Below are 57,513 nucleotides of genomic sequence, written 5' to 3' on the forward strand. Positions count from 1 at the left end.
CGAACAGCGACCCGTCGCCGCGTTCGCCTTCGTAACACACCAGCGCCCCGTCCTTGAGGTGCGCGCGCGACCAGTGCCAGGTGTTGAAGCCCTGCTCCAGCGGCTCGGCCCCGCGGTTGTGATCGAGATAGGCCTTGCCGCTCCAGCTGATGCCGGGCGAGGTCATCTCCACCTCGATCCGGGCGCAGGGCGCAAGGCAGTGCCAGATGTGGTTTTCTTTCGGATCGAGCGCGAAGGCGGTGCGGTTGAGCGCTTCGGGGAAAACCCGCACCCGCCCGCGCACAGGGCGCTGCCAGGGCACGAACAGGCGCGTGTCGCCCTCAACGATATCGATGGTGAGCGCGCCGTTTTCCCAGCGCACATTGCTCGGCCCGATCGCCAGATTGCCCGCATCGCGGGCCACCGCGCTGCGGCCGCGCTCGGTCATGGCCCAGCGCGCCTGCGGGCCATAGAGCGCGACATTGAGCGCGGCATGATCCAGCGGATCGCCCCGCCCGCTGCGCTTGTAATAGGGCGAAAAGACGCTGCCTAGAAAGGCGATGATCGTCAGCCCGTGCTGCCCGTCCTCGGAGATGGCATCGACATACCACCAGCTGTAACCGCCGGGCGGGATGGCTTCATCGAAGCGAGGTCCTTCGCGATCACCCGCGCTGCCAGCTGCCCGGACAAGGCTGCCATCGGGACGCCGGCCGCCGGATGGGTCGCCCCGCCCGTGCAATAGAGCCCGGCCAGCCGCGTTTTCGGCCCCTGTCTCTGGAAGGAGGCCGCCCAGCCGTGCGACGCCCTGCCATATAGAGCGCCGCCCGTGGCCGGGAACAGTCCCTCCCAGTCCTGCGGGGTCATGAGCTGATGCGGCAAGGGGTCTTCCAGCCTGAGGCCGCAGCGCTCCAGCGTTGCCATCATGGCCTTTGTGCATCGCTCTCTCTCCTCGGGTGTATAGTGGTGAACGTCTCCGTTGGCGGGGGCGTTGACGATGATCTGGAGCCGCTCGCGGCTGCCCGCTGGCGGGGCCGGATCGTTCGGCCTTGCGCCGCGATCGATGGCGCAGACATAGACGGTGGGTTCGGACGGGGTGGTGCCGCTGGCGATCTCGCGGAATTCTTTGGGATAATCGCGCGAGAAGAACACGTTGTGATGGGTGAGGTCAAAGCCCTGCGTGCGCGTGTGCGCATACCACACCAGCGCCGAGAGCGAGCGCTTGGCAGGCGGGATCGGCGGCACGGCGCGCATCGCGGCGGCGCCCAGCTTGCCGGTGGCGAGCGCGCCGGGATCGCCGTTGCAGATGACGATATCGGCGGGGATGACTTCGCCCGATGCCAGCCGCACGCCGCTGGCCCTGCCACCGGCGGTGAGCACTTCGGCCACGGCGGTGCCGGTGCGCACCCGTGCCCCCTGCCGCTCTGCCAGCCCCGCAATCGCTTTGGCGAGCGCATGGATGCCGCCGTCGATCAGCCACACGCCGCGCGCCTCGACATCGGCGATCAGCATCAGCGTGGCGGGCGCGGCATAGGGGGATGATCCGCAATAGGTGGCATAGCGCCCGAACAGCTGTTGCAGGCGCGGGTCTTTGAAATGCTGCCCCAGCGCATCCCACATCCGGTCGAAAGGGCGCATCGCGAGCATGTCGCCCAGCTTCCACGGCCCGATCTGCCACATCATCGGAAACGGGGTGGAGGCCTTGTTGCCGCGCAGGAACGGCCCTTCGAGCACACGGAAGATCCGCGCCGCCTCTGCCGCAAAGCCGCGATAGCCGCTGGCGGCCTCGTCTCCGGCAAAGGCGCGCACCGCAGCAATGCTGCGCTCGGGATCGTCATACAGGTCAAGATGCCCGGAAGCGTCCCAGGCATGGCGGGCGATCACCTCGGCACGGGCGGCGGTGATGTGATCATCAAGCCGCTCGCCACAGGCGGCGAAGACCTCGTCGAACACGGTGCGATAGGTGAAGACCGTCGGCCCGCCATCGATCTCGGCGCCGTCGACCGGCACGCGGCGCGCCTTGCCGCCGACCCAGCTTTCCTTCTCCAGCACGGTGACATCATGCCCCGCAGCCGCCAGCAACGCGGCGCCGGTCAGCCCGCCTATGCCCGCTCCGATGACGGCGACTCGCGCGATGACCCGTCCTCCCTCTCGATGACCCCGGCGATTATCATTGACCTTACGGCTGCATCTGTCCAATTATTTAGACATATGTCGCGTCAAGCAACCCGATCATGAGCCGATGGGCCGCCTTGCGCGTGCGATATGTGGCGCGCCGCAACGCGGTGTTTTCCAACCCCCGCTTCCAGCACTGGGCCGCGCGCCTGCCGCTGATCCGCTGGATCGCAAGGCGCCGCGCCGACGCGGCTTTCGATCTGCTGGCGGGCTTTGCCTATTCGCAGGTGCTACGCGCTTTCGTCGAAAGCGGGCTGTTCGATGTGCTCAAGGACGGCCCGCTCGCCGCCGGTGACATTGCCGCGCGGCTGGGCCTTTCGCATGAGGCCGCCCTCACCCTGCTGCGCGCCGGCCGCCCGTTGATGCTGGCCGAAGAACCCGCCCCCGATCACTGGATGCTGGGCGAACAGGGCGCTGTTTTTGCATCCAATCCCGGTGTGCAGGCGATGGTGCGCCACCACCGGCTGCTCTACGCCGATCTCGCCGATCCGCTGGCGCTGCTGAGGGCCGACCGCAAGGAGCCGACATCGCTCTCGCGCTTCTGGACCTATGCCGGCGCGCTCCAGGGTGCTTCGACACGGGGGGAGGATACGGCGGAGTATTCGCAGCTGATGGCCGCCTCGCAGCATTTCGTGGCAGATGAAGTGCTGGCTTCGGTCAGCTTCGGGGATGTGAAGCGGCTGCTGGATGTGGGCGGCGGGCATGGCGCTTTCCTGCGCGCCATCGGCACCGCGCACCCGCATCTCACCCTTGGCCTGTTCGATCTGCCGGAAGTGGCCGAAACCGGCCGCGCCGTGCTGGGCGAGGCGCTCGGAAGCGCCCGCGTCACCGCGCATCCGGGCAATTTCTTCAGCGATTCCATACCCCAAGGTTATGACATGGTGTCGCTGATCCGCATCCTGCACGATCACGACGACGCCCCGGCCGCCGCCCTGCTCGCCAATATCCGCAAGAGCCTCGCCCCCGGCAGCCGCCTGCTGATTGCCGAGCCGATGGCCCGCATTCCGGGCGCGGAACCGATGGGAGAGGCGTTCTTCGGGCTCTACCTGTGGGCCATGGGATCAGGCCGCCCGCGCAGCCCGGCGGACATCATCGCCATGCTCAAGGCCGCCGGTTTCGCCTCGGCTCGATCCGTCGCAACTGCGCAACCGGTCAACGCAAGCGTCATAATCGCACGCGCCTGACGGAAACTTGTCCAGATTATTTGACAGTCTTACACGTAAGGCGTAGCAAACAGTCGGGAGAACGTAGCTGCGGAGTTTTCGACTCGGCGTTCGCGCCTCGAATACTCCGGGGGAGACCGACAAAATGAACACGCTGGCCGTCATACTCGAAGCACCGGAGCGCATCGCTCTCCGTGCGCTCGGGATGAAGCCGGTGGAGGCGTCGGATGTGCTCGTCGAGATCGCTTACAGCGGGATCAGCACCGGCACCGAAAAGCTGCTGTTCACCGGGCGCATGCCCCCCTTCCCCGGCCTCGGCTATCCGCTGGTACCGGGTTACGAATCCGTCGGCCGGATCGTCGATGCCGGGCCTGATGCGCAGGGCCGGATCGGCGACTGGGTGTTTGTGCCGGGTGCCAATTGCTACACCAATGCCCGCGGGCTGTTCGGCGGCACGGCGCAGCGGGTGATCGTGCCTTCGGCCCGCGCCCTGCCGATCCCCGAACATCTGGGCGAATCCGGCGTGCTCTGCGCGCTCGCGGCGACGGCGCTGCACGCCATCAAGGGCGGGTTCGACCGGCGCGAGGCGCTGCCTGACCTCATCATCGGCCACGGCGTGCTGGGCCGCCTGCTCGCCCGCCTGACGCTGGCGCTCGGCGGGGCCGCGCCCACCGTGTGGGAAGTGAACCCCGCCCGCCGCGCCGGTGCAACCGGCTACAATGTCATCGACCCATCGGCCGACGAGCGCCGCGATTATCGCGCCATCTACGATGCCAGCGGCGATGCCGGCCTGATCGACGATCTCGTCATGCGCCTCGCCAAGGGCGGCGAGATCGTGCTGGCGGGCTTCTATTCGCAGCGTGTCAGCTTCGCCTTTCCGGCCGCCTTCATGCGCGAGGCGCATTTCCGCGTCGCTGCCGAATGGCAGCCGGGCGACCTCGCCGAAACACGGGCGCTGATCGAATGCGGGAGGCTCGACCTTGCGGGTCTCGTCACCAACCGGCGCCCTGCCGGAGAGGCGCTTGACGCCTACCCCCAAGCCTTCAGCGATCCCGATTGCCTGAAGATGGTTCTCGATTGGAGCGAATGCTGATGTCCGTGCTTGATACCCAGGCCGCCCAACTTCGCGATGAAGCGAGCCATGAACCCGATCCGGTGCACACCGGCGAGGTGAAATCCGAAACGCAGGTCATCGCGATCTACGGCAAGGGCGGAAGCGGCAAGAGCTTTGCGCTGTCCAACCTCAGCTACATGATGGCCCAGCAGGGCAAGCGCGTGCTGCTGATCGGCTGCGATCCCAAGAGCGACACCACCAGCCTGCTGTTCGGCGGCAAGTCCTGCCCGACCATCATCGAAACCTCCAGCCGCAAGAAACTGGCCGGGGAAGAGGTGAAGATCGAGGATGTGTGCTTCCAGCGCGACGGTGTGTTCGCGATGGAACTCGGCGGCCCCGAAGTCGGGCGCGGTTGCGGTGGGCGCGGGATCATCCACGGCTTCGAACTGCTCGAAAAGCTCGGTTTCCACGATTGGGGCTTCGATTACGTGCTGCTCGATTTCCTCGGCGATGTGGTGTGCGGCGGCTTCGGCCTGCCGATCGCCCGCGACATGTGCCAGAAGGTGATCGTGGTCGGTTCGAACGACCTGCAATCGCTCTATGTCGCCAACAACGTGTGTCAGGCGGTCGAATACTTCCGCAAGATGGGCGGCAATGTCGGCGTCGCCGGCATGATCGTGAACAAGGATGACGGCACGGGCGAGGCCAAGGCCTTCGCCGAAGCCGTCGGCATTCCGGTGCTGACCGCGATTCCTGCGAACGAGGATATCCGCCGCAAGAGCGCCAATTACCAGATCATCGGCATCCCCGGCGGCGAATGGGCGAGCCTGTTCGAAGAACTGGCCATCAACGTGGCCGAAGCCCCGCCGCTCAGGCCCACTCCGCTGTCGCAGGACGGGCTGCTCGGCCTGTTCAGCCCCGACGAGACCGGTGGCAATGTCGAGCTGGTCCCCGCGACCCAGGCCGACATGCGCGGCGGCGTGTTCGAAACCCGCCCCACCCTCGAAGTGATCTACGACGAGGCATGAGCGGCCATAACGCCTTTGACGCGCCCCAGCGCGCCCCTGACCGGATCGAGCTTGGCTCGGCTCCGACCGAAGGCGGCGGCTGCGCGTCGAAGGATACCATGGCGCAGGCCGCGCGCGATGCCGGCAAAAGCGACGTGCTCGATCAGTATGCCGCCGATTATCCGGTCGGCCCCCACGATCAACCCCAGTCCATGTGCCCCGCGTTCGGGTCACTCCGGGTGGGCCTGAGAATGCGGCGCACCGCGACCGTGCTCTCAGGCTCGGCCTGCTGCGTTTACGGCCTGACCTTCACCTCGCATTTCTACGGTGCGCGGCGGACGGTGGGCTATGTGCCCTTCTCCAGCGAAACGCTGGTCACCGGCAAGCTGTTCGAGGACATCAAGGAAGCGGTCGAAGGGCTGGCCGATCCCGAACTTTACGATGCGATCGTCGTCACCAACCTGTGCGTGCCCACCGCCAGCGGCGTGCCGCTGCGGCTGCTGAAGAAGCAGATCAACGGGGTGCGGATCATCGGCATCGATGTGCCGGGCTTCGGCATTCCCACCCACGCCGAAGCGAAGGACGTGCTGGCGGGTGCGATGCTCGCCTATGCCCGCGAGGAAGTGTCCGCCGGGCCGGTGGCCGCCCCGCGCGAACGCTCCGACCTGCCGACTGTGACGCTGCTGGGCGAGATGTTCCCGGCCGATCCGGTGGTGATCGGGCAGATGCTCGCCCCCCTCGGCCTTGCCGCCGGGCCGGTGGTGCCGACCCGCGAATGGCGCGAACTTTACGCGGCGCTCGATTGCGCGGTGGTTGCCGCGATCCATCCCTTCTACACCGCCAGCATCCGCGAATTCGAACACGCGGGCCGCCCGGTGATCGGTTCCGCCCCCGTGGGGGCGGATGGCACGGCGGCATGGCTGCAATCGCTGGGCGACACGCTCGGCCTGCCGCAGGCCAAGGTCGATGGCGTCAAGAACGCGATGATCGCTGCCTGCAAGGGCGCGCTCGCCAATATGCCGATCAAGGGCCGGATCACGGTTTCGGGCTATGAAGGCTCCGAGCTGCTGGTCGCCCGCCTGCTGGTCGAAAGCGGCGCGGATGTGCGCTATGTCGGCTCTGCCTGCCCGCGCACCAAGTGGTCGGATGCCGACCGCGAATGGCTGGAGGCGCGCGGGGTGCAAGTGCAGTTCCGCGCCAGCCTCGAACAGGATATTGCCGCGGTCGAGGAATATCGCCCCGATCTCGCCATCGGCACCACGCCGGTGGTGCAGCACGCCAAGGCGAAGGCGATTCCGGCGCTCTATTTCACCAACCTGATCTCGGCCCGTCCGCTGATGGGCCCGGCAGGCGCAGGCAGCCTTGCCACCGTCATCAACGCGGCGATGGGCAACAAGGCGCGCTTCGATGCGATGCGCGATTTCTTCGAAGGCGTCGGCACCGAACACGCCGCGGGCGTGTGGGAAGACCTGCCCGTCGACCGGCCCAAGTTCCGCAAGAAATACGCGGCCTTGAACGAGGCGGCGCGCAAGGCATCGGAGGCGATCGGCACATGACCCTCGTCCTCGACCATGATCGCGCCGGCGGCTACTGGGGCGCCACTTACGTCTTCACCGCGGTGAAGGGGTTGCAGGTGATCATCGATGGTCCGGTGGGTTGCGAAAACCTGCCCGTCACCAGCGTGCTGCACTACACCGACGCCCTGCCCCCGCATGAACTGCCCATCGTCGTCACCGGCCTTGGCGAGGAAGAGCTGGGCAAGACCGGCACCGAAGGCGCGATGAAGCGGGCGTGGAAAACGCTCGATCCCGAACTGCCCGCGGTGGTCGTCACCGGCTCCATCGCCGAGATGATCGGCGGCGGCGTCACGCCCGAAGGCACCAATATCAAGCGCTTCCTGCCGCGCACCATTGACGAGGATCAGTGGCAATCGGCAGACCGCGCGTTGACCTGGCTGTGGACCGAATTCGGCCCCAAGAAGATGCCGCAGCGGCGCGAGCGGCGCGAGGGCGAAAAGCCGGTCGTGAACATCATCGGCCCCAGTTACGGCATGTTCAACATGCCATCCGACCTCGCCGAGATCCGGCGGCTGGTCGAAGGCATCGGCGCAGAAGTCGGCGTGGTCTTCCCGCTCGGCACGCACCTTGCCGACATCGCCAGGCTGGGCGCGGCGGATGCGAACATCTGCATGTACCGCGAATTCGGCCGCAACCTGTGCGAGACGCTGGAGCGGCCCTATCTCCAGGCCCCGATCGGCCTCACCCAGACGACCAGGTTTCTGCGCGCGCTGGGTGCGGAGCTGGGGCTTGATCCCGAACCCTTCATCGAGCGCGAAAAGCACACCACGATCAAGCCGCTGTGGGATCTGTGGCGCTCGGTCACGCAGGATTTCTTCGGCACGGCGAGCTTCGGCATCGTCGCCAACGAAACCTATGCCCGCGGCATCCGCGCCTTTCTGGAAGGCGACATGGGCCTGCCCTGCGCGCTCGCCTTCTCGCGCTGCGCCGGGGTCAAGCCGGTGAACGAGGATGTGCGCGCCGCGATCCGCGCCAATCCGCCGCTGGTGATGTTCGGCAGCTACAACGAACGCATGTACATGGCCGAATGCGGCGCGCGCGGGATGTATATCCCCGCCAGCTTCCCCGGCGCTGCGATCCGCCGCCACACCGGCACGCCGTTCATGGGCTATTCCGGCGCGACCTATCTGGTGCAGGAAGTGTGCAACGCGCTGTTCGATGCGCTGTTCCACATCCTGCCGCTAGCCACCGACATGGACAAGGTCGAGGCCACGCCCGCACGCGGCGAGATGCAATTGACCTGGGACAATGACGCCAAGGCCAAGCTCGACCAGCTTGTCGAAGCGCAGCCGGTCCTAATCCGGATTTCCGCCGCCAAGCGCCTGCGCGACGCGGCCGAACGCACCGCCCGCACCCGCGGGTCGGACACAGTTACGGCAGATTGCCTCGCAGAGGCGCTGCTTGAAGGAGCGGGAGCATGATGATGATGCGCGCCCGCCCCAACCCTTTGCAGCTGCTGCGGGTCACACCCGCTGCGGCGCAAGCCCATGCCCCCATCACAAAGGGGGCTCTCCAATCCACGTGGGGGATCACGCGGGGATGCCGACGGGGGCCATATGGCTCTCAATCACACCCAACTGAACGGAGACAACCCGATGAACGAACGTATCGGAACTCACCTGACGCCTGAAGAGGCACAGGAAATCCACAAGGGCTTCATGGGCACCTTCACCCTTTACGTGGTGATCGCGCTTGTCGCTCATGCGCTGGTCTGGGCCGACAAGCCCTGGCTGCCGATCTGATCCACGGCGATGATCGGCTGAAAGCTGCTGGCTAACCCCTGCACCTGCCGGCCGGACAATCGTTTTTTGCGAAAATCTCAAAGGAATTTCACCATGTGGAGACTTTGGTTCTATTTTGACATCCGCCGCACCCTCGTGGCGCTGCATGTTGGTCTCGCCGTTCTGGCGTTCACCATCCACTTCATCCTGCTCAGCACCGATCGTTACAACTGGCTCGAAGATGCCAGCGCTGCGCCGGCTGCTGCGGCCGTGATCGAATCGTCGGAAGCCCCGGCGGCGACCTGACGGTTCGCTAAATGTGAGGGGGCAGGTTCGCCTGCCTGCCTCCTAACACTTGTTCGGCAATTCAAGCACCCGCCTTGCTGGCGGGGAGGATGGACCTATGGCGCTCCTTAGTTTCGAGCGGAAATACCGCGTCCGCGGTGGCACATTGATCGGCGGCGACCTTTTCGACTTCTGGGTCGGGCCGTTTTATGTCGGATTCTTCGGAGTGACGACGGCAATCAGCGCCCTTCTGGGCACCATGCTGATCTTCGCCGCCGCTACACAGGGTCCGACGCTTAACCCCTGGCTGATATCGATCAACCCGCCACCGGTTGAATACGGCCTTGCCATGGCACCGCTGAATGAAGGCGGTTACTGGCAGATCATTACCGGTCTTGCTGTCATCGCCTTTGTTTCATGGGTGCTGCGGCAGGCGGAAATCTCCCGCAAGCTGGGCATGAGCTACCATGTTCCGATCGCCTTCAGCTTTGCGGTTCTGGCCTATGTCACGCTCAATGTGATCCGTCCGTTCTGGATGGGCGCATGGGGCAACGGCTTCCCTTACGGGATCTGGACCCACCTCGAATGGGTTTCGGGCGTCGGCTATGCCTTCGGCAACTTCCACTACAACCCCGTGCACATGCTCGCGATTACGTTCTTCTTCACGAACTGTCTCGCGCTCGCGCTGCATGGCGGCCTGGTGCTGTCGGCGGTGAACACCACCGGCGGAACCGACGTGAAGTCGCCGGAATACGAAGACACCTATTTCCGGGACTTCATCGGCTATTCGGTGGGCACGCTCGGGATTCACCGGGTGGGGCTCTTCCTCGCGCTTTCTGCCGCGTTCTGGAGCGCCGTCTGCATCGTCATTTCCGGCACTCTGTATGTCGGCAGCTGGATCGAATTCTGGGACTTCTGGAAGAAAATCCCGATCTGGTCGTGAGGAGCACCTGAACCATGGCGACATATCAAAACATCTTTACCCAGGTGCAAGTTGAGGGACCGCCCGAAATGGGCGTCCCGCACCTCGACGGTAGCGAGGGGCGCCTGCCCTTCACCACCCACAACTACTGGATGGGCAAGCTGGGCCAGGCCCAGATCGGCCCCGTCTATCTCGGCCTGCTGGGCACGCTCAGTCTCGCTTTCGGCGGGATCGCGATCATGATCATCGGGCTGAACTTCTGGGCGCAGGTGGGCTGGAGCCCGCAGGGGTTCATGCGCGAGTTCTTCTGGCTCTCGCTTGCACCTCCGGGCCCGGAATACGGCTTCAGCTTCTTCGTTCCGCTGGAAAAGGGCGGCTGGTTCATCCTGACCGGCGCGTTCCTGACCATTTCGGTGCTGTGCTGGTGGGTGCGCACCTACATGCGGGCCAAGGCGCTGGGCATGGGGATGCATATTCCCTGGGCCTTTGCCTCGGCCATCTGGCTGTTCCTGGTGCTGGGCTTCATCCGTCCGATGCTGCTGGGCGACTGGTCGCAGGCGGTGCCCTACGGCATCTTCAGCCACCTCGACTGGACCAACAACTTCTCGCTGGTCTACGGCAACCTGTTCTACAATCCGTTCCACGCGCTCTCGATCGTCTTCCTTTACGGGTCGGCGGTGCTGTTTGCGATGCACGGGGCGACCATTCTGGCGCTGGGCCGTTACGGCGGCGAGCGCGAGATCGAACAGATCACCGATCGCGGCACGGCGGCCGAACGCGGCGCGCTGTTCTGGCGCTGGGTGATGGGCTTCAACGCGACGTTCGAATCCATCCACCGCTGGGCCTGGTGGTTCGCAGTGCTGACCACGCTCACGGGCGGCATCGGCATCCTGCTGACCGGCACCGTGGTCGATAACTGGTATCTGTGGGCGCAGGAGCACTACTACGCTCCCACCACCGAAAACTACGATCCGAGCGGCGCGATCGGCGCGGCTTCGGGCCAGTAACAAGGGCGCGCCGGGCGGCAATCGTCCGGCAGCTCTCCCCCTTCGCGGGAACACGAAACCCGGTCGAACCCTGCAAGGGTTCGGCCGGGTTTTCGTTTGGGATTTGAAGGGACGTCAGCGCTTGATGCGCGAATTCAGATCCATCAGGTGCAACGGCAGCGAGGCCGCCAGCGGCAGGGCGATCCACCACCAGTCTGCCCCGATCAGTGCAGCCCTCAGCCCCAGCATCATCAGCACCGCCGGGCCAAGCAGCGCGGCAATCGCGCCCCAGCGCCACCCGCGCGCCAGCCGCAGCCATGCGCCCTCGATCGCCAGCACGCCGATGACCAGATCAGCCGCGTGGCCGGATGCGAACAACCATTCCATCGCGGCCAACCCCTTGCGCCCGTTCTCAGCCGAACGGTGCGTTCAGTTGCACCACCGCCCAATTGAGCGCGCCGGCAAAGCCCACCCATGCCAGATAGGGCACCAGCAGCCACGCCGCCGGTTTCGAAAAGCGCCCGCAATAGACGATCATCGCGAGGATCGAGAGCCACAGCACGATCACCTCGTAAAACGCCCAGTCGGGGCGCTGGAGGCGGAAGAAGATCAGGCTCCAGCTGATGTTGAGGAAGCCGTTCAGGGCAAACAGCCCGATCACCGTTTCCGCCGCCGCCGATGTCGGCGCGGCGCGCCATGCGGTGATCCCTGCCACGGTGATCAGCGCATAGATCACCGTCCAGCCCATCGGAAACACCACGTCGGGCGGGTTCCAGCCGGGCTTTGCCAGCGCCTGATACCACGGGCCAAGGTCGGTCACCGTCGCCCCCAGCGCGGCCACGCACACGGCCGCAGCCGTGGCGATGGTCACCGGGATGATCATCAATCTGCTCATTGGCATTGGTCTAGGTCGCGCGCCCGCAGGCTGCAATGCCTGATCAGTGCGTGGCAGGTCTCAGGCCGAGCAGGTGTGCGGTATCCTTCAGGAAGATTTTGATGTGCGCCATGGGTTTGGCGCGCACCAGCTTCTTGTGCATGTAGGCCTGCCAGGTCAGTTCCTGCACGTCCTTGTCATCGCACATGGTCACGAAGCGTTCGCGCCGCTTGTCGGACGAATACCAGAAATACTGCATCATCCCCAGCACCCAGAACACCGTGCCGTGTTCCTTCATGAAGCGTTTGCGCGCCGTGCGCAGCTGCCTGGCATCGCCGGTTTTCAGGAAGGCACCGGCGGCCTCGCCCACCATCCGCCCGCCGACCATGGCGTAATAGATCCCCTCGCCCGAAGCAGGGGCGACCACGCCCGCAGCATCGCCGGCCACGATCACATCTGCGCCGTTATCCCAGCGTTTCAGCGGCTTCAGCGGGATCGGCGCGCCTTCGCGGCGCACGGTCTCGCAGCGATCAAGCCCCAGATCGTCGCGCATCGTCGCAATCGCGCCGCGCAGGGAAAAGCCCTTGTTGGCGCTGCCCACGCCGATGCTCGCGGTCTCCCCGTGCGGGAAGACCCAGGCGTAGAAATCGGGCGAAAGGCGGCCCTGATAGAACACATCGCAGCGCGAAGCGTCGAAGGCCTCGGTATTGCGTTCGGGCGATTTGATGATCTCGTGATAGGCGAAGACGCAAGGCACCCGCTCGGCGCCCGGCAGGCATTGCTTGGCCACGGCCGAGCGCGCTCCGTCCGCGCCGATCACCACGCGGGCGCGCACGCTTTCGATCGGGCCACCACGGGTGCGGCGGAAGGTGACGATGGGGTGCGCTGCGTCATCGCGCTCGATCTTCTCGAAGGTCGCGGTGAGGCGTTCGGCACCGGAATGGCGGGCGCGTTCGCGCAGCCACTCGTCGAATTCGTCGCGGTCGACCATGCCGACATAGCCGATCTCGCCCACCGGCATGTCCACCGCCCGGCCCGATGGCGCGATCATGCGGGCGGAGCGCGCCTTGGCGACCAGCAGGGATTGCGGAATGTCGAAATCGGCCAGCAGCCGCGGCGGAACCGCACCGCCACAGGGCTTGATCCGCCCGCCGCGCTCGATCAGCAGCACCGAATGGCCCGCCAGCGCGAGATCGGTCGCCGCCGTCGATCCGGAGGGGCCGCCGCCGATGATGACCGCGTCATAGATAGTCTGGTTCATGCGAACTGCTCCCTCTCCCGTCTCGCCATGCTGGCGCGCACTGCGCCTGCGCCGGTTGCCTTCACGGCGAGCAAGGCGGCGAGCAGGAACGCCGCCGCCTCGATCCCGAATACCAGCTGGAATGCCGCGCCATCATCAGCCAGCGCCCGCCGCGCCAGATCGACGCCGACCGCGCCGGTCAGCCCGCCGAGGCCGAAGGCGATCGCCTGGCTGGCACCCCATACGCCCATGCGCACACCTTCGCGGGTGGTCTCGCCAGCGCCCGCCAGCCCCATCATCGCGCCGATCGCGGCGACCGCGAACACGCCGTTGCCGAGGCCCAGCACAAACACATTGATCGCCAGCGGCCAGCCCGGCCCGGTCACCGCCGCCACGCCCAGCGCCGCCAGCGCCGCCGCCGACATCAGGCATCCGCCCACCACCCATGCGCGCAGGCCATCGGGCCGCTTGCCGGTAAAGGCGCTGCCGCCGACGCCGGTGATGATCATGCCTATCAGAATGCCGCCCTGATGCTGCCCGCCCAGCTGGGTCGATTCCCCCGGTGCAAGGCCGAAGATCAGCCCCGCGAAGGGTTCAAGGATCAGATCCTGCATCGAAAAGGCGATCATCGAGACAAAGATGAACACGGTAAAGCGCCGCGCCGCAGGCTCGGCCCAGATTTCGCTGAGGGCGGCGCGGAAATCGGGGGCGTCTTTGCCTTCTGCGGCGCTGCCGAACTGGCCCGCCTGCCGTTCCAGCCGGAAGGTCGCGAGGCTCGTCAGCGCCACCATCACCAGCGCAAGGCCGGCGGCCACTGCCAGCAGGCGCTCGTCCGAAAAGGGCTTGAGCAATTGTCCGACCGTGATCGCCGAGGCGACGATGCCCGCCACCATCATGATCCACGTCACCGCCGCTGCCGCCGCCCGACGCTCTGGCGCGACGCCCGATGCCAGCAGCGCCAGCGCCGAAGTGCCGCCCGCGCCCACGCCGATGCCGATCAGCGTGTAGGCGAACACCGCCAGCGCGAAGCCTGCACCAAAGGATGTGCCGAGCAGCAGCGTCGCCTGCGTCGCCAGCAAGCCGCCAGCCGCCAGCACCGCCACTCCGCCGATGATCCAGCGGGTGCGCCCCTTCCCCTTGTCCGAGGCATGGCCCCACAGCGGACGGCCAAGCTGCACCGCATAGTGCCACGCCACCAGCCCCGCCGGGATCGCCGCGAGCAGCCCCAGCTCGACCACCATCACGCGGTTCAGCACCGTCGTCGCCAGCATCACCAGCGCGCCGATCGCGGCCTGCACCAGCCCGATGCGGACAATCCCCAGCCAGCCGAAGCCCCTGTCCTGCGCTTTCACGGAGGGCGAAGCGAGCGGAGCGTGCATCAGATATAGCCTCCCAGCCCCAGTGCCGCGGCGAGCATTCCCAGCACATAGAGCGTCACGCCCACGCCGTTGTACCACGGCGCATATTGCTTCGGATCGCGCAGCAGGCGCGGCATCGCGGCAAATTGCGCGGCCAGCACCGCGCCCACGACCAGTGCCGAAAGGGTGAAGCCCCACGCCGCCAGCAGCGCGATCACCACCACCTGTGCAGCGGCCATGGTAAAGCAGGCAAAGCGCGCCGCGCCGCTCACCCCCATGGTGACCGGCAGCGATTTGAGCCCGGTGGCACGGTCCCCCTCGACCGCCTTGAAATCGTTCAGGGTCATGATCCCGTGCGCGCCAACCGAATAGAGCGCGAGCACGATCAGAACCTCTGTGGCAGGCAAGGCGCCCAGCATCACCGTGGCGCCGGTAAACCAGCTGAGCCCTTCATAGGTAAAGCCGACCACCGCCGGCCCCGTCCACCCGCTGGTCTTGAACCGGAACGGCGGGGCGGAATAGCCCCAGGCAAAGGCGAGCCCGACCAGACCGGCAAGGAACACCAGCGGCCCGAGCAGCCAGCCGACCGCCGCCGAAAGCGCGGTCATCATCAGCGCGATATAGAGGCCCCAGCGGCCCCCGATCCGGCCCGAGGGGATCGGGCGATCGGGTTCGTTGATGGCATCGACATGGCGATCGAACCAGTCGTTCACCGCCTGCGAAGTGCCGCACACCAGCGGCCCGGCCAGCAGCACGCCGCCTGCGACAAACCACCAGCGCCCCTCCAGCCCCGCGCCTGACGACACCGCCCCGCACATGAAGGCCCACATCGGCGGAAACCAGGTGATCGGCTTGAGCAGTTGCAGCACATCACGCGCCGCCGGAATGGGCGCATTGCGAGTCGAAGGCACCGAATGCTCCATGAATTGAAGCTATGCCTGACGGGATAGGGCGTCAAATTAATTTGACACCATGTTTCCAACAGACCCCGATTTTCAGCGATAAAATTGTAAACGGGCAGGAAACGTGTCAATTCCGGCCATGTCCATGATTGTCATGTTGGACAATGGCAGCGGGTGCAGGGAGCGCGCGCCGGACGCGGTTTAGACCCCCGCTAGACCCCTTCTAGACCCGTCCAGACCCTGGTTAGCCCCCATTTCGGGGCGATTCCGGCAGGGATTGGCCAATGCGGCCGGCAAGGGAGAAACTCCCCTACAACAGGGTGTTACTCGCCATCGCCCGCCAGATTGCCGAGGCCGTAGCGGTGCAGTTTGGAATAGAGGCTCTGGCGCGACAGGCCGAGAATTTCGGCCGCCGATGCGCGGTTGTCCGAAGTGTAGGACAGTGCCGCCTCGATGCACAAACGCTCAATCAAATCAGTGCTTTCGCGGACAATGTCCTTGAGGCTCATACGCCCGACCAGATCGGTCAGCTGTTCAACCGAACGCGGCAGATCATGCGAACCGGGCGGCAGATCGCGCAGCCGGCGGCCCACGGGACGGATCACGAAGGCGTAATAGGCATCCTCTCCGGATGTCCTTACTGCTGACAATTCAACAGGTTCGCCTTCGATATCATGGCCCACGCGCAGCACGGTGGCGACATTGCGCGCAGCCCCGTGCTGGTCGATCTGGCCCTCGATCAGATCGAGGTCGATCCCCGGCCGCCCGATCGATTCCGAAAGATGGCGCCCGCGCAGCTGATCGACACTAGCAGCCTGCAAAAGCTCGACAAAAGCGGCATTGGCGGTGACGATTTCAAGGTTGCTGTCCGCCACCACGAAGGCATCGGGCATCTGGTCGACCAGATCGAGCACCGGCGAGAAATCGGACACCGGACGGTCGCCCGCCTGCACCAGCCGCATCAGCAGGAACTGCCCGCGGTCCTGGGTAAAGCCGGCAACCGATGCCATCACCTCGCGCGATGCCTTGGCAATGCGCACCCGTACCGGGCTGACCGTATCCGAAACCAGCGCCGCGCCGACCACCGCCTGCATCGCATCATGCGAATTTTTATCGATGAAAGTCAGAAGCTTCTTGCCCGGAAGGCCGGCCATGCGGGCGCCCAGCAGCACATGGGCGGCAGGGTTTGCCTCGCGGATTCGCAGCGTTGCCGCCTCGACGATCAGCACCGGTTCGGTCGATTTCTCGAACAGCATCCGGTAGCGCGCCTCAAGCTGGCGCATCCGCAGATAATCGCGTTCCAGCGATTGCTGGACTTGCAGCAGGCGCTGCTGGAGCCGTCCGGATTCGCGCAGATCGCGGCCGAAAGCGATGCGATGCTCGCCGCCATTAACGCTGAGCACCGAATAACGGATCGGCACATCGCCATCGCGCGACGGGTGGTTCACCTGCCGCCAGTGCTGCACTTCCCCGCGCCGGGCAGCAGCCAGCATCTCCATGATTTTCGGGCGACTTTCATCCGTCACCGTCTCGATCCAGTTGGTGCCGACCCAGTCGGCAAAGGCCGGAAACTCGCGCGGATCGAAGGCCGCATCAAGGATCGTGCCGGTCTCGTCGAGCACCAGCGTGACATCCCCCGCCACCATGGCAAGTTTCATCGTCGCATCGGCATCGAGCGTGTTGAACAGCTCGGCAGCCTTCCCGAACGGGTGCTTGCCTTCGATGCTGTGTTTTCGGGTGAGCATGGGGCGCCGGAACCTATCGCAGGTTCACATCGCGGGCTGCATGGGTCTTGATCAGGGCGTTGGCCGTTTCAAGCGCGGAAAGCGCGTCGCATCCGGTCCCGTCCGCCCCCACTTCCATCACTATGCCCGGGTTTTCGTTGATCATTCGTCCGCCAACAAGCACGAAGATGTCAGGGTTGGCAGATACGTTGCGCATTGCCTTGATGAGATTTCCAAGGGCCGCGCTAGGACAATCGCGCCCTAGCGTCAATCCTACCAGGTCGAAGGGCTGGCGCGACAGCCGGTCGAGCAGTTCGCGCCGCTCCGGCTTGACCAGCGCCTCGCTGCGCCAGCCACCGCGGCTGAACACCTCATCGATCATCAGCGTGCCGAAATTGTGGTGATCGCCCGGCATCGGCGAAAACAGCGCGGTGCGCGGCATCGTCAGACTGTCATGATCCGCGGGGGAGCGCGCCGCGATTTCGCGCATCACCTCCTGAAGACGCCACAAACCCATTGTAACATCAAGGAAATCGCATTCGTCGCGATCCCACATCTCGCCCAGCCGGCGGGCGGCGGGGGCCAGCAGATCAAGGCAGATCGTCTCGACACTGACGCCGTTGGCGATGAAGACATCGACCTCCTCGATCAGGCTGGCGGCCTCCATCCGGAGCGGGAGCAGCGCAAAGCGCGAGGCTTCGGCAGCATCGATCCGGCGCGAACGCTGTGCCTTGTCGGGGCCGTCACTGCTGGAATGGGCCATCAGAAGGCGGGGGATAATCTCGCTCTCGATGATCATGTTGACCGAGTCGGACTGGTCCATGCGGGCCATCGCATTGCGTCGCTTGACCCGCTCGAACGGAGCGGAAATCGCCCCCTTCAGTGCCGCCGACCCCGCACCAAACATCCCTGAAGCCTTGGATTCTGCCATTCGTCAGACCCTCCCAGGTCATGCGGACGAACCTTCCGCAGGAGGTAGTCGCCGCATCCAACAAACACGGCATTGGCCCTGATCCCGAAAAGCCAGCGAAGCATGGATACGCCTTTTTCAGCCGAGGCGCAAACGCTGTTACGGGCAGGACCCAAAGCGTCAATCTAATCAAACGTCCAATTTAGTTGACACCTATGTTGGAAAGCGTAATCTCCGATTCTGAGAGAAAAGGCTGACGCATCACATGACTCGGACGGATCCTGCATCCCCGGTCGAACCTGGAACTTCGGTGAAAGGGGCGGGCCACGAGAGGGGCACAACCCGCGCACTTTATACCCCGCAAGAGCGGCAGCGTCGGGACGAGTCGGTCTGGACCATCGTGCAGGGCGTGCTCGCGCCGGTTCAGTTTCTGGTGTTTCTCGTCAGCCTCGGCCTTGTCATGCGCACCCTGACGACGGGCGAAGGCGCCTTTGCTGCCGATGTCTCGATCGTGATCAAGACCCTGGTGCTCTACACCATCATGATCACCGGCTCGATCTGGGAAAAGGTCGTGTTCGGCAAATGGCTGTTCGCCCCGGCCTTCTTCTGGGAAGATGTCTTCTCGATGCTCGTGCTGGCGCTGCACACGCTTTACCTGGTGATGCTGCTGGGCGGGATCGGGACGCTGGAACAGCGGATGCTGGTCGCGCTGGCCGGTTACGCCGCCTATGTGATCAACGCCGGACAGTTCCTGTGGAAGCTGCGCATGGCGCGGCTTGAAGGCAACCTTGCCGGACAGGCGGTGACGGCATGAGCGCTGCGGGCATCCTCGATGGCTGCGCGGCAGAGCTTGCACGCCCCGCCACCGAAACGCAGCGCCCGGTGCTGCGCGAGCGCGGCCAGCGGGAGGTCTTCTGCGGCCTCACCGGCATCATCTGGCTGCACCGCAAGATGCAGGACGCCTTCTTCCTCGTGGTCGGATCGCGCACCTGCGCCCACCTGCTGCAAAGCGCGGCGGGCGTGATGATCTTCGCCGAACCGCGCTTTGCCACCGCCATCATGGAAGAGCGTGACCTTGCCGGCATGGTCGATGCCCAGGACGAGCTTGACCGCGTGGTCACCCGCCTGCTGGAACGCCGCCCGGACATCAAGACGCTGTTCCTCGTCGGTTCGTGCCCTTCGGAGGTGATCAAGCTCGATCTTGCCAAGGCCGCCCAGCGTTTGGGCGCGGTGCATATGCCGCGGGTGCGGATCCTCAACTATTCGGGCAGCGGGATCGAGACGACCTTCACGCAAGGCGAAGACGCCTGCCTTGCCGCGCTGGTGCCGGTGATGCCCGCCCTGCCCGCCGATGCGCCCAAGGAACTGCTGATTGTCGGCAGCCTGCCGGATATCGTCGAAGACCAGTTCCTGCGCCTGTTTGCCGATATGGGCATTGCCCGCGTCGGCTGCCTGCCTGCCCGCAACGCCCGCGATCTGCCCGCTGTCGGCCCGAACACCCGCTACCTGCTGGCCCAGCCCTTCCTTGGCGATACCGCGATGGCGCTGGAAGGGCGCGGTGCGCGGCGGATCGAGGCGCTGTTCCCGTTCGGCGTGGAGGGCACATCCGACTGGCTGCGCGCTGCTGCCCGCGAATTCGGGGTCGATGCCGCGCTCACCGAACAGGTAATCGCGCCGGGCCGCGAACGCGCCCGCATCGCCCTCGCCAAACTGCGCCCGCAGCTGGAAGGCAAGCGCATCAGCTTCCTGCCGGATTCGCAGCTCGAAGTGCCGCTTGCCCGCTATCTTCAGGACGAACTCGGCATGGAGCTGGTCGAGGTCGGCACGCCCTACCTGCACCGCGCCCACCTCGCCCGCGAGCTTGAAAGCTTCGGCCCTGCCGTGCGCCTGTCCGAAGGCCAGCATGTCGAACGCCAGCTTGACCGCGTGCGCGCCGACCGGCCCGATATCACCGTCTGCGGGCTCGGCCTTGCCAACCCGCTCGAAGCCGAAGGGCTCACCACCAAGTGGGCAATCGAACTCGTCTTCTCGCCGATCCACGGCTTCGATCAGGCGGCCGATCTCGCCGAACTCTTTGCCCGGCCGCTGCGGCGCCGCGACATGCTGGAGGTCTAGGCGATGCAACTGGCTGTCTGGACATATGAAGGCCCGCCCCATGTCGGCGCGATGCGCGTGGCGACCGCGATGGAGAAGCTCCATTACGTGCTCCACGCACCGCAGGGCGACACCTATGCCGACCTGCTGTTCACGATGATCGAGCGCCGGGCCAAGCGCCCGCCGGTCACCTACACCACCTTCGAAGCCCGCGATCTGGGCAAGGATACCGCGCAGATTTTCCAGGACGCCGCACGTGACGCGGTGGCGCGTTTCAATCCGCAGGCGATCATCGTCGGCGCGTCCTGCACGGCAGAACTGATCCAGGACGATCCGGCAGGGCTGGCCGAAGCGATGGGGCTTCCGGTGCCGGCCATCCCGCTCGAACTGCCGAGCTACCAGCGCAAGGAAAACTGGGGCGCGGCGGAGACCTTTTACCAGATCGTGCGCCACCTCGCCGACAAGTCGGTGGTGCGGAGCCCCCGTGAAGGCAGGCCTGCGCGCGCCAACATCCTCGGCCCCACGGCGCTTGGCTTCCGCCACCGCGACGATCTGGTCGAGATCCGCAAGATCCTTGATGCCCTCGGCGTCGAGGTCAACCTTGTCGCCCCGCTGGGCGCCACCCCCGAGGACATCGCGAACATCGGCGCTGCCGATTTCAACATCGTCCTCTATCCCGAAATCGCAGATGAGGCGTCCCGCTGGCTCGAAAAGACTTTCGGTCAGCCCGCGGTGCGCACCGTCCCTATCGGCGTGGGAGCGACACGCTCTTTCATTGCCGACGTCGCCGAGCTGGCAGGTGCAGATCCCACGCCTGCCCTCGGCGACACCTCTTCCCGGATGCCGTGGTGGTCACGGTCGGTCGATTCGACCTACCTGACCTCCAAGCGCGTCTTTATCTTCGGCGATGCCACGCACGCCGTCGCCGCCGCCCGGATCGCCCGCGAGGAACTGGGCTTCGAGGTCTGCGGCCTCGGCTGCTATGCCCGCGAATTCGCCCGCGAAGTCCGGGCCGAGGCGGCACGCTGCGGCATCGAGGCATTGATCACCGATGATCACCTCGCTGTCGAGGACGCGATCGCCGCCGCTGCGCCCGAACTGGTGCTGGGCACGCAGATGGAGCGCCACATTGCCAAGCGGCTGGGCATCCCCTGCGCGGTGATTTCCGCGCCGGTGCACGTGCAGGATTTCCCCGCCCGCCACAGCCCGCAGATGGGCTTCGAAGGCGCGAACGTGATCTTCGACACCTGGGTGCACCCGCTGGTGATGGGGCTCGAAGAGCACCTGCTCACCATGTTCCGCGAGGATTTCGAATTCTCCGACGAGGCCGGCGCATCGCACCACGCCGCGCATTCCCCGCGCAAGGGTGAAACCAGACTTCCGTTCGTGTCGAGCGAAGTCGAGACACAGGCGCCCGCGCCCGCCACAGGCCTCTCGACTTCGCTCGAGACGAACGGGGAACCGGCTGACACCCTGTGGACCGCCGAGGCCGAGCGCGAATTGAAGAAAATTCCCTTCTTCGTGCGCGGCAAGGCCCGACGGAACACCGAGAATTTCGCCGCAGCCGAAGGGCGCAGGCAGATCGATCTCGAAACGCTCTACGACGCCAAGGCGCATTATGCACGGTAGTGTCGCCTCGGCCTCCTCGGTGGACCCGCGCGCACCTGTCCGGGTGGTGATCGTCACGCTCGACAACCACCTCAAGGGCGCGGTCGCACGGGCCGAGGAAGCACTGGCGGCAGAAGGCATCGATCTCAGCCTGCACGCGGCCAGCGAATGGGGCAGCAATGCTGCCGATCTCGAAGCGGTCAAATCCGCCATTGCCGAGGCCGATATCGTCATCGCGACGATGCTGTTCCTCGATGATCACATCCGCGCGATCCTCCCCAGCCTTGAGGCCCGGCGCGAGGATTGCGATGCGATGGTGTGCCTGATGAGCGCGGGCGAAGTCGTCCGCCTCACCAAGATGGGCAATTATCGCATGGATGCCCCGGCGAAAGGCCCGCTCGCGCTGCTCAAGAAGCTGCGCGGCAATGCCGGCAAGGATGGCAAGCCCGGCGGCAATTCGGGTGCGGGGCAGATGAAGATGCTGCGCCGCCTGCCCAAGCTTTTGCGGTTCATCCCCGGCACCGCGCAGGATGTGCGCGCCTATTTCCTCACCCTGCAATACTGGCTGGCGGGTTCGGACGAGAATGTCGTCGCCATGGTCCGCGCCCTGATCGATCGTTATGCCGCGGGCGAGCGGATGTATCGGCGCGGGATCACCAAGGCCGAAGCCCCGCTCGAATATCCCGAAACCGGGGTCTATCACCCACGCACGCAACAGCGCATTTCCGAAAGCCTGCGCCTGCTGCCGTCCGAACAGGGCCGCGAGGGCACGGTCGGGCTGATCCTGCTGCGGTCCTATCTGCTGGGCCGCGACTGCGCGCATTATGACGGCGCAATTGCGGCCTTCGAAGCGGCAGGGCTGAAGGTCGTGCCGGTCTTCGCCAGCGGGCTTGATGCGCGTCCGGCGATCGAGGCGTTCTTTATGGGCCCTGACGGCAAGCCCACCGTGGACGCCGTGGTCAACCTCACCGGTTTCAGCCTTGTCGGCGGCCCGGCCTATTCCGATGCACAGGCCGCGCGCGATGTGCTGGGCCAGCTTGATCTGCCCTATCTCGCCGCCCACGCAATCGAATTCCAGACCATCGAGGACTGGGCGCACCGCCCGCAAGGCCTGCTGCCGCTGGAAGCGACCATGATGGTCGCCCTGCCCGAACTTGACGGATCGACCGTGCCGAGCGTGTTCGGCGGCCGTGCCGGACAGGGCGGCGAAGGCTGCACCGGCTGCGACCGCAAATGCGCCCGCCCCGCCTCGCACAAGGCCCGGCCCATGCAGGCCTGCCCCGAACGCGCCGAGGCGCTCGCGGCGCGCACGGTGCGGCTGATCCGTCTGCGCCGCGCCGAGCGTGCGGCGAGGAAGCTCGCGGTCGTGGTGTTCAATTTCCCGCCCAATGCCGGGGCGACCGGCACGGCGGCCTTCATGGCGGTGCATGAATCGCTCTACGCCACGCTCCAGCGGCTCAAGGCCGAAGGCTACAGCGTCGAAGTGCCCGAAAGCATTGATGCGATGCGCGAGGCGCTGCTCAAGGGCAATGCCGAACGCTACGGCAGCGATGCCAATGTCGCGGCGCGCATTCCCGCCGATGATCACGTGCGGCGCGAGCCCTATCTTGCCGAGATCGAAGCGGCCTGGGGCCCTGCCCCCGGCAAGCAACTGTCCGATGGCGGGCACATCCTCGTGCAGGGCGCGATGTTCGGCAATGTCTTCGTCGGCGTGCAGCCGGGCTTCGGCTATGAAGGCGATCCGATGCGGCTGCTGTTCGAAGGCGGCTTTGCCCCGACCCACGCCTTCAGCGCCTTCTACCGCTGGATCCGCGAGGATTTCGGCGCGCACGCGATCCTGCATTTCGGCACCCACGGCGCGCTCGAATTCATGCCGGGCAAGCAGGCAGGCATGAGCGGCAAGTGCTGGCCGGACCGGCTGATCGGCCACACGCCGAACTTCTATCTCTACGCTGCCAACAATCCTTCGGAAGGGATGCTGGCCAAACGCCGTTCGGGCGCGACGCTGATCAGCTATCTCACCCCGCCGCTGGCGCAGGCCGGGCTCTACAAGGGCCTCAGCGAGCTGAAGGCGAGTGTCGAACGCTGGCGCGCAACCATCGACGATGCCGACCATGCCGAGGAGCGCGCCGATCTGGCCGCGCTGATCGCCGACCAGTGCGACGCGCTCGACATCACCTATGCCGATATCGGCGAACTGCCGGCGCGCCTTTACGAGATGGAGCAATCGCTCATCCCGCACGGCCTGCACGTCTTCGGCCGCAATCCGGGCGGGGCCGAACGCGAGGACATGCTCGATGCGATGATGGAGGCGGGCAGCCACGATGGCCCGACCCCGGAACGCGCAAGGCTGGCGGCGCTGCTCGATTCATCCGATGAGCTTGGCGCACTGATCCACGCGCTCGACGGCGGCTATGTCCAGCCCGCGCCGGGCGGTGATGTGGTGGTCAATCCGCAAGTGCTGCCCACCGGACGCAACATCCACGGCTTCGACCCCTTCCTGATCCCGTCGGCCTTTGCCTGCCGCATGGGCAGCGAACAGGCCGAACGGCTGATCGCCCGCCATGTCGAAAGCGGCCAGCCCTTCCCCGAAAGCATCGCGATGGTGCTGTGGGGCACCGACAACATGAAGTCCGAAGGCGTCCAGATCGCGCAGGCGATGACGCTGATGGGCGCCCGTCCGCGCCGCGACACCTATGGCCGCCTTGCGGGGGCAGAGCTGATCCCGCTCGCTGAACTCGGCCGCCCGCGGATCGACGTGGTGGTGACGCTTTCGGGCATCTTCCGCGATCTGCTGCCGATGCAGACGCGGATGCTGGCCGAAGCCGCGCTGCTCGCCAGCCAGGCCGAGGGCGAGGCTCCGCAAGCCAACTTCATCCGCAAGCACACGCTGGCACAGATGGAAAAGCACGGCTGCGATCTCGAAACCGCCGCCCTCAGGGTCTTCTCCAATGCCGAGGGCGCTTACGGTGCCAACGTCAACCAGATGATCGAAGGCGGCGTCTGGGCCGATCCCGATGAACTGGCCAATGCCTTCGAAGTGAACAAGGGCTTTGCCTACGGCGTCAGCGGCAAGCCGGTGCAACAGCGCGAACTGCTCCAGAGCGCCTTGGGCACGGTCGATTTCACCTATCAGAACCTCGAAAGCATCGAACTGGGCATCAATGATGTCGACCAGTATGTCGACGGGCTTGGCGGTGTCACCCGTTCGGTAGCGCGGGCCAAGGGGGCCGAAGCGCCGGTCTATATCCTCGATGCCACCCGCGGCAGCACCAAGGTGCGCACGCTGGGCGAACAGATCGAACTGGAAGCGCGCACGCGCACGCTGAACCCCAAGTGGTTCGAAGGCCTGCTCCAGCACGGTTATGAAGGCGTGCGCCAGATCGAAGGCCACGTCACCAGTACGCTGGGCTGGTCGGCCACCACCGGTCAGGTCGCGCCGTGGGTCTACCAGAAGATTTCCGAGACCTTTGTGCTCGATGCCGAGATGCGGCGGCGGCTTTCCGAACTGAACCCGAAAAGCTCCGCACGGGTGGCGGGCCGCCTGCTCGAAGCCTGCGACCGCAACCTGTGGGCACCCGACGAAGCGACGCTCGCCGCCTTGCGCGAAGCCAATGACGAGCTGGAGGACCGCCTCGAAGGCGTGTTCCCGGCAGAATGACCAAGGGATAGACCGAAATGAACCTGCACAACCCCCGCTCCAGCTTCACGCCCCCCGATGGCGAGGGATCGGTGCAGGTCGCGCTCGATCCCGCCGACAAGATCAAGGGGGCCAAGGTCTTCGCGGTCTATGGCAAGGGCGGGATCGGCAAATCGACCACCTCCTCGAACCTTTCGGCAGCCTTTTCGAAACTCGGCCACCGCGTGCTCCAGATCGGCTGCGATCCCAAGCACGATAGCACCTTCACGCTCACCAAGAAGCTGATGCCGACGGTGATCGACGTGCTGGAAACGGTCGAATTCCATTCCGAGGAACTGCGGCCCGAAGACTACATGTTCGAAGGCTATAACGGGGTCATGTGCGTCGAGGCTGGCGGGCCTCCGGCGGGCACGGGCTGCGGCGGCTATGTCGTGGGGCAGACGGTGAAGCTGCTCAAGCAGCACCACCTGCTCGAAGAAACCGATGTCGTGATCTTCGATGTGCTGGGCGATGTGGTGTGCGGCGGCTTTGCCGCTCCGCTGCAACATGCCGAGCGCGCAATCGTGGTGGCGGCCAACGATTTCGACTCCATCTTCGCGATGAACCGGATCGTGGCGGCGATTTCGGCGAAATCGAAGAACTACGATGTGCGGCTGGCCGGTGTGGTTGCCAACCGCAGCCGCGAAACCGACGAGATCGACCGGTTCTGCGACAAGATCGGGATGCAGCGCCTCGCGCACTTCCGCGATGTCGATGCGATCCGCCGTTCGCGCCTGAAGAAGTGCACCCTGTTCGAAATGGGCGACGATCCCGAAGTGGTCGCCGCGCAGAACGAATATCTGCGCCTCGCCGCGATGCTCTGGGCGGGTGTCGAGCCTTCGGCGGCCCAGCCGATGAAGGACCGCGACATCTTCGACTTTCTGGGGTTCGAGTGATGGCGACGCGGCTCCCCTCCGATTACGACACCCGCCGCGAGGCGCTGGCGACCTATTTCGACAGCACCGCGCGGCAGGCGTGGATCGATCTCACCTCCGATGCCAAGGTCAGCGGCATCCGCGCCACGGTGCGGGCGGGGCGCGATGCGATGCGGGCAACCCTGCTGGACTGGCTGCCGACCGATCTGCGGCGCACACAGGTGCTCGATGCCGGATGCGGCACCGGATCGCTGGCCGTGGCGGCGGCTTGCCGGGGCGCGGAAGTGACGGGCATCGACGTGGCGGCGGGCCTTGTCGAGGTCGCCCGCCAGCGCACGCCTTCCTTCATCGGTCACGGGCGCATCCACTGGCGCAGCGGCGACATGCTCGATCCGCAGCTGGGCACCTTTGCCCATGTCGTGGCGATGGATTCGCTGATCCACTACCAGCCCGAAGATCTGGTCGATGCCCTCAGCCAGCTGGCGCAGCGCACCACCGGCAGCATCCTGTTCACCTTCGCGCCGCGCACAAGGCTGCTGAGCGCGATGCATGAAGTCGGCAAGTTCTTCCCCAAGTCCGACCGTTCGCCCGCGATCGTCCCGGTCAGCGAGGACGATCTGCGCGACCGCCTGGCGCGGCTTTCGGGCTGGAGCATCGGCCGCACGCAGCGCATTTCCAGCGGCTTTTACAAGTCGCAGGCGCTTGAACTGGTGCGTCACGGATGACCCGCCCGGTCCGCCCTTCCCCGCCGCACTGGACAGCGCTGGTGTTCCAGATGCTGCCGTTTGCGGACGCGGCAAGTGTGGACCTGCCGCTCGGCCGCCTGCTGCGGCTGGCGCTGTTCCAGGTGAGTGTCGGCATGGCGATGGTGCTGCTCAACGGCACCTTGAACCGCGTGATGGTGGTAGAGCTTGGCACGCCGACATGGCTGGTCGCGCTGCTGATCGCCGTGCCACTGCTGGTTGCCCCGTTCCGCGCGCTGATCGGGCACAAGTCCGACACCCACCGTTCGGTGCTGGGCTGGCGGCGTGTGCCCTATATCTGGTTCGGCACGATGATGCAGTTCGGCGGGCTGGCGATCATGCCCTTCGCGCTGCTGCTGCTCGACCAGCCGGAAGATTTCAACCTGGGCATGGTGGCCGCTGCTGCCGCCTTCCTGCTGACGGGCATCGGCTTTCATGTCACCCAGACCGCAGGCCTCGCGCTGGCGACCGACCTCGCGCCCGAAGACAAGCGCCCGCGCGCCGTGGCGCTGCTTTATGTGATGCTGCTGGTCGGCATGATGTTTGCCGCCTTCGTCATCGGCGGGTTGCTGATCGATTACAGCCCGACGCGGCTGGTGCAGGTGATCCAGGGCACCGCGGTGCTGACCATGGTGCTCAACATCACCGCCCTGTGGAAGCAGGAAGCGCGCAATCCCGCGATCACCGCTCCTGACCGCGAGAGGCCGGATTTCTCGAAGCTGTGGCAGGCCTTCGTGCGCGACGGCCGCAATGCCCGGCTGCTGACCGCAATCGGGATCGGCGCGGCGGGCTTTGCGATGCAGGATGCCTTGCTTGAACCCTATGGCGGGGAAATCCTCGGCCTGTCGGTCGGGGCGACCACCGGGCTGACGGGGGCATGGGCGCTGGGCTCGCTGATCGGGTTCATGGTGTCGGGCCGCCTGCTCGAACGCCACTGGGATCCGCTGCGGCTGGCCGGCGCCGGTCTTGTGATCGGCATCAACGCCTTCCTGCTGGTGCTGTTTGCCGGGCCGTTCTCGGCACCGGTGATGCTCTATGGCGGCGCGCTCACCATCGGGATCGGGCTGGGCCTGTTCTCGGTCGGGACGCTGATGGAGGCGATGAGCATCGCCAAGACCGAAACCGCCGGTCTCGCGCTGGGCGCATGGGGCGCGGTGCAGGCGACCTGCGCGGGTGCGGGGATCGCCATCGGCGGCCTGCTGCGCGATTTTGTCGCAGCCATGGCAGGCGGCGGCGAGGCTGCCAGCATGGCCACCCGCGCCAGCGGTTACAGCACGGTCTACACCCTCGAAATCATCCTTTTGCTTGCCGGTCTGGCAGCGATCGGCCCGCTGGTGGGCCCTCAGCGCCGCCGCCCTTCCGATGCCGACGAACCGCCCAGCCAGCCCTTCGGGCTGAGGGAGTTTCCGACATGATTACCACTGCCCGCCCGTACCGTATCCCCGCCGGCGCCGCCATCGCCGGCCTGTTCCATGAGAGGAATGTGAAATGAACGCTGCCTATATCGTCGGAACGCTCGACGTTGCCGAACTCGCCTTTCTGCTGTTCTTCGGCTTTTTCGTTGCGCTGGTGTTCTACCTCAACAAGGAAAGCCGCCGCGAAGGCTACCCGCTTGAGGACGAGGAAACCGGCAAGATCCACCCCGGCAGCCTGTTCGACGGCGAAAAGAAGGTCTTCAACCTGCCCAACGGCCGCGGCACCTATGTCCCCGAAGACGTCGCCCGTGACGACATCAACGTGCCTGCCGTGCAATCGTTCAAGGCGGCCGGCGCTCCGTGGGTGCCGACCGGCAATGCGATGAAGGACGGCATGGGCCCGGCGGCCTTCGCCAACCGTTCGAAGTATCCCGACCTCACCTTCGATGGCCGCCCGCGCATCGTGCCGATCGCCGACAGCCACGAACTGATCGTCTCGCCCAATGATCCGCAGCTGATCGGCTGGCCGGTGGTTGCCGCCGATGGCGCGAACGCGGGCACGGTCAGCGACATCTGGGTCGATCAGGCCGAACACATCATCCGCTATCTCGAAGTGGAAACCACCAGCGGCAAGAAGGTGCTGGCCCCGATGATGGTGGCCGTGGTGCATGGCAACAGCCTGCTGGGCAAGATCCTGCCGACCACCAGCGACGAGAAGGAATTCGTCGAGATCGACGCGATCACCGCCGCGCAGTTCGAAGATGTGCCCGCGCTGGAAACCGCAGGCATCATCACCCGCTACGAAGAAGACCGCATCCAGGCCTATTTCGGCGGCGGCTATATGTATGCGACGCCGGAAAGGTCGGAAGCATGGATCTGAACCCGGCAGCAGGCGGCGCAGCGGCGGAAACGCCGCTGCCCGCCGGCCATGATCATTCGGCGCTGGAGAACGATGGCCCCAAGGCCTTTGGCGACCCCATGGGCACGCCCGCGCCCGATGAAAAGGTGCTGTGGAAAGGCCGACCGGCGCTGGGGCAACTGGCCCGCACCGCCTTTCACACGCACAAGCTGGCGTTCTATTTCGGCCTGCTGATCATCATCGCGCTTGCCACGGACAAGCCCGATGCGGCGGCGGTGGCCGCGGTGCTCGGAACGGCACTGCTCGCCATTCTCTACATGCTCGCCTGGCTCAGCGCGCGCAGCACGCTCTACATCCTGACCGATGCCCGCCTGATCATGCGCATCGGCATGGCCATCGAAACGCGGATCAACATTCCGCTCAAGCAGGTCGAGGCGGCGCATTTCCGGCCCCGCGGCAAGGATCACGGCGACATCGCGCTCGAACTGGCGGGCGAGCGGATGCTCGGCACCGTGCTGCTGTGGCCGCATGTGCGCCCCTGGCATTTTGCCCACCCGCAGCCGATGCTGCGCGCCGTGCCCGACGCGGCGGGCCTCGCCCGCATGATCGCCGACGCCCGCGCCCGCTTCGGCGAGATCGAGCGCAATTTGATCGAGATCAAGGATAGCCCTGCCGCCAACGCCCAACAGGGTCATGCAGGCCGTGCCGCTCCGGCGCCGCGTCGCAGCGAGCCGGGTCTTGGCGACAAGGGTCTGGAGGGAGCACCCGCATGATTGTGCGCGAATACGAAAAGGACGAGGTTACCGTCCACAAGGTGCCGCTCTACCTGATGGGCGGGATTGTGGCGATCTCGCTGGCGCTGACCGCGTCGGTCACGCTCGGCTTTTTCGAACGCCAGTCCGTCCCGGCCGAGGCCCGTGCTGCAGCCGGGGTGAAGCCGGTGGCAGAGCGCACCCTGCGCTTTTTCGACGAACCCGATGGCTCGGTGCGCGTGGAAGACGGCGCGACCGCCGAAGTGCTCGCCCGGTTCCGCGAAAGCGAGGGCGGGTTCGTGCGCGCCAGCATGCGCAGCCTCGTCCACCAGCGCCGCATCCGCAATATCGGACCCGAAGTCGCCTTCCGGCTGACCGAATGGGACAATGGCGGGCTGACGCTGCACGATCCGGTCACCGGCGTCAGCATCGAAACCGACGCCTTCGGCGCGGTCAACCGCCGCGTCTATGCCGATCTGCTGCCGCCGAAGGACGCCCGCTGATGGCTGTGCGCATCCCCGGACTGGTCTCGCATTCCTTCGATACGCCCTGCACGATCACGGTCGAGCAGAGTTCGGAAGCCTTTCACGCCCATGTCGAACTGCCCGCCGATATCGGCATGGAACCGGGCGACAAGGTGCGCGTGCACGGCGCGCCGATCCAGATACCCTTTGGCAGCCGCGAGGTCTTCACCCGCACCGCCACCGTCACCCGCGCCGGACCTGTCGTGCGCGCGGTAACGAAGCTCGCCGCCTATTTCGATCTCAGCGAACTTTACGAAGTCAGCTTCAACGCCGGGAGGATCAAATGAACGCCTACAAGCCGATGACCAGCGAAGAGGCGATGGCGCTGGCAACGCAGGACACGATGCTGACCCCGCGTTTCTACACCACCGATTTCGACGCGCTTGACGCGATCGATGTCAGCCCCGTGCGCGCCGAATGGGATGTGCTGATCGCCGACATGGTGGGCGATCCCAACAAGCTGCATTTCAAGCACAATGACAGCTTCAAGGGCGTGATCGAGGGGCTGGAGCCGCCGCTTCGCAAGGAGTTCACCGATTTCCTCGTCAGTTCGATGACCAGCGAGTTTTCGGGCTGCGTGCTCTATGCCGAAATCGCGCGGCGCACCAAGAACCCGGATGTGAAGCAGCTGTTCCGCCTGCTCGCCCGCGACGAAAGCCGCCATGCGGGGTTCATCAACGAAAGCCTGAAGGATGCCGGTATCGGGGTCGATCTGGGCTATCTGACCAAGACCAAGAAATACACCTATTTCAAGCCGAAGTTCATCTTCTACGCGGTCTATCTGTCCGAGAAGATCGGCTATGCCCGCTACATCGCGATCTACCGCCACCTGGCGCGCAATCCGCAGAACAAGTTCCACCCGATCTTCGACTGGTTCGAGGAATGGTGCAACGACGAGTTCCGCCATGGCGAGGCTTTCGCCATGCTGCTGCGCGCCGATCCCAAGCTGCTGACCGGTGCGAACAAGCTGTGGGTCAAATTCTTCATCCTGTCGGTCTATGCGACGATGTATGTGCGCGACCATTCGCGGCCCGAATTCCACAAGGCGCTGGGCATCGATCCGACCGAATATGATTACCGCGTGTTCGACATCTGCAACCAGATCAGCCGTCAGGTCTTCCCGGTCGAAGTCGATATCGACAGCCCGGCTTTCCGTGCCCGCATGGAAGGCTTGCTGCGCGCCTCGCGCCGGATCGACGATGGCAAGGAACGCGGCGGCATCACCGGATGGGCGATGCGCGTGTCCGGCATGGCCAGCGCCGCGCTGAACTTTGCCGGGCTTTATCTGCTGCCCGCCCGCTCGCAGGCCCTGCCCGCCTCGATCCGGCTTCAGCCCGCGTGGTAAGCTGGACCGGCCATATTGTGCCGTTCATCGTGACGGTGGCGATCTGGTTTGTCGCAACCGGGCTGATTGCCTGGGCGGACAACCGTGAAAGCACGACCTTCTCCAAAAGCCTCGCCATCGGGGCGGGCTGCGGAATCGCGGGCCTGTTGCTGATCCTGTTTGCCTCATTCTCGGTCGCGGTCGGGGCGGTTTATGTCGCCTTCATGGGGGCCTTGATGGTGTGGGGGTGGCACGAAATCAGCTTCCTCACCGGTGCTGCGGCAGGCCCGCGGCGCGGCGTGGCCGATCCGGCGCTGACCGGCGTCGCCCGCTTCCGGCAGGCGAGCGCGACCGTGATGCACCACGAAGTCGCCCTTGCGGTGACGGCGCTGCTGCTGATCTCGCTGTCGTGGGATGCGCCCAACCAGATCGGCGCGACCGTGTTCGTGCTGCTGTTCGGCCTTAGATTGACCTCGAAAATCAATCTGTTCGTCGGCGTTCCCAACTCGACGTCGGAGATGCTGCCGGATCAGCTGGCCTATCTTAAAACCTATTTCGGACCGAACCGGATGACCGTGCTGCTGGCTGCCTCGATCGTGGCCATCCTGGCGGTAACGGCATGGTTTGCCAGCCTCGCGCTTGCGGCCCCTGCGGGCAGTGCGGAAATGGTGGGCGCGAGCCTGCTGTTCACCCTGTGCCTGCTCGGCGCGCTCGAACACCTGTTTCTGGCCCTTCCCTTCCGTGACGGGATGCTGTGGGGCTGGGCTCTGCCCCGGCGGAAAATCAAGACATGACAATCGACAACAAGGAATACCCGATGGACTTCGAAGCCTTTTTCGCCGGCGAGCTCGATGCAGTGCGCGCAGACGGACGTTACCGGGTGTTCACCGATATCAAGCGCCACCGCGGCCGCTTCCCCCACGCCACCCGCTTTGTCGCCGACGAGACGCAGGCGGTGACGGTGTGGTGTTCAAACGACTATCTCGGCATGGGCCAGCACCCCGCTGTGCTCGAAGCGATGCATGAATGCCTCGACGAATGCGGCGCGGGCGCGGGCGGCACGCGCAATATCTCGGGCACAAACCACTATCACGTGCTGCTCGAACAGGAGCTGGCGGACCTGCATGGCAAGGAAGCCGCGCTGCTGTTCACCTCCGGCTACGTTTCGAACTGGGCGGGCCTCGGCACGCTGGCGAGCAAGATCCCGGGCTGCGTGGTGTTCTCCGACGCGCTCAACCACGCTTCGATGATCGAAGGCATCCGCCACAGCCGTGCACCCTACAAGGTGTGGCGCCACAATGATGCGGCGCACCTCGACGAGCTGCTGTCGCAATATGGCCCCGAAGTGCCCAAGCTGGTCGCCTTTGAAAGCGTCTATTCGATGGACGGCGACATCGCCCCCATCGCCGACATCCTCGACGTGTGCGAAAAGCACGGCGCGATGAGCTATATCGATGAAGTCCACGCGGTCGGCCTCTACGGCCCGCGCGGCGGCGGGATTGCCGAACGCGAAGGATTGATGGACCGCATCACCGTGATCGAAGGCACGCTCGGCAAGGCCTTCGGCGTCATGGGCGGCTATATCGCGGCGAGCGCCAACCTCGTCGATTTTGTGCGCAGCTTCGCCAGCGGCTTCATCTTCTCGACCGCGCTGCCGCCTGCCATCGCAGCCGGCGCGGCGGCGAGCATCCGGCACCTGAAGGAAAGCAGCGCCGAGCGCGAATTGCAGCAGGAGCGCGTCGCGCAGGTGCGCCGCAAGCTCGACCTGATGGGCATCCCGCACCTCGACAACCCGAGCCACATCATCCCGGTGATGGTGGGCGACGCCAAGAAGTGCAAGATGATCAGCGACTGGCTGATGGACAACCACGGCATCTATGTGCAGCCGATCAACTACCCGACCGTGCCGGTGGGGACCGAGCGCCTGCGCGTCACGCCCTCGCCCGTCCACACCGATGGCGATATCGACCGGCTGATCAAGGCCCTTTCCGAGATCTGGTCGCATTGCGAACTCGCCCGGATGGAAAAGGCGGCCTGAGGCTTCCCTGAGTTAGAGATTACCGGCTCTCCCTTGGACGGGAGCGGGGGTGGATGCCGTGGGGGCGGCGTCCGCCCCTTTTTCATGCCGGAGCGCCGGGTGGCGCCTTTCAGGGCAGCGCGCCGGCGCTGCTTGTAGCTGGTTATGGGTGGATTTCGGCCGCCCGACGCAATGCCCACCCCGCTGCGACTAGGCGGCAAAGCCGCCAAGTCTCGCTCCCCTCCCGCGTGCGGGAGGGGCTGGGGGTGGGCGCGTGCTTCGACCGCTCCGGGGTCGCCTCCGGAATGCCCGCATTTTGCCAAAGCGAGGCCAAAGCCGCTACCCCTCAACCCTCGCCCCGAACTTGCCTGCCCCGGCGCAGGCAGGCACGGGGCGACGCGGTGGGGGCGGTTTCCTACATCCCCGCCAGCCGCTAGCCTGCACCGGCTCTTTCCCATCACCGGCAGGGTGGTCGCACGACCGCCGCAGGGCGAAAACGGCCCCGTTCCCCTGTCCGTCCGCGCCACAGATGTCCGGTTATCCTGTTGCGTTTCAGAGGGATAGGCTGTCGGCACAAAGGTGACAGAGTGTCACCTTTGTCACCGACATGATGGTCAGCGCACCGGAATGAAGCGCACCGCCACCCCGCCCGATGATGCCAGCCGCACCGCGAAATTCTCGCCGCCGGTCACGACCTTCTCCTCGATCACCAGCGCATAGGGGTTGGTATCCCAATGCGCATCCGGCCCGTCGCGGTAGATCTGGGCGCGGTATGTCCGGCCCTGTTCGAGGAAGGACAACGGCACGGAAAGGTCGCGGGCGTCCTCGTTCGTCACCGCGCCGAGGAACCACTCCTTCGACTTCCTCCCCTGCCGCGCGAAGGCGACATATTCGCCCACTTCGCCCGCCAGCGCGACCGACTGCTCCCAGTCGGCCTCGACATCCTTGATGAACTGGAAGGCATCCATCCGCGCTTCGTAATTCTCGGGCAGATCGGCGGCCATTTGCAGCGGGGAATAGAGCACGACATAGAGCGCCAGCTGCTTGGCCAGCGTCGTCTGCGGACGATTTGACGGGTCGCCGCGGGGGATATCGGGCCGCACCGGCGGGCGCTCGTTGGGTTTGAGATCGAAGATGCCGGGGGTGAAATCCATCGGCCCCGCCAGCATCCGGGTGAAGGCCAGCATCGCCTCGTGGCTGGGCGGATTGGGGGGCGTGCCCCAGGCGTTGAACTCCATCCCGCGTGCGCCTTCGCGGGTCATCCAGTTGGGATAGGTCCGGCGCAGGCCCGTGTCCTTGACCGGCTCATGCGCGTTGATCGCGATCTGGCGTTTGGCCGCCGCCTTGACCACGCGCAGGTGGTGGCCGACCATGAACTGGCTGTCGTGCCATTCGTAGCGGCGGATGCCCTTGTCATCCACCCGCACCGCATCGCCCGCATCGGCGACATAGCCGGTCTTGACCGCCCGCACGCCGTTGGCTTGCATCAGATCGAAGGCGGCCTCCATCTGGGCTTCGTAATTGGTGATGTTGGCCGAGGTTTCATGGTGCCCGATCAGCCGCACGCCCTTCGATCGGGCATAGCGGCCAAGCTCGGCGAGGTCATAATCGGGCATGGGTTCGGTGAAGCGGAACAGATCGCCATTGTTGAACCAGTCACCGTCCCAGCCGATGTTCCAGCCTTCCACCAGCACGCCGCTGAAACCATGCTTGGCGGCAAAATCGATGTAACGTTTGGTTTCCTCCGTCGTCGCGCCGTGGATCTTGTCGCGGCCCCAGCTGCGTTCATTGATGTGCATCGCCCACCAGATGCCGATGTATTTGCCCGGCTCCGCCCACGCCACATCGCCCAGCTTGTTGGGCTCGTTGAGGTTGAGGATGATGTCCGAATTGATCAGGCCGATGGCTTCGCGGGCGATCTGGATGGTGCGCCAGGGCGACTTGAACGGGGCGCGGGTTTTGACCTTCGGCCCGCCCGACCAGTTGCGCAGGCGTGCTTCGAAATTGCCGGGGCGCAGCGCGCCCAGCGACATCGAGGAGTAATCGACCAGTGCGGCTTCGTGGATGCTGAAATGGATGCCGGCTTCATTGCGGAAGGTAGCGGGGGTGTGCGCATCGTCGACCTTGCCTGCCGGGCCGGTGCGGGTGAGGTATTCGTAGCGGTTGAATTCGTCGGAGGGCGTGTACCACATCGTGGTTTTCTCGCCTACGCCGAACTGGGTCAGCTCCTCGACAATGCTGAGATCGCCTTGCAGCGCCGCCTGTTCGGGCAGTTCGTAGCGGAAGCCGATGCCGGTGTCGAAGGCGCGGAAACGGACGGTCATCTGCCGGTCGGGGCCGTCGGCAGGTTTGAAGGTGACGGCAAGCTCGTTGTGCTGGTCACGCACCAGCCGCCGCTCACCCCACGGCTGTTCCCAGGTCGTGTCCTGCGAGGCGCGGGCCGATCCGGCGATGGCAAGCCCGCGTTCGAAGCCGTGGTGGTCGGCGAAGAGCATTCCCAGTTTCGACGGCGCGATCACCTGTTCGCCCTCGAAGCTGACGGCGTAGGTCGCCTGTCCCTGATCGTCGCTGACGGTCACGGTGATCCGGCCATCGGGCGAGGCGAGCATCAGGCTTTCGGCATGGGCCGGCGCTGCGGCCCAAGCGAGCGCCGCCATGGCAACAAGGGGTTTCCAGTGTTTCGTCATTCGTCCCTCTCCTCGCGGCATCGTCTTGCCGCCTCACCTGGTTTCTGTGAAAATCCGGAAGCCCCACGGGGCAAGGTCGATCGTCTCGCCGCCGCTGAAGGTCGCACCCGCGCCGCCGAGCGCGTCGGTGAATGTGCCGTGATGGCGCGCCTGTTCGAAGCGCACCTGCTGCGGGCGCGGCGAGAGGTTGAAGATCGCAAACACCCGCTCTCCCGCCTTGCCCCGCGTGAAGGCGAAGGCATCGGCAGCAGCGCTGGTCGGCACCTCGACCAGCGGCGCACCGAAACGGCCATTGTGGAGCGCGGGGTTCGCGGTCTTGAGCGCGATCAGCTGTTCGAACAGCGCCGCGTGCCGGCCCTCGCGCCAGACGATCGGATCACGCTCGAAGAAGGCGAGCTGCCGGTCATTATCAGCCTCCTGCCCGTTGTAGACCAAGGGCAGGCCCGGGCCGACAAAGGACAGGGCAATCGCTGCCTCGTACGCCGGGCCGTAGATGTCCGCCGCCACCCCGTCCCACGAATTCTGGTCGTGGTTTTCGGTGTAGACCATGCGCATCGCCGCGTGCGGCCAGGTTTCGGATTGTCCGGCGTAATAGCCACGGATCGGCCCCGCCCCCTCGCCGCTTTTGACGAGGCGCTGCATCGCCTCCTTCCAGCCCCAGCCATAGGTCGCATCGAAGGCGCGGGCATGGAGATCGCGCTGCTCCCATTCGGCGAGCATGAACACCGGCTTCACCTTGTCCAGTTCGGCGCGGGCGGTTTCCCAGAAGTCGGTCGGGACATAGCCCGCGACATCGGCGCGATAACCGTCGATCCCGAATTCGCGCACCCAGTAGACGAGGCTTTCGGTCATGTAGCGCCGCAGGGCAGGCTGGGAGTAATCGAAGTCGGCCACGTCCGACCAGTCGGTGCCGGCCGGGCTGGTGAGCGCGCCCTCCGGCGTGCGGGTGTACCATTCGGGGTGGCTCGCCGTCAGCGGGTTGTCATAGGCCGAATGGTTGGCGACCCAGTCGAGGATCACCTTCAGCCCCAGCCGGTGCGCTTCGTCCACGAAGGCGCGGAAGTCGGCCTCGGTCCCCAGTTCGGGATTGACCGCGCGGTAGTCCCGCACCGCATAGGGGCTGCCGAGCGCACCTTTCCGGTTCGCCTCGCCGATGGGATGGATCGGCATCAGCCAGATGATGTCCACCCCCATCGCGGCCAGACGCGGCAGCTGCTTTTGCGCGGCGGCGAAGGTGCCTTGCGGCGTGAACTGGCGGGTGTTGAGCTGGTAGAGCACCGCGTCCCGCGTCCAACCGGCGTTGGTCACTGCCACGACATCGCGGGGAATATAGTCGGGCTGCGCCAGCGCGGGCGCGGCAAGCATGGTCGCCGCCAGCAGCGAAAGACCGGCGCGGATCATGCCGCCTGCTCCTTCACCAGCAGCGTCGCTGCCGCCGCTAGCACGAAGCTGACCGCCGCGATCACCATCGCATAGATCGCCTCGCCGCCGAAGATATTGGTCACGAGAAAGCCCAGAAGCGTCGCCGCCAGCAGCTGCGGCACCACGATGAAGATATTGAACACCCCCATGTAAATGCCCATTTTCTCAGGGGGGACCGAGCCTGCGAGGATCGCATAGGGCAGCGCAACGATCGAGGCCCAGGCGATGCCCAGCCCGATCTGCGGAACCCACAGCAAGGCAGGGTCGCGCACCAGCAGCATCGCGGCAAATCCCGCCGCGCCGAGCGTCAGGTTGATGGCATGAAGCCGCGTGCGGTCGATCTTCGCAGCGACCACCACAAAGCCGAGCGCGGCAGCGGCGGCAAGGCCGTTGCGGACCGACCCCATCAGGCTCCACCAGTCGGCCCCGTCCTGATAGGCAGCGCTCGCCGCATCGCTTGCGCCGAAGTGGTAGGCCGTGACCCCGGGCGTGCCGTAGATCCACAGCGCGAACATCGCGAACCAGCTGAAAAACTGCACCACGGCCAGCTGGCGCATGGTCGCGGGCATGGCGAAGAGATCGCTCACCACCTCCATGAAGCCGCTGTCATCGCGGCCCTGACTGCGCAGCACGCTGGCGACCAGCTGGATCACGCCGAACCCGGCGACCAGCGCGGCGAGCACGTACAGCTCCTGCGCCACTTCGATCGTGCCGAGGAACGCCGGACGCCCTTCGCCCCGTGCTGCCGCGACCAGCGCAGCGATGATCGCGCCCGCGACCAGCCAAGCCGCACCGCCGCTGGCGAACTGGCGCGCACTGCGCAGCACGCTGGCAGGCCTCAGGCCCGCCGCCCCGTCTGCCGCAGCAAACGCGGCCAGCTCCTGCGGCGAATACTCCCTGGTCGAAAATACCGTCCAGCCGACCGCCGCCAGCAGCGCCGCGCCGCCGATGTAGAAGGCCCAGCGCACAGTCTCCGGAATCTCGCCAGCCGGTGCGACATTGCTGAGGCCCAGCCAGTTGGTCATCACCCACGGCAGCGCGCCTGCAATCACCGCGCCGGTGCCGATGAAGAAGCTCTGCATGGCATAGCCCATGGTCCGCTGGCGATCAGGCAGATTGTCACCCACGAAGGCGCGGAACGGCTCCATCGTAATGTTGAGCGAGGCATCCATGATCCACAGCATCCCCGCCGCCACCCACAAGGCGGGCGCATTGGGCATGACGAACAACGCCAGGCTGGCGAGCAGCGCGCCGACGAGAAAGAAGGGCCGGCGGCGGCCGAAACGCGGACTCCACGTCTTGTCCGAAAGGTGGCCGATGATCGGCTGCACGATCAGCCCGGTCATCGGCGCGGCGATCCACAGGATCGCAAGGCTGCCGACATCCGCGCCCAATGTCTGGAAGATGCGGCTGACGTTGCCGTTCTGAAGCTCGAACCCGATCTGGATTCCCAGAAACCCGAAACTCATGTTCCAGATCTGGCCTGCGTTCAGCGCAGGCTTTTGACCGGCTTGCGTCATCGTCAAATATCCCCTCCCCGCTTGCCATCCGGAGGGATGACGCGGCTGCTTGCAGGCTGTAGCATCGCAGGTCTTGCGCCCGATCGCATGCCCGGCCCTTGCCCGCTACAGTCTGGACGCCTTGCAAAAATTTGCAAGAAACTTTGGAAATTTCTCTCTGAAAATTGCTTCCCGAGCGGTGCATAAGTATTATTTTCAATGATTTTTAGGGCTTTAATTGCCCATCTTCAGGCCGCACACGCCCTTCACAAAGATTTGCAAAATTCTGCCCACAATGTCACAACCCGCAGCGGAGGGAGTTGGGTCATGTTGCGAATCTTCGCGGGTCTTGCCGCTGCGCTTTGCGCCACCACCACGCTTGCAGGAGGTCCGGTTCCGGCCGCGCCTGCACAGGTTTCACCGGCCCCGGCACCGCTTGCCGAGCGCGGGCTGGAAGACGAGATCATCTATTTCGTGCTGCCCGACCGGTTCGAGAACGGCGATCCGAAAAATGATCGCGGCGGGCTGAAGGGCGGCCCGCTGCAGCACGGGTTCGACCCTGCGCACAAGGGATTCTATCACGGCGGCGACCTCAAGGGCCTGACGCAGCGGCTCGATTACATCCAGAACATGGGCGTCACCGCGATCTGGTTCGCGCCGATCTTCAGGAACAAGCCCGTGCAGGGCAAACCGGGTGAGGAAAGCGCGGGATACCACGGTTACTGGGTGACCGATTTCACCAGCGTCGATCCGCATTTCGGCACCAATGCCGAATTCAAGGCCTTCGTCGATGCCGCCCATGCGCGCGGGATGAAGGTCTATATGGACATCATCACCAACCACACCGCCGACGTGATCGACTATGCCGAGGGCGAGGCCACTGGCTATGCCTACCGCAGCAAGGGCGAATACCCCTTCTCGCGCCGCGGCGGCCCGGATGGCGCGCCGATCAACGAAGGCTTTGCCGGCGACGACAATCCCGATCCCGCCAACTGGGCGCAGCTCACTGATCCTACTTTCGCCTACACCCCTGTGGTGGCCGAGGCGGAGAAGAACGTGAAGGTGCCGGCGTGGCTCAACGATGTCACGCTTTACCACAACCGCGGCAATTCGCACTGGATCGGCGAAAGCTCGGTCTATGGCGACTTTTCGGGGCTGGACGATCTCGCCACCGAAAACCCGCGGGTGGTGGACGGGATGATCGAGATCTTCGGCGCGTGGATCGACGATTACGGCATCGACGGCTTCCGCATCGACACCGCCAAGCACGTGAACCCGCAGTTCTGGCAGGCCTTCGTCCCCGCCATGCTCGCCCGCGCCAGAGCGAAGGGGATCGATCACTTCCACATCTTCGGCGAAATCGCCTTCGAGGAGCCCGACGCCACGCTCGCCGCGCAGGTGATGGCGGAAAGCGGGCTTCCCTATGCGCTCGACATGGGCTTCGCCAAGGCCGCGCAGATGGTCGCGAGCGGTAAGGCGCCGCCCCGGCTGATGGCGGAATTCCTCCAGCAGGACGCGATCTACCCCGGCGGCGCGCAAACCGCGCTGGGGTTGCCGACCTTTCTGGGCAACCACGATTTCGGGCGCTTTGCGATGTTCGTGCGCGAGATGAGCGGATCGAACGATCCAGACACCCTGCTCGCCCGCGTGCAGCTTGGCCATGCGATGATGTTCGGCCTGCGCGGCGTGCCCACCGTCTATTACGGCGACGAGCAGGGCTTCATCTCGGACGGCAATGACCAGCTGGCGCGCGAGGACATGTTCCCCAGCAAGGTCGATGTCTACAACGACAACCGCCTCGTCGGCACTTCGGCCACGACCGCGCAGAGCAATTTCGATACCGCGCACCCGCTCTACCGCCTGATCGCCGATCTGGCCAAGGCCCGCACCGCCAGCCCTGCCCTGCGGCGCGGGCTCAGCACGGTGCGCGCCTTCGAGGAAGCCGCGCCCGGTCTGCTCGCGGTGGAGCGCCACGATCCGGCCAGCGGGCAGCGCGTGCTGGTGGCGTTCAACACCGGTGCATCACCACTTTCGCGCAATGTCGAGGTCAGCTACCGCGCGCGCGGAGTTGCGCCGCTGCTGGGCACCTGCCCGTCGGCGCTCGCAGCCCCCGGCACCATGCGCGTGACCCTGCCTGCCTTCGGCTTTGCCGCCTGCATTCTGGAGACTGACAAGTAATGGCAACCGCTCTTGCCACCCCGCCTGCCGCCGCCCACCCGCTGACATGGTGGCGGGGCGCGGTCATCTACCAGATCTACCCGCGTTCGTTCCGCGATACGAACGGCGACGGCATCGGCGACCTTGCCGGGATTGTCGAGCGGCTCGATTACATCGCCGACCTCGGCGTTGACGGCATCTGGATTTCGCCCTTCTTCACCTCCCCGATGCGCGATTTCGGCTATGATGTGGCCGATTACTGCGGGATCGACCCCACTTTCGGCACCTTCGAGGATTTCGACCGGATCATCGAAAAGGCCCACGCGCTGGGTCTCAAGGTAATCATCGATCAGGTCTATTCGCACACCTCGGATGAACACGCGTGGTTTCAGGAAAGCCGCAGGGACCGCACCAATCCCAAGGCCGACTGGTATGTCTGGGCCGATCCGAAGCCCGACGGTTCGCCGCCGTCGAACTGGCAGTCGGTGTTCGGCGGATCGGCATGGCAGTGGGACGGGCCGAGGAAGCAGTATTACCTCCACAATTTCCTGACCTCGCAGCCCGATCTCAATGTGCATAACCGCGATGTGCAGGACGCGCTGCTGGATGTGGCGCGGTTCTGGCTGCGGCGCGGCGTCGATGGCTTCCGGCTCGATGCACTGAACTTTGCGATGCATGACCCGAACCTGCGCGACAATCCGCCGTCGGGCACGCCGATGGAACTGGTCACCCGCCCGTTCGACATGCAGGTGAAGCAGTACAACCAGTCGCACCCCGATATCGTCGCCTTCCTCGAACGCATCCGCAGCGCGATCGACGAGTTTCCGGGCCGCTTCACTGTCGCCGAAGTCGGCGGGCCGGAGCCGCTGGCGGAGATGAAGGCCTTCACTGCGGGCGGCAAGCGGCTCGACAGCGCCTATAACTTCGATTTCCTCTATGCCCCGCGCCTGACCGCGCCGCTGGTGCGCGCCAGCCTGTCGCAGTGGAGCGGGGAGGATGGCGAGGGCTGGCCTTCCTGGGCCTTTTCGAACCATGATGCGCCGCGTTTCGTCACCCGCTGGGCGGTGGACGGCGACCACGCCCGCGCCGCGCGCCTCGGCCTGATGCTGCTGCTGTCGCTGCGCGGCAATCCGATCATCTATCAGGGCGAGGAACTGGGCCTGCCGCAGGGCCATGTCGCCTTCGAGGATCTGCAAGACCCCGAAGCCATCGCCAACTGGCCGCACACGCTGGGCCGGGACGGGGCGCGCACCCCGATGCCCTGGCAGGCGAACGCGCCGCAAGCGGGCTTTTCCAGCGCCAACCGCACCTGGCTGAAGCTCGATCCGGCGCACACCCCGCTCGCCGCCGACCGGCAGGCACCCGATGCCGGATCGACCCTGTCTTACACCCGCGCCCTGCTGCGCCTGCGCGCAGGTTTTCCGGCGCTGGTGAGCGGCGATATCGCGCTGCTCGACACGCCGGAGGATATCGTCGCCTTCCTGCGCAGCAGCAGCGACGGGGCACGCGTGCTGTGCGCCTTCAACCTTGGCGAGACAGCTGTGGAATGGTCGCCCCCCGAAGCCTTCGGGCAGGCGCGCCTGCTTGCCAGCGAGAGCGCGGTCGGCCACGATGCCGCGATCCCGCACATGCTGGCGCCCGGCAGCGGTTACTGGGCGGTGGAAGGACACTAGAACCCCGGCATGGCCGACAACCCGCCCCCGCCCCAGTCCCCTGCGTCACGGCGCAGCGCCACGCTGGAGGATATCGCGCGCGAGGCAGGGGTTTCGATCTCGACCGTCAGCCGCGCGCTGAACGACAGTCCCTCGGTCAAGCGGCGCACCAAGCAGCAGATCTGGCAGATTGCCCGCGCCCATGATTACGAGTTTCGCGCCAGCATGCCGAGCGGGCCGATCGGCGCGGATGCCACCATCGCCGTGGTCGTCCCCGCCCCGCAGGCGCGCGACAGCCGGGTGTCCGACCCGTTCTTCCTCGAACTGCTCGCCGGGATCGCCGAGGCGGCACGCGAACGCAATGCCGACCTGCTGATCAGCCACCTCAGCCCGCGGGCGGGAGAGGATCTCGATTACGCCATGAGCACCAGCCGGGCGACCGGGGTGATCTTCATCGGGCAAAGCTCGCTCCACCACGAATTCAACGCGCTCGCCGCCCGCGATGACCGCTTCGTGGTATGGGGGGCCGAATTTCCCGACGCGCAATATTGCGCCATCGGATCGGACAATGTCGCCGGCGGCCGGCGGGCAACCGCGCACCTTGCGCGGCTGGGCCGGCGGCGGATCCTGTTCCTCGGCGATACCGAAGCGCCCGAAGCCGAACAGCGCTATCGCGGATACAAGCAGGCCAAGGCGCAGGCGGGCATCCCGCTCGATGATGCACTGGTCGTGCCCGCCCATTTCGAGGTGCACTCGGCCGAAGCCGCGATGCGCAGCGCGATTGCGCGGGGGCTGCGCTTCGATGCGGTGTTCGCCGCGTCGGACCTGATCGCCATCGGCGCGATCCGGGCGCTGACGCGGTCGGGGATGCGGGTGCCGGAGGATGTCTCGGTGGTGGGATACGACAACATCCCCGCCGCCCGCCTCGTCACCCCGCAGCTGACCACCATCGATCAGGACGCCAATCTGGCAGGCCGGATGCTGGTGTCGAAGCTGATCGACAAGGGCGATGGCCCGGCGATTTCGCAGCGGCTGGAAACCAGCCTGCTGATCCGCGAGAGCTGCGGGGGGTAACATGGCGGCGCCGCTGCAACACATCGTGATCGTCGGCGGCGGCAGCGCGGGGTGGATGACCGCAGCAGCACTGGCCGATGCCGTGGGGCGCGATTGCCGCATCACCCTGATCGAGAGCGAGGCGATCGGCACCGTCGGCGTGGGCGAGGCGACCATCCCGCCGATCCGCCACTTCAACCGCCGCCTCGGCATCGACGAGGCGACCTTCGTGCGCGAGACGCAGGGCAGCTTCAAGCTCGGCATCCAGTTCGTCGACTGGGGGCGGCAGGGGCACAGCTATTTCCACCCTTTCGGCCAGTATGGCGCGGAATTCGATTCCGTGCCCTTCTACCACCACTGGATGCGCGAGAGCCTGGAAGGGCGCGTTGCCGGCCCGATTGACGATTTTTCGATGTGCTGGGCGATGGCGAAGGCGGGGCGTTTCACCCACCCCTCGCCCGATCGCCGCCTGATCCAGTCGACCTTCGACTATGCCTACCACTTCGATGCGGGGCTTTACGCGGCCTTCCTGCGGCGCTTTGCCGAACACCGGGGCGTGACCCGCCTTGAGGGCAAGGTCGTGGACGTCAGTCTGAGGGGCGAGGACGGGTTCATCGCGGCCGTCACGCTCGACAGCGGTGTGCGGATCGAGGGCGAATTTTTCATCGATTGCAGCGGTTTCCGCGGGCTTCTGATCGAGGAGGCACTGGCGGCCGGTTACGACAACTGGCAGCACTGGCTGCCCTGCGATCGCGCTGTTGCCGTGCCCTGCGAGCGGGGGGAGTTCACCCCCTACACCCGCTCCACCGCCAAACCGGCGGGCTGGCAATGGCGCATCCCGCTCCAGCACCGCACCGGCAACGGCTATGTCCATTGCAGCGAATTTATCTCGGAGGACGAGGCGACGGCGGAGCTGCTTGCCAGCCTTGACGGCAAGCCGCTGGCCGACCCGCGCACGCTTCGCTTCGTGACCGGCAAGCGGCGCGAATTCTGGAGGAAGAACTGCGTCGCGATCGGGCTTTCGGCAGGGTTCATGGAGCCGCTGGAATCGACGTCGCTCCACCTCATCCAGTACGGCATCCTGCGCCTGATCGCGCTGCTGCCCGACAGCGCCATGTCGCCGCTTTTATCGCGCGAATACAACGCGCAAACCGCGCGCGAATACGAGCTGATCCGCGACTTCCTGATCCTCCACTACAAGGCGAGCACAAGGGACGATTCCGCGCTGTGGCGCTACACCGCCGCCATGGCGATCCCCGACAGCCTGCAATACAAGATCGACCATTTCACCGCCCATGGAATGCTGGTGGCTGACGGGCAGGAGCTGTTCGCCAACCCCAGCTGGATTGCGGTCTATCTGGGTCAGGGGATCGTGCCGCAGCAGGCCCCGGCGCTGGCCGCGATGCGATCGCAAGTGCCGGTGGCAGAGCGGCTGGCGCAGGTGCGCGCCGCGATGGAGGAAGCGGTGGCGGCGATGCCGTCCCACGCCGATTTCATCGCCCGCCACTGCCCCGCCCCGCCGCTTTCAGCGGCCTGATTGTTTCACGTGAAACATCGCCCCAAACAGGCCTGAAAGGGGCCTAAAAGGGGTCTAGAGGGGGTCTAGCGCGACCTAGACGGGGTCTGGACGCGGGAAAAGCCTGCTCGAAAACCGTCCCGTTATTCCAACATCACGCACCAAACAAAAAGGGCCCGCCATTGCTGGCGAGCCCTTTCCTGAAACCCTCATCGCGACCCGAGGGCCCGCGATCCTCAGAAGTTCTTGCGGATCGTGAAGTTGAAGGTGCGTCCGTAGATTTCGTGGCGGCTCGGGAAGGTGCCGACCTGTTGGCCGCCCGCGTTGAACAGATCGTTCTGCGTCACGAAGGGCTCGTTGGTCAGGTTGAACACTTCCGCCAGCACCTGCACGCCATTAAGAACGCCGCCGGCCTTCTCGAAGGTGTAGCCGATCTGCGCATCGAGGATCGTTTCCGGCTGGGCATTGGCACCCGAGAGCGAGCCGTCGAAGTTCTGCACTTCCGACAGGAACCCGGCGCGGTAACGGGCGGCGAGCTTGGCGCGGAAGCCGTACTTTTCGTAGAAGATATCGCCCGACCAGGTGACATCCGAATAGCCAGGGATCGGGATCGCGTTGGTGCCGGGGCTTTCGATTTCGGCATCGGCGTAGGTCACGCTGGCAAAGCCGCCGAACCCGTCCAGCGCATCGCTGAAGTCGCCGAAGTTGACGCGCACCGTGCCTTCCACGCCAGTGATCTCGCCATCGGCAAAGTTGGTCGGCCCGCCGTAGGTGCCATTGACGAACTGCGGGTTGGTGGCGAGGATTCCACCCCAACGTGCCAGCGCGATTTCGCGGCTGAGATCGACCACAGTGGTCTGGTCAACCACCCAGTTCGACAGACGCTTGTGGAAACCGGCGACGATGATCGCGGTGCCCGGCGAGAAGTACTTTTCGAACGAGATATCGAACGAGGTCGATTCATAGGGCTCAAGCCGCGGGTTGCCCCCGCCCAGCGTGAAGCAGGGGTTGTTGGGCAGGCTGAACGAGTTCGGCGGCGCGGTCGGGTTCAGGGCATCGGGGATCTGGTCGCCATTGGTGTCGATGCAGAGCCGGTTGTTGAAGCCGAGGTTCTGGTTGGCCGCCATCTGGTCAAGCCGCGCACGGGTCACGGTCTTGGCGGCAGCCAGACGGATGAAGGTATCGGGCATGATCTCGAAGGCGAGGTTCATGCTCGGCAGCCAGTTGTCGAAGGAATAATCGACCACGTTGGGTGCCCCGCCGGTGATCGTGCCGGTCGAGCTCTGGCTGGTATCGGCATAACGCAGGCCGATATTGCCGCGCACCGGCACCGAACCCAGATCGCCGTTGATATCGGCCTGGATGTAGAAGTTGTGGATCTCCTCGCTCACCACCCACTGGGTGTCGAACGTCGCCTTTTCGACCAGATAGGTGCCATCGGTCAGGAAGGACGAGGGATCATAGGCAAGGATGTTGTTGCCGAGGCTGCCGGTGTTGGTGCTGCCGACGATCGCGCTGGTCGGCACGCGCAGGCCGTTGCCGAAAGCGGCGGTGGGACGCAGGAAGCTTTCGTTGGAATCGAAGCTCTTTTCGCGGTCGGTGTGCAGCCAGCCCAGCGTGATCTTGTCGATGAACCCGCCGTCGAATTCCCAATAGGTCTCGGCGCGCAGCTGGTGCAGTTCATCATTGATGCGCGGCTGCTTGATGAAGCCGACCTGGCCCCAGCCGCCCGGATCGGTCAGCAAGACATTGGCGGGATCGGTGTAATCGAGCAGGCTGTCGATGGTGTACTGGCCGTTTTCGGGGAAGGTGAAGGTCAGGCGATCCTGCGCCCCCGAACGACCGCGGCCGGTGCCGGCGTAGGATTCATAGTCGATGTCGTCCCGGTCGAGGGTCGAATAGCCATAATCGAACACGAAGCCGAGGTTGTCGGTCGCCTTCCATTCGGCATTGGCGCCGATGGCGAAGATTTCGGATTCAGCCCCTTCGGTATCGGTGCGCAGGATCGGCACCACCGCCGAATAGGTCGCGCTGTCGGCGAACGGACCGCTGCCGGCGGCACTGACGAATTGCGCACCGCTCCACGAAGCGATCGGGGTTTCGGTGCCGCGGAAAATGCCGCTGTCGCTGGTATCGGTGTAGAAGGTGTCGAACGAGAGCGAGAAGTTGTCGCTCGGCTCGAACTGGAGCGCGCCGGCGATCGAGGTGCGCTCGAAATTGCGGCTGACCACGCCCTGACGCGGGTTGTCGGCGGGGTAGATCACGCCCTGCGCGGTGCGGCCGATCTGGAACTGGTTGGTCTTCAGCTCGCGGCTGATGAACTGGGTCGGGATCGACTGGACGGTAACGCCCAGCGACCAGCCCACGGTGCCATCGGCGTTCTGGTCGATGTAGCTGCCGAAGAAGCGGTAACCGTCATCGGCGAAATCGGGGTTGAGCGAGCCGTTGTCGTTGATGGTGTAGGTGCCCGAAACGGTCAGCTGGCGCTTGCCGGTTTCGAGCGGCTTGACCGTGCGCAGGTCCACCGCACCGGCGATGCCGATGGCGGCCAGCTGCGCATCGCCGGTCTTGTAGACGACGCCCGAGCCGATCAGTTCGGACGGGAACTGGTCGAATTCGATGCCGCGGTTGTTGCCCGCCGACACGACTTCGCGGCCATTGAGCAGCGCGAGGCTGAAATCGGGGCCGAGGCCGCGGATCGACACCTGCTGCGAACGGCCGCGCACGCGCTGGGCGGTCACACCCGGCAGGCGGGCAAGGGTGTCGGCAATCGACTGGTCGGGCAGCAGGCCGAGGTCTTCGGCGGCGATCACTTCGACGATCGAGGTGGCGTTGCGCTTGGCATCGAGCGAGGACTGGATCGACCCGCGGATACCGGTGACGAGGATGGCATCGCCTTCCACTTCACCCTCGACGCTGGCCTGATCTTCGGCGTCCTGCGCCAGAACCGGCGCGGCCGTGATAGCCAGAGCCAGAGTCGCGGCCCCGCACAGCAGACGCGCGCTCGCATTGATCCCGTTCATTTTCATCAGAAGTCCCCTCCCGCAAGCGACATCAATCGTGCGCTTTTGCAGTTTTTTTCATAGCGGAACATGAACCGCAGGTAAACGGGCAATCTGCACTGGCGGAAGGCGAGCGGGAAAATTCAGACAAATTATTCATTATCAGTATGTTCCAGTCGATTTTGTCGGGCCTCGCGGCGGGAATCCGGTCGCTTCCGGCGGAAATTGTTGCGCAAGAGTCACAGTTTTTTGCACGCGCCCTGCAAACCTTCGCGCTCCGGTGCGCGTGATGGCTTCTCCGGCCCGCTATTCGCCGAAGGAATTGCCAGTTTTTATATGTTTTTCCGTTTCTTATTCATCGGCCTTGGCCGCCTTGCGGGGATTTGATAGGCTCCCCGGCATGGCGATCACCCCCTCTGCGCAGCTGCAAGATGTGCCGCAAGGCTGGGCGCTTTCGCTCGATCGGGCCAGAGTCGGAGCATTTTCAGCGCATAATCATCGGCTTGTGACAGTCGATGGCCTGCTGGCGACGCCGGATGCCGTGATCTCGCAAGCGTTTTTGCAAGATTTTGCAAAAATCACGCCGCAATATCCGGGGGTGCGCGCCGCGCTGCCCGCAGCGGCCTCGGCGCACTGGCTGGCGCAGCTGGCGCCGCATCTCGATGCATGGTTCGGCGCAGCGCCGCGGGGGTGGGAGATGCAGGCGTGGTATTCGCTGGTCACCACCCCGCCCGCCGCGCTCGCCCCGATCCAGCGCCTGCCGCATGTCGATGGCACCGATCCGGCGCAGATCGCGATGATGCTCTACCTGCACCGCACAGGGCACGGCGGCACGGCGTTCTTCCGCCACCGTTCGACCGGGCTGGAGGCTTTGGGAGCAGAGGACTACCCGCGCTATGCCGAAGCGCTGCACGCCGATGTCGCGCGCACCGGCCTGCCGCCCGCCGCCTATCCGACCGACGGCGCGCCGCATTTCGAGCGCACCCATGCCGTGCCCGGCGATTTCAACAGCGCGGTGTTCTATCGCGGCAATATCCTCCACAGCGGGGTGATCGACAACATGGCCCCCCTGAGCGCCGATCCGCGCAGCGGGCGGCTGACAATCAACGCCTTCTTCCGCCCGGCGGCAGAATAGGCGCGAGGAACGAGGCAGGACGATGGCAGACGGCAGAGTGCGCAAGCTGGTGATCGTGGGCGGCGGCACCGCGGGGTGGATCACCGCGGCCGCCTTTGCCCGCCTGCTGGGCGAGCGGCTGAGCATCCAACTGGTCGAAAGCGAGGCGATCGGCACCGTGGGCGTGGGCGAGGCGACGATCCCGCAGATCATCCGCCTCAACGCGATCCTCGGCCTCGACGAGCACGATTTTCTGCGCCGCACCTCGGGCACCTTCAAGCTGGGGATCGAGTTTGTCGACTGGGGCAGGCTCGGCTCGCGCTATCTGCACACGTTCGGCGACACGGGGATGAACCTCGGCAATGTCGCCTTCCACCACCACTGGCGCCGCAGTCTGGGCGATGCGGCGGGGGCGGATGCGCGGGGCCTGTGGGACTATTCGCTGCACCAGCTGGCAGCGGATCAGGCGCGGTTCGGCAAGCTCGACCGCGTCGGCAACACCGCGATGACGGGCCTCGCCTATGCCTATCACTTCGACGCCAGCCGCTATGCGCTCTATCTGCGCGACTATGCCGAAGCCCGCGGCGTCACCCGCACCGAGGGGATTGTCGAAAGCGTCGCACGCGACGGGGAGAGCGGCGATCTGACCGCGATCACCCTGGCAGGCGGCCAGCGGGTCGAGGGCGATTTCTTCATCGACTGCACCGGTTTCCGATCGCTGTTGCTGGGGGGCGAGCTGGGGGTGGGTTATGACGACTGGTCGCGCTGGCTGCCGTGCGACCGCGCGCTGGCCGTTCCGTCCGAGAAACTGCCCACCATCGTCCCCTACACCCGCGCCACCGCCAAAAGCGCGGGCTGGCAGTGGCGCATCCCGTTGCAACACCGCACCGGCAACGGCCACGTCTATTCGAGCGGCTTCATCAGCGACGATGCCGCCGCCGATACGCTGCTGGCAGGGCTGGACACGCAGGCGCTGGGCGATCCGCGCCCGATCCGCTTCACCACCGGGCGCAGGCAGGCGTTCTGGGCGCATAATGTCGCCGCGATCGGCCTGTCGAGCGGGTTTCTGGAGCCGCTCGAATCGACCTCGATCCACCTGATCCAGTCGCATGTCAGCCGGTTGATCCAGCTGTTCCCGCAGACCGCCGAGGCCCGTGCCGAGCGCGCCGAATACAACCGCCGCTGCGCTGCCGAGTTCGAGCAGATCCGCGATTTCCTGATCCTGCACTACCACCGCACCGATCGCGAGGACACCGAGTTCTGGCGTTATTGCAAGCACATGGCAGTGCCCGACAGCCTGACGCACAAGCTGGAACTGTTCGCCGCATCGGGCCGCGTGGGGCGCGATATCGATGATCTGTTCAAGGAGGCAAGCTGGGTGCAGGTGATGCTGGGACAGGGGATCATGCCTGCCACCCACGATCCCATGGCCGATCAACTGGCGCCCGCGCAGCTCGCCGAATTCCTTGCCAACCTGCGCACGCTGGTGAGCCGCGCCGTGGCGGGCCTGCCGACCCACGAGGATTACCTGCGCCAGCACTGCGCCGCCGAGGCGCTGGAGGGCGCTGTCTGAGCGCACAAAAAAGGGCGGCGTGGTAACCCACGCCGCCCGTTTTGTTCGTTCCGGATTGCTCCGGACGAAACCTTACTTCGACTGGCTTTCGAGATAGGCCACCAGGTTCGCACGGTCCTGCGCGTTCTTGATGCCCGGGAAGGCCATCTTGGTGCCCGGCATGAATGCCTTGGGATCTTCGAGGTACTTGAACAGCACGTCGGTGGTCCAGGTCACGCCGCTGTTCTTGTTGGCGTCCGAATAGGCAAAGCCGGCAACCGTGCCCGAGGCGCGGCCGACAACCTTGTAGAGCGACGGACCGACGCGGTTCACGCCGTCTTCGAGCACGTGGCACGAACGGCACAGCGCGAACACCTTTTCGCCGGCGGCGGCATCGGTGGTCATGCTGGCATATTCCATGGTCGCGCCAGCAGCGGCGGCATCGGCAGCCGGAGCCGCTTCGGCAGCCGGAGCTTCGGCCGGAGCCGCGGTTTCGGCGGGCGCTTCAGCCGGAGCTTCCGCTTCCTTGCCACCGCAAGCCGAAAGAGTAACGAGGCTCGCGATTGCGGCCCCCATCAGGAAATTACGCTTCATGTCGTTTTGTCCTCTGAACAACGTGTTCCTCCCGCATCCCGGCGCGGGCATAACCGAGATTCTCAGGCATGGAAAGCGGGACTTGACGCAGCGTCACACCCCTCTCCCCGGAATGCCGTAGTCCTCCAACGCACGAAGGGCGCGGCGGTTTCCCGGCTTTTTCGCAAAGATTGCCTTCCGGCGGCGGCGCGTTAAACAGGCGGCATGATCAAGAACCTGCCCTGGCACACCAAGACCGTGCTCGCCCTGCTGGCTTTCCTGCCGGCCTATTTCGCCATCGCCGCGCTTGGCACCAAGGCCGGGATATGGGGCTGGCAGACCGGCCTGCTCGCGCTGACGATGGGCGGCGGGGTGATCCTGCTGGGCATCGTCGCGCTCGCCGCGCTGGTTTCGCTGGTGATCGCGGCGCGCGCCAAACCGCGCAGCAACGCGCTGGTCGGCGTGGCGATTGTCGGCCTGCTGGTGCCGGCGGCGACCTTTGTGATGTTCCTTGCCGCAGGAGCCAAGGGCAGCGAAAATCCGATCCACGACATTGCCACCGATACCGCCAACCCGCCCGCCTTCTCCGCCGCAACCCTGGCCGAGCGCGAGGCCGAAGGCGCCAACCCCTTGAGCGATTACCAGGTGCCGCTGGGCCAGCTGGAAATCTACAAGGAGGTCGCGCCCGAACTTGCGGTGAAGAGCCACGCGCAGATCATCACCGCGCGCAGCGACCGCCCTGCCCCGCTGCCGCTGGGCGGTGCGAGCAAGACCGAAGGCATGGCCGCAGTCGCAGCGGCGATGGCGGCAATGGGGCTAGAGGACATTCGCTCCGATGCCGCGACCGGCACGGTCGAGGCGGTGGCGGAAACCTTCTGGTTCGGGTTCAAGGATGATGTGGTCGCCCGCGTCGGCGATGCGCAGATCGACTTCCGTTCGGTCAGCCGGGTGGGTCGCAGCGATCTGGGCGCGAACACGGCGCGCATCATCGAACTGCGCAGCCGCACCGAAACCCTGCTGGGCGCGGCCAGTCGCTGAACAATCAATCGGTAAAGTCGCGCACGGCCACCGCGCTGCGCTGAAACACGGTGAGCGCGCAGAGCGTCGCGTAGCCATAGGCAAGCCATGCGAACCATGCCGGGAACAGGCACATGGCGATGAACACCGCGATGGTCTCCGCCCCCTCGGCAAGGCCGGTGGAGTAGAAGAAGCTCTTGCGCCCGTGCGCCTCGGTGGTGGCGCCGCGCTTGGCCGCGATGACGGCAAAGGCGAGGAAGCTCACGCCGGTCAGCACAAAACTCGCCACCAGCACCAGCGCGGGCATCGTGTAGGCGGGCGCAAGGATGCCGAAGGCGAGCGGGATGCTGACGTAAAAGGCGAAATCGGCGACGATGTCAAAATAGCCGCCGAGATCGGATGGCCCGCGCACCCGCGCCACCGCGCCATCCAGCCCGTCGAGCAGGCGGTTGCCGATGATCAGCGCCAGCCCCCAGCCGATCTGCCCCAGCGCAATCGCCGCCGCCCCGCCAAGGCCGAGCGCGAGGCCGGTGAAGGTCAGTGCATTGGCAGTCACGCCCAGCCCCGCAAGAAATGCCCCCATGCGGCCCAGCGGCGGATCGATCAGCGGGCGCAGTTTGGCATCAAGCATTGCCTAGGCACTCCAGCTCACCAGCCCGATCCACGCCCCCGTCATCGCGCTCGCCAGATTGCCCGCGATCCAGCTTTTCATCCCCAGCCCGGCCGCCTCCGCACGGCGTTCGGGGCACAGGGTGCCGATGGTCGAAACCAGCAGGCCGACGCTGGCAAGGTTCGCCACCCCGCACAGCGCATAGGTGACGATCAGCAGGCTGCGCGGCCCCAGCGTGCCGGCGGGCAGCGCGGCGAGTTCGAGATAGGCGACATATTCGTTGAGCACCGCCTTGGTGCCCATCAATCCGCCCGCCGCCTGCGCCTCGCCCCATGGCACGCCCAGCAGCCACATGAACGGCGCAAGGCACCAGCCCATCAGGCGCTTCAGCGTCAGCGGCTCGCCTTCGATGAAGGGCAGCGCGGCCAGCATCCCGTCCACCAGCGCCACCAGCGCGAACACGGTGATGATCACCGCGATCACCGCGAGGAACAGCTGCATCCCGTCCATCGTCCCGCGGATGATCGCATCGATGCTCGATTCATATCTGAGGCCGGGTTCGCCCTGCTCCACAGCGGTTTTCGCGTTCTCGCCGCTGCCCGGCACCATCAGCCGCGCCACCAGCAGCGCGGCGGGGAGCGAGATCAGCGAGGCGGAGATCATGTGCCCCACCGCATCGGGCACGGTGTTCTTCAGCGTGGTGGCATAGAGGATCAGGATCGCGCCGCTGATCGTCGCCATGGTCAGGGTCATCACCTGAAACAGCTCGGTGCGGCTCATCCGGTCGAAATAGGCGCGGGTCACCAGCGGGGCTTCGACCACGCCGAGGAAGATGCTCGCGCCGCCTGACAGGCCGACCACGCCCGACACGCCAAGGCTGCGGCGCAGCAGGAAGCCGAGACCGCCGACAATCCAGCGCAGCACGCCCCAGTGCCACAGCAGCGCGGAGAGCGCCGAGAACACGATCACCAGCGGCAAAATCTGGAACGCGATCACCAGCGGCGGCTGCGCGCCCTCTTTCAGCGCAAAGGGCAGATCGCCCCCGCCAAGGTAGCCGAACATGTAGGCCGATCCTTTCAGCGTCGCGGCCTCCACCGCGCTGACCGCGCTGTTCGCCAGCCCCACCGCGTCCCACACCAGCGGCACCCGCACGATCAGCACGGCGAGCACCCCCTGAAGGGCCAGCGCGCCGAGGATCCAGCGCCAACCGGGGTGGCCCTTGCGGTTCTCGCTGATCGCCCATGCGAGGCCGATCAGCACCGCAAGGCCGATCACCCCGCGCAGCTGGTCAAACAGTTCCAAGTGATGCCCCCTTCTCCGGCTGCGATCAGCGCTTCTTGCCGATCACGCGGTCAAGCGCCAGCCTGTCCATTTCGCGCAGGGCTATCAGCGCCAGCGCAGCGCCCGCGACAGTCAGCGAGGGGAAGAACAGCAGGTTCGCGTCCTTGTGCAGATACATCCCGAACGGATCGAGGAAGTGCCGCCAGATCGGGATCGCCCCGCCCACCAGAATCACCGCCGACAAGGGCAGAGTGACCTTGCGGAACAGCCCCAGCACCACCAGCGCGCCCAGCGCCACCTCGAACCCCGCAAAGGCCAGTTGCAACGTCCCGTCATTGCCCACGCCGCCATAATACTTGTTGGCGAGGTTCGGCCCCATCCCGTCCTTCAGCAGCCGCACCAGCCCCCACAGCACCAGCAGCATGCCGGTGCCGATCCGCATGATCAGCAGTGAAACCTGTGCAAGCATGGCAATCTCTCCCGTTCAGCCGCGCATCCACGCGTGATAGCGTTCGACCCACTTCAGCAGGCCTTCGGGCTTGTGCGCCTTCTTCCAGTTGCCCGCGGCAAACTTGTTCGCCTCCACCATCGTCGGATAGGCGTGGATCGTGCCGAGGATCTTGTTGAGGCCGATCCCGTGCTTCATCGCCAGCACATACTCGGCCAGCAATTCGCCCGCGTGCGCGCCGACAATCGTGACGCCGAGCACCGTGTCCTTGCCGCCCGCCGGGGTCAGCACCTTGACGAAGCCCTTCGTCTCGCTTTCGGCAATCGCCCGGTCGAGATCGTCGAGATCATAGCGCGTCACCTCCACCGCGATGCCCTGCTGCGCGGCCTCGCGTTCGTTGATGCCGACCCGCGCGACTTCGGGATCGAGGAAGGTCACGGCGGGGATCACGCGGTAATCGGCCTTGAACTTTTTCAGGCTCCCGAACAGCGCGTTGACGCTGGCATACCATGCCTGATGGCTGGCGGTGTGGGTGAACTGGTAGGGGCCAGCAACATCGCCCGCCGCGAAGATATTGGGGAACTTGGTCGCCAGAAATTCATCGGTGACGACCGTGCGGGCGGTGTCCACGCCGATATCTTCGAGGCCAAAGCCGGTCAGCCGCGCCTTGCGCCCCACCGCCACGATCAGCGCATCGAAGGGCACTTCGAATTCCGCACCATCATGCTCGGCGATCAGCACCCTGCCTTCGATCCGCACCGCCTTGTGGCCGGTGAGCACGGTCACGCCGTCTGCCTCCAGCACCGCCTTGGCGAGCGCCGAGACATCGGCGTCCTCGCGCCCCAGAAGCGCGTCCGCCATCTCGACCTGCGTCACATTCGAGCCGAGCCGTGCAAGCGCCTGCGAAAGCTCGCACCCGATCGGCCCGCCGCCAAGGACCACGGTGCGCGCAGGGGCGGCGTCCATCTGCGCGAAGGCCTGCCACATGGTCTCGCTGGTGAGGTAACCGCTGCTCTCGATGCCGGGGATCGGCGGCACCACCGGCTCGGCGCCGCTGGCGATGATGATGCTGCGGGTGGTCAGGCGCTGCGTGCCACCGTCATTCCGCGCGATCTCGACCGTCCACGGATCGATGATTTTGGCGTAACCCTTGACCACATCGACGCCGAGGCCTTCGTAACGCTCCACGCTGTCATGGGGTTCGATGGTCTTGATCGTGTCCATCACGCGGGCGATCACCGCCCTGAACGGCACGTCGGGTTCGGCGGGCGTGAGGCCATACTTGTCGGCATGGCGCATCTGGTGCGCGACCTTGGCGCTCTTGATGATCGCCTTGCTGGGCACGCAGCCGGTGTTGAGGCAATCGCCGCCCATTTCATGCGCTTCGACCAGCGTGACCTTGGCCTTCACCGTCGCCGCGATCAGCGAGGACACCAGCCCTGCCGATCCTGCGCCGATCACCACCATGTTGCGGTCAAACTTTTTGGGCCGCGTGAACCCGGCATAGACCTTGCGCCGCTTCAGCACGCCGATGATGCCCTTGGCCAGCCACGGCACAATGCCGAGCGCGACAAAGCTGCCCAGCACCGCGGGCGAGGCGATGCCCGAAAGGCTGTCGATCCGCGCCAGCTGCGTGCCGGCGTTCACATAGACGATGGTGCCCAGCAGCATGCCGATCTGGCTGACCCAGGCATAGGTGAAAGTGCGGATGCGGGTGAGGCCCATCACCAGATTGACGACGAAGAACGGGAAGACCGGGATCATCCGCAGCGAAAACAGATAAAACGCCCCGTCGCGTTCCAGCCCCGCGTTGATCGCCTTCAGCCGCTCGCCGAAACGCGCCTCCATCGTGTCGCGCAGCACATAGCGCGATGACCAGAAGGCCAGCGTCGCGCCCATGGTGGAGGCGAAGGAGACGATGATCGTGCCGCCTACCACCCCGAACAGCGCGCCCGCCGCCAGCGTCAGGATCGCCGCGCCCGGAAAGGATGCTGCCGTCACCAGCACATAGGCGATGAAGAAGGCTGCGATCACCGCCACAGGATTTTCGCGCTGGAAGGCGGCCGTTTCGGCGGCGAGCGCCTTGATCCCCTCCAGCGTGAGATACTGGCCAAGATCGAAGGCGAAATAGGCAGCCGCCAGCGCGGCCAACGCGGCGAGGATGAT

The 57,513-nt window shown here is 65.5% G+C and carries 48 protein-coding genes (2 of these 48 cut by a window edge); 30 read left to right on the forward strand and 18 right to left on the reverse strand.

Annotation, left to right across the window (positions count from 1 at the left end):
• Both ACU0AG_RS07105 and crtD read right to left on the reverse strand, forming a co-directional pair.
• Positions 1-613: the 5' portion of a hydroxyneurosporene dehydrogenase gene (locus ACU0AG_RS07105; protein ID WP_482781646.1), read on the reverse strand. 293 nt of this gene lie to the left of the window's left edge; the window shows 613 of its 906 coding nt (coding positions 1-613); it begins with the start codon at positions 611-613; its stop codon lies off the left edge, out of view.
• On the reverse strand, positions 547-2,112 hold the full coding sequence (gene crtD, locus ACU0AG_RS07110) for a 1-hydroxycarotenoid 3,4-desaturase CrtD (protein WP_482781647.1): 1,566 nt from the start codon (positions 2,110-2,112) through the stop codon (positions 547-549). The genes ACU0AG_RS07105 and crtD overlap by 67 nt, the downstream gene beginning before the upstream one ends.
• Positions 2,113-2,210: 98 nt before the next feature.
• On the opposite strand from crtD, the gene ACU0AG_RS07115 reads away from it, so the two are divergent.
• The 9 genes from ACU0AG_RS07115 to pufM all read left to right on the forward strand — a co-directional run bounded on the left by ACU0AG_RS07115 (position 2,211) and on the right by pufM (position 10,887).
• A complete protein-coding gene (locus tag ACU0AG_RS07115; RefSeq protein ID WP_482781561.1) occupies positions 2,211-3,335 on the forward strand; it encodes a methyltransferase in 1,125 nt (374 codons plus the stop codon).
• A gap of 124 nt (positions 3,336-3,459) precedes the next feature.
• Complete coding sequence (gene bchC, locus ACU0AG_RS07120; RefSeq protein WP_482781562.1) at positions 3,460-4,407, forward strand: chlorophyll synthesis pathway protein BchC; 948 nt, start codon at positions 3,460-3,462, stop codon at positions 4,405-4,407.
• On the forward strand, positions 4,407-5,396 hold the full coding sequence (locus tag ACU0AG_RS07125) for a chlorophyllide a reductase iron protein subunit X (RefSeq protein WP_482781563.1): 990 nt from the start codon (positions 4,407-4,409) through the stop codon (positions 5,394-5,396). The genes bchC and ACU0AG_RS07125 overlap by 1 nt, the downstream gene beginning before the upstream one ends.
• Complete coding sequence (gene bchY / locus ACU0AG_RS07130) at positions 5,393-6,931, forward strand: chlorophyllide a reductase subunit Y (protein ID WP_482781564.1); 1,539 nt, start codon at positions 5,393-5,395, stop codon at positions 6,929-6,931. The genes ACU0AG_RS07125 and bchY overlap by 4 nt, the downstream gene beginning before the upstream one ends.
• The gene (bchZ, locus tag ACU0AG_RS07135) at positions 6,928-8,373 is read left to right on the forward strand and encodes a chlorophyllide a reductase subunit Z (protein ID WP_482781565.1); all 1,446 of its coding nucleotides are present in this window, start codon (positions 6,928-6,930) and stop codon (positions 8,371-8,373) included. The genes bchY and bchZ overlap by 4 nt, the downstream gene beginning before the upstream one ends.
• A 174-nt stretch (positions 8,374-8,547) precedes the next feature.
• Positions 8,548-8,694, forward strand: a complete 147-nt coding sequence (gene pufB / locus ACU0AG_RS07140) for a light-harvesting antenna LH1, beta subunit (protein WP_482781566.1) — start codon at positions 8,548-8,550, stop codon at positions 8,692-8,694.
• 93 nt (positions 8,695-8,787) lie between these two features.
• Positions 8,788-8,979 carry a light-harvesting antenna LH1, alpha subunit gene (pufA, locus tag ACU0AG_RS07145; protein ID WP_482781567.1) on the forward strand — a complete coding sequence of 64 codons (192 nt, stop codon included), beginning with the start codon at positions 8,788-8,790 and terminating at the stop codon, positions 8,977-8,979.
• Positions 8,980-9,076: 97 nt separating this feature from the next.
• Positions 9,077-9,901: a photosynthetic reaction center subunit L gene (gene pufL / locus ACU0AG_RS07150; protein ID WP_482781648.1), complete on the forward strand. Its 825-nt coding sequence runs from the start codon at positions 9,077-9,079 to the stop codon at positions 9,899-9,901.
• 14 nt (positions 9,902-9,915) lie between these two features.
• Positions 9,916-10,887, forward strand: a complete 972-nt coding sequence (gene pufM / locus ACU0AG_RS07155; protein WP_482781568.1) for a photosynthetic reaction center subunit M — start codon at positions 9,916-9,918, stop codon at positions 10,885-10,887.
• Positions 10,888-11,001: 114 nt separating this feature from the next.
• Here pufM and ACU0AG_RS07160 read toward each other — a convergent pair whose 3' ends face one another.
• The 7 genes from ACU0AG_RS07160 to ACU0AG_RS07190 form a co-directional block, all read right to left on the reverse strand.
• Entirely contained in the window at positions 11,002-11,253 is a 252-nt protein-coding gene (locus tag ACU0AG_RS07160) for a hypothetical protein (protein WP_482781569.1), read from the reverse strand.
• Positions 11,254-11,278: 25 nt separating this feature from the next.
• The gene (locus tag ACU0AG_RS07165; RefSeq protein ID WP_482781570.1) at positions 11,279-11,761 is read right to left on the reverse strand and encodes a TspO/MBR family protein; all 483 of its coding nucleotides are present in this window, start codon (positions 11,759-11,761) and stop codon (positions 11,279-11,281) included.
• A gap of 43 nt (positions 11,762-11,804) precedes the next feature.
• Complete coding sequence (locus ACU0AG_RS07170) at positions 11,805-13,001, reverse strand: geranylgeranyl diphosphate reductase (RefSeq protein ID WP_482781571.1); 1,197 nt, start codon at positions 12,999-13,001, stop codon at positions 11,805-11,807.
• Positions 12,998-14,359 carry a BCD family MFS transporter gene (locus ACU0AG_RS07175; protein ID WP_482781572.1) on the reverse strand — a complete coding sequence of 454 codons (1,362 nt, stop codon included), beginning with the start codon at positions 14,357-14,359 and terminating at the stop codon, positions 12,998-13,000. The genes ACU0AG_RS07170 and ACU0AG_RS07175 overlap by 4 nt, the downstream gene beginning before the upstream one ends.
• Positions 14,359-15,261 (reverse strand): chlorophyll synthase ChlG, encoded by a 903-nt coding sequence (gene chlG / locus ACU0AG_RS07180; protein WP_482781573.1) that lies wholly within the window; start codon positions 15,259-15,261, stop codon positions 14,359-14,361. Before chlG ends, ACU0AG_RS07175 begins: the two co-directional genes overlap by 1 nt.
• Positions 15,262-15,563: 302 nt before the next feature.
• Positions 15,564-16,985 carry a transcriptional regulator PpsR gene (gene ppsR / locus ACU0AG_RS07185; RefSeq protein WP_482781574.1) on the reverse strand — a complete coding sequence of 474 codons (1,422 nt, stop codon included), beginning with the start codon at positions 16,983-16,985 and terminating at the stop codon, positions 15,564-15,566.
• A gap of 13 nt (positions 16,986-16,998) precedes the next feature.
• Complete coding sequence (locus tag ACU0AG_RS07190; RefSeq protein ID WP_482781575.1) at positions 16,999-17,895, reverse strand: cobalamin B12-binding domain-containing protein; 897 nt, start codon at positions 17,893-17,895, stop codon at positions 16,999-17,001.
• A gap of 244 nt (positions 17,896-18,139) precedes the next feature.
• Here ACU0AG_RS07190 and bchF point away from each other — a divergent pair, with 244 nt between their 5' ends.
• The 14 genes from bchF to hemA all read left to right on the forward strand — a co-directional run bounded on the left by bchF (position 18,140) and on the right by hemA (position 33,785).
• Positions 18,140-18,688, forward strand: a complete 549-nt coding sequence (bchF, locus tag ACU0AG_RS07195) for a 2-vinyl bacteriochlorophyllide hydratase (RefSeq protein ID WP_482781576.1) — start codon at positions 18,140-18,142, stop codon at positions 18,686-18,688.
• Positions 18,685-19,989 (forward strand): ferredoxin:protochlorophyllide reductase (ATP-dependent) subunit N, encoded by a 1,305-nt coding sequence (locus ACU0AG_RS07200; RefSeq protein WP_482781577.1) that lies wholly within the window; start codon positions 18,685-18,687, stop codon positions 19,987-19,989. The genes bchF and ACU0AG_RS07200 overlap by 4 nt, the downstream gene beginning before the upstream one ends.
• Positions 19,990-19,992: 3 nt before the next feature.
• Positions 19,993-21,597, forward strand: a complete 1,605-nt coding sequence (bchB, locus tag ACU0AG_RS07205) for a ferredoxin:protochlorophyllide reductase (ATP-dependent) subunit B (RefSeq protein ID WP_482781578.1) — start codon at positions 19,993-19,995, stop codon at positions 21,595-21,597.
• Positions 21,587-25,237: a magnesium chelatase subunit H gene (locus tag ACU0AG_RS07210; protein WP_482781579.1), complete on the forward strand. Its 3,651-nt coding sequence runs from the start codon at positions 21,587-21,589 to the stop codon at positions 25,235-25,237. Before bchB ends, ACU0AG_RS07210 begins: the two co-directional genes overlap by 11 nt.
• Before the next feature lie 17 nt (positions 25,238-25,254).
• Positions 25,255-26,151, forward strand: a complete 897-nt coding sequence (bchL, locus tag ACU0AG_RS07215; RefSeq protein WP_482781580.1) for a ferredoxin:protochlorophyllide reductase (ATP-dependent) iron-sulfur ATP-binding protein — start codon at positions 25,255-25,257, stop codon at positions 26,149-26,151.
• A complete protein-coding gene (bchM, locus tag ACU0AG_RS07220; protein WP_482781581.1) occupies positions 26,151-26,855 on the forward strand; it encodes a magnesium protoporphyrin IX methyltransferase in 705 nt (234 codons plus the stop codon). Before bchL ends, bchM begins: the two co-directional genes overlap by 1 nt.
• Positions 26,852-28,288 (forward strand): BCD family MFS transporter, encoded by a 1,437-nt coding sequence (locus tag ACU0AG_RS07225; RefSeq protein ID WP_482781582.1) that lies wholly within the window; start codon positions 26,852-26,854, stop codon positions 28,286-28,288. The genes bchM and ACU0AG_RS07225 overlap by 4 nt, the downstream gene beginning before the upstream one ends.
• 73 nt (positions 28,289-28,361) lie before the next feature.
• Positions 28,362-29,168: a photosynthetic reaction center subunit H gene (gene puhA, locus ACU0AG_RS07230; RefSeq protein WP_482781583.1), complete on the forward strand. Its 807-nt coding sequence runs from the start codon at positions 28,362-28,364 to the stop codon at positions 29,166-29,168.
• The gene (puhB, locus tag ACU0AG_RS07235; RefSeq protein WP_482781584.1) at positions 29,159-29,920 is read left to right on the forward strand and encodes a photosynthetic complex putative assembly protein PuhB; all 762 of its coding nucleotides are present in this window, start codon (positions 29,159-29,161) and stop codon (positions 29,918-29,920) included. The genes puhA and puhB overlap by 10 nt, the downstream gene beginning before the upstream one ends.
• Positions 29,917-30,402, forward strand: a complete 486-nt coding sequence (gene puhC, locus ACU0AG_RS07240) for a photosynthetic complex assembly protein PuhC (protein ID WP_482781585.1) — start codon at positions 29,917-29,919, stop codon at positions 30,400-30,402. Before puhB ends, puhC begins: the two co-directional genes overlap by 4 nt.
• Positions 30,402-30,710, forward strand: coding sequence for a hypothetical protein (locus ACU0AG_RS07245; RefSeq protein ID WP_482781586.1), 309 nt, complete (start codon positions 30,402-30,404; stop codon positions 30,708-30,710). Before puhC ends, ACU0AG_RS07245 begins: the two co-directional genes overlap by 1 nt.
• Complete coding sequence (gene acsF / locus ACU0AG_RS07250; protein WP_482781587.1) at positions 30,707-31,768, forward strand: magnesium-protoporphyrin IX monomethyl ester (oxidative) cyclase; 1,062 nt, start codon at positions 30,707-30,709, stop codon at positions 31,766-31,768. The genes ACU0AG_RS07245 and acsF overlap by 4 nt, the downstream gene beginning before the upstream one ends.
• On the forward strand, positions 31,762-32,541 hold the full coding sequence (puhE, locus tag ACU0AG_RS07255) for a putative photosynthetic complex assembly protein PuhE (RefSeq protein WP_482781588.1): 780 nt from the start codon (positions 31,762-31,764) through the stop codon (positions 32,539-32,541). The genes acsF and puhE overlap by 7 nt, the downstream gene beginning before the upstream one ends.
• A gap of 23 nt (positions 32,542-32,564) precedes the next feature.
• Positions 32,565-33,785, forward strand: coding sequence for a 5-aminolevulinate synthase (hemA, locus tag ACU0AG_RS07260; protein WP_482781649.1), 1,221 nt, complete (start codon positions 32,565-32,567; stop codon positions 33,783-33,785).
• Between the two features lie 593 nt (positions 33,786-34,378).
• Here the strand turns inward: hemA and ACU0AG_RS07265 are convergent.
• Genes ACU0AG_RS07265 through ACU0AG_RS07275 form a run of 3 tightly spaced genes read right to left on the reverse strand, consistent with a single transcriptional unit; the run spans position 34,379 to position 39,393 of the window.
• Positions 34,379-36,451 (reverse strand): glycoside hydrolase family 97 protein, encoded by a 2,073-nt coding sequence (locus tag ACU0AG_RS07265; protein WP_482781589.1) that lies wholly within the window; start codon positions 36,449-36,451, stop codon positions 34,379-34,381.
• Positions 36,452-36,484: 33 nt separating this feature from the next.
• Positions 36,485-37,852, reverse strand: coding sequence for an alpha-amylase family glycosyl hydrolase (locus ACU0AG_RS07270; RefSeq protein WP_482781590.1), 1,368 nt, complete (start codon positions 37,850-37,852; stop codon positions 36,485-36,487).
• On the reverse strand, positions 37,849-39,393 hold the full coding sequence (locus ACU0AG_RS07275; protein WP_482781591.1) for an MFS transporter: 1,545 nt from the start codon (positions 39,391-39,393) through the stop codon (positions 37,849-37,851). Before ACU0AG_RS07275 ends, ACU0AG_RS07270 begins: the two co-directional genes overlap by 4 nt.
• A 306-nt stretch (positions 39,394-39,699) precedes the next feature.
• Here ACU0AG_RS07275 and ACU0AG_RS07280 point away from each other — a divergent pair, with 306 nt between their 5' ends.
• Genes ACU0AG_RS07280 through ACU0AG_RS07295 form a run of 4 tightly spaced genes read left to right on the forward strand, consistent with a single transcriptional unit; the run spans position 39,700 to position 45,771 of the window.
• The gene (locus ACU0AG_RS07280) at positions 39,700-41,550 is read left to right on the forward strand and encodes an alpha-amylase family glycosyl hydrolase (RefSeq protein ID WP_482781592.1); all 1,851 of its coding nucleotides are present in this window, start codon (positions 39,700-39,702) and stop codon (positions 41,548-41,550) included.
• Positions 41,550-43,202 (forward strand): alpha-glucosidase, encoded by a 1,653-nt coding sequence (locus ACU0AG_RS07285; RefSeq protein ID WP_482781593.1) that lies wholly within the window; start codon positions 41,550-41,552, stop codon positions 43,200-43,202. The genes ACU0AG_RS07280 and ACU0AG_RS07285 overlap by 1 nt, the downstream gene beginning before the upstream one ends.
• 9 nt (positions 43,203-43,211) lie before the next feature.
• Entirely contained in the window at positions 43,212-44,255 is a 1,044-nt protein-coding gene (locus ACU0AG_RS07290; RefSeq protein ID WP_482781594.1) for a LacI family DNA-binding transcriptional regulator, read from the forward strand.
• A 1-nt stretch (position 44,256) separates the two neighbouring features.
• Positions 44,257-45,771 (forward strand): tryptophan halogenase family protein, encoded by a 1,515-nt coding sequence (locus tag ACU0AG_RS07295; RefSeq protein WP_482781595.1) that lies wholly within the window; start codon positions 44,257-44,259, stop codon positions 45,769-45,771.
• Positions 45,772-45,986: 215 nt separating this feature from the next.
• Here the strand turns inward: ACU0AG_RS07295 and ACU0AG_RS07300 are convergent, their stop codons facing one another.
• On the reverse strand, positions 45,987-48,773 hold the full coding sequence (locus ACU0AG_RS07300) for a TonB-dependent receptor (RefSeq protein WP_482781596.1): 2,787 nt from the start codon (positions 48,771-48,773) through the stop codon (positions 45,987-45,989).
• Between the two features lie 379 nt (positions 48,774-49,152).
• On the opposite strand from ACU0AG_RS07300, the gene ACU0AG_RS07305 reads away from it, so the two are divergent.
• The gene (locus ACU0AG_RS07305; RefSeq protein WP_482781597.1) at positions 49,153-49,887 is read left to right on the forward strand and encodes a DUF6445 family protein; all 735 of its coding nucleotides are present in this window, start codon (positions 49,153-49,155) and stop codon (positions 49,885-49,887) included.
• A 22-nt stretch (positions 49,888-49,909) separates the two neighbouring features.
• Positions 49,910-51,439, forward strand: coding sequence for a tryptophan halogenase family protein (locus ACU0AG_RS07310; protein WP_482781598.1), 1,530 nt, complete (start codon positions 49,910-49,912; stop codon positions 51,437-51,439).
• A 72-nt stretch (positions 51,440-51,511) separates the two neighbouring features.
• Here ACU0AG_RS07310 and ACU0AG_RS07315 read toward each other — a convergent pair whose 3' ends face one another.
• On the reverse strand, positions 51,512-52,012 hold the full coding sequence (locus tag ACU0AG_RS07315; RefSeq protein ID WP_482781599.1) for a c-type cytochrome: 501 nt from the start codon (positions 52,010-52,012) through the stop codon (positions 51,512-51,514).
• Positions 52,013-52,216: 204 nt separating this feature from the next.
• Between ACU0AG_RS07315 and ACU0AG_RS07320 the strand changes: the two genes are divergently transcribed.
• On the forward strand, positions 52,217-53,029 hold the full coding sequence (locus ACU0AG_RS07320; RefSeq protein WP_482781600.1) for a DUF1499 domain-containing protein: 813 nt from the start codon (positions 52,217-52,219) through the stop codon (positions 53,027-53,029).
• Between the two features lie 4 nt (positions 53,030-53,033).
• On the opposite strand, the gene ACU0AG_RS07325 is transcribed toward ACU0AG_RS07320, so the two are convergent.
• The 4 genes in view from ACU0AG_RS07325 to ACU0AG_RS07340 are tightly spaced (at most 25 nt apart) and all read right to left on the reverse strand, a layout consistent with a single transcriptional unit that may run on beyond the window.
• On the reverse strand, positions 53,034-53,639 hold the full coding sequence (locus ACU0AG_RS07325; RefSeq protein WP_482781601.1) for a CDP-alcohol phosphatidyltransferase family protein: 606 nt from the start codon (positions 53,637-53,639) through the stop codon (positions 53,034-53,036).
• Positions 53,640-53,642: 3 nt separating this feature from the next.
• On the reverse strand, positions 53,643-54,920 hold the full coding sequence (locus ACU0AG_RS07330) for a NupC/NupG family nucleoside CNT transporter (RefSeq protein WP_482781602.1): 1,278 nt from the start codon (positions 54,918-54,920) through the stop codon (positions 53,643-53,645).
• A 25-nt stretch (positions 54,921-54,945) separates the two neighbouring features.
• Positions 54,946-55,368, reverse strand: a complete 423-nt coding sequence (locus ACU0AG_RS07335) for a hypothetical protein (protein WP_482781603.1) — start codon at positions 55,366-55,368, stop codon at positions 54,946-54,948.
• A 15-nt stretch (positions 55,369-55,383) separates the two neighbouring features.
• A protein-coding gene (locus tag ACU0AG_RS07340) for an FAD-dependent oxidoreductase (protein ID WP_482781604.1) crosses the window boundary here: on the reverse strand, positions 55,384-57,513 show its 3' portion. 12 nt of this gene lie beyond the right edge of the window; the window shows 2,130 of its 2,142 coding nt (coding positions 13-2,142); the start codon falls outside the window, past its right edge; its stop codon occupies positions 55,384-55,386.

The organism is Erythrobacter sp. RANMB8, assembly GCF_056848235.1.

Excerpts from the sequence above, each read along its gene's own strand:
- ACU0AG_RS07115 (WP_482781561.1), top strand. The coding sequence starts at position 2,211 with ATGAGCCGATGGGCCGCCTTGCGCGTGCGATATGTGGCGCGCCGCAAC.
- bchC (WP_482781562.1), top strand. The coding sequence starts at position 3,460 with ATGAACACGCTGGCCGTCATACTCGAAGCACCGGAGCGCATCGCTCTC.
- ACU0AG_RS07125 (WP_482781563.1), top strand. The coding sequence starts at position 4,407 with ATGTCCGTGCTTGATACCCAGGCCGCCCAACTTCGCGATGAAGCGAGC.
- bchY (WP_482781564.1), top strand. The coding sequence starts at position 5,393 with ATGAGCGGCCATAACGCCTTTGACGCGCCCCAGCGCGCCCCTGACCGG.
- bchZ (WP_482781565.1), top strand. The coding sequence starts at position 6,928 with ATGACCCTCGTCCTCGACCATGATCGCGCCGGCGGCTACTGGGGCGCC.
- pufB (WP_482781566.1), top strand. The coding sequence starts at position 8,548 with ATGAACGAACGTATCGGAACTCACCTGACGCCTGAAGAGGCACAGGAA.
- pufA (WP_482781567.1), top strand. The coding sequence starts at position 8,788 with ATGTGGAGACTTTGGTTCTATTTTGACATCCGCCGCACCCTCGTGGCG.
- pufL (WP_482781648.1), top strand. The coding sequence starts at position 9,077 with ATGGCGCTCCTTAGTTTCGAGCGGAAATACCGCGTCCGCGGTGGCACA.
- pufM (WP_482781568.1), top strand. The coding sequence starts at position 9,916 with ATGGCGACATATCAAAACATCTTTACCCAGGTGCAAGTTGAGGGACCG.
- ACU0AG_RS07160 (WP_482781569.1), bottom strand. The coding sequence starts at position 11,253 with ATGGAATGGTTGTTCGCATCCGGCCACGCGGCTGATCTGGTCATCGGC.
- ACU0AG_RS07165 (WP_482781570.1), bottom strand. The coding sequence starts at position 11,761 with ATGAGCAGATTGATGATCATCCCGGTGACCATCGCCACGGCTGCGGCC.
- ACU0AG_RS07170 (WP_482781571.1), bottom strand. The coding sequence starts at position 13,001 with ATGAACCAGACTATCTATGACGCGGTCATCATCGGCGGCGGCCCCTCC.
- ACU0AG_RS07175 (WP_482781572.1), bottom strand. The coding sequence starts at position 14,359 with ATGCACGCTCCGCTCGCTTCGCCCTCCGTGAAAGCGCAGGACAGGGGC.
- chlG (WP_482781573.1), bottom strand. The coding sequence starts at position 15,261 with ATGGAGCATTCGGTGCCTTCGACTCGCAATGCGCCCATTCCGGCGGCG.
- ppsR (WP_482781574.1), bottom strand. The coding sequence starts at position 16,985 with ATGCTCACCCGAAAACACAGCATCGAAGGCAAGCACCCGTTCGGGAAG.
- ACU0AG_RS07190 (WP_482781575.1), bottom strand. The coding sequence starts at position 17,895 with ATGGCAGAATCCAAGGCTTCAGGGATGTTTGGTGCGGGGTCGGCGGCA.
- bchF (WP_482781576.1), top strand. The coding sequence starts at position 18,140 with ATGACTCGGACGGATCCTGCATCCCCGGTCGAACCTGGAACTTCGGTG.
- ACU0AG_RS07200 (WP_482781577.1), top strand. The coding sequence starts at position 18,685 with ATGAGCGCTGCGGGCATCCTCGATGGCTGCGCGGCAGAGCTTGCACGC.
- bchB (WP_482781578.1), top strand. The coding sequence starts at position 19,993 with ATGCAACTGGCTGTCTGGACATATGAAGGCCCGCCCCATGTCGGCGCG.
- ACU0AG_RS07210 (WP_482781579.1), top strand. The coding sequence starts at position 21,587 with ATGCACGGTAGTGTCGCCTCGGCCTCCTCGGTGGACCCGCGCGCACCT.
- bchL (WP_482781580.1), top strand. The coding sequence starts at position 25,255 with ATGAACCTGCACAACCCCCGCTCCAGCTTCACGCCCCCCGATGGCGAG.
- bchM (WP_482781581.1), top strand. The coding sequence starts at position 26,151 with ATGGCGACGCGGCTCCCCTCCGATTACGACACCCGCCGCGAGGCGCTG.
- ACU0AG_RS07225 (WP_482781582.1), top strand. The coding sequence starts at position 26,852 with ATGACCCGCCCGGTCCGCCCTTCCCCGCCGCACTGGACAGCGCTGGTG.
- puhA (WP_482781583.1), top strand. The coding sequence starts at position 28,362 with ATGAACGCTGCCTATATCGTCGGAACGCTCGACGTTGCCGAACTCGCC.
- puhB (WP_482781584.1), top strand. The coding sequence starts at position 29,159 with ATGGATCTGAACCCGGCAGCAGGCGGCGCAGCGGCGGAAACGCCGCTG.
- puhC (WP_482781585.1), top strand. The coding sequence starts at position 29,917 with ATGATTGTGCGCGAATACGAAAAGGACGAGGTTACCGTCCACAAGGTG.
- ACU0AG_RS07245 (WP_482781586.1), top strand. The coding sequence starts at position 30,402 with ATGGCTGTGCGCATCCCCGGACTGGTCTCGCATTCCTTCGATACGCCC.
- acsF (WP_482781587.1), top strand. The coding sequence starts at position 30,707 with ATGAACGCCTACAAGCCGATGACCAGCGAAGAGGCGATGGCGCTGGCA.
- hemA (WP_482781649.1), top strand. The coding sequence starts at position 32,565 with ATGGACTTCGAAGCCTTTTTCGCCGGCGAGCTCGATGCAGTGCGCGCA.
- ACU0AG_RS07265 (WP_482781589.1), bottom strand. The coding sequence starts at position 36,451 with ATGACGAAACACTGGAAACCCCTTGTTGCCATGGCGGCGCTCGCTTGG.
- ACU0AG_RS07270 (WP_482781590.1), bottom strand. The coding sequence starts at position 37,852 with ATGATCCGCGCCGGTCTTTCGCTGCTGGCGGCGACCATGCTTGCCGCG.
- ACU0AG_RS07275 (WP_482781591.1), bottom strand. The coding sequence starts at position 39,393 with ATGACGCAAGCCGGTCAAAAGCCTGCGCTGAACGCAGGCCAGATCTGG.
- ACU0AG_RS07280 (WP_482781592.1), top strand. The coding sequence starts at position 39,700 with ATGTTGCGAATCTTCGCGGGTCTTGCCGCTGCGCTTTGCGCCACCACC.
- ACU0AG_RS07285 (WP_482781593.1), top strand. The coding sequence starts at position 41,550 with ATGGCAACCGCTCTTGCCACCCCGCCTGCCGCCGCCCACCCGCTGACA.
- ACU0AG_RS07290 (WP_482781594.1), top strand. The coding sequence starts at position 43,212 with ATGGCCGACAACCCGCCCCCGCCCCAGTCCCCTGCGTCACGGCGCAGC.
- ACU0AG_RS07295 (WP_482781595.1), top strand. The coding sequence starts at position 44,257 with ATGGCGGCGCCGCTGCAACACATCGTGATCGTCGGCGGCGGCAGCGCG.
- ACU0AG_RS07300 (WP_482781596.1), bottom strand. The coding sequence starts at position 48,773 with ATGAACGGGATCAATGCGAGCGCGCGTCTGCTGTGCGGGGCCGCGACT.
- ACU0AG_RS07305 (WP_482781597.1), top strand. The coding sequence starts at position 49,153 with ATGGCGATCACCCCCTCTGCGCAGCTGCAAGATGTGCCGCAAGGCTGG.
- ACU0AG_RS07310 (WP_482781598.1), top strand. The coding sequence starts at position 49,910 with ATGGCAGACGGCAGAGTGCGCAAGCTGGTGATCGTGGGCGGCGGCACC.
- ACU0AG_RS07315 (WP_482781599.1), bottom strand. The coding sequence starts at position 52,012 with ATGAAGCGTAATTTCCTGATGGGGGCCGCAATCGCGAGCCTCGTTACT.
- ACU0AG_RS07320 (WP_482781600.1), top strand. The coding sequence starts at position 52,217 with ATGATCAAGAACCTGCCCTGGCACACCAAGACCGTGCTCGCCCTGCTG.
- ACU0AG_RS07325 (WP_482781601.1), bottom strand. The coding sequence starts at position 53,639 with ATGCTTGATGCCAAACTGCGCCCGCTGATCGATCCGCCGCTGGGCCGC.
- ACU0AG_RS07335 (WP_482781603.1), bottom strand. The coding sequence starts at position 55,368 with ATGCTTGCACAGGTTTCACTGCTGATCATGCGGATCGGCACCGGCATG.